The organism is Phycobacter sedimenti, assembly GCF_038148855.1.
Classification (GTDB): Bacteria; Pseudomonadota; Alphaproteobacteria; order Rhodobacterales; family Rhodobacteraceae; genus Phycobacter; species Phycobacter sedimenti.
On the sequence record NZ_JBBVGR010000010.1, the window covers coordinates 113,872 to 157,729 of the forward strand.

40 protein-coding genes and 1 pseudogene (1 of these 41 cut by a window edge) are annotated in these 43,858 nt (G+C 60.7%); 29 read left to right on the forward strand and 12 right to left on the reverse strand.

Features of this window, described 5'->3' with window-relative positions; translation table 11 throughout:
- Positions 1-2,306, reverse strand: the 5' portion of a protein-coding gene (locus AADA15_RS17360) for a YbcC family protein (protein ID WP_341642825.1). It extends 103 nt beyond the left edge of the window; the window shows 2,306 of its 2,409 coding nt (coding positions 1-2,306); the start codon lies at positions 2,304-2,306; the stop codon falls past the left edge of the window.
- A 15-nt stretch (positions 2,307-2,321) separates the two neighbouring features.
- Positions 2,322-3,872, reverse strand: a complete 1,551-nt coding sequence (locus tag AADA15_RS17365) for a proton-conducting transporter transmembrane domain-containing protein (protein ID WP_341642826.1) — start codon at positions 3,870-3,872, stop codon at positions 2,322-2,324.
- Positions 3,873-3,987: 115 nt separating this feature from the next.
- On the opposite strand from AADA15_RS17365, the gene AADA15_RS17370 reads away from it, so the two are divergent.
- On the forward strand, positions 3,988-4,878 hold the full coding sequence (locus tag AADA15_RS17370; RefSeq protein ID WP_341642827.1) for a LysR family transcriptional regulator: 891 nt from the start codon (positions 3,988-3,990) through the stop codon (positions 4,876-4,878).
- 227 nt (positions 4,879-5,105) lie between these two features.
- Here the strand turns inward: AADA15_RS17370 and AADA15_RS17375 are convergent, their stop codons facing one another.
- The 5 genes from AADA15_RS17375 to AADA15_RS17395 form a co-directional block, all read right to left on the reverse strand.
- Entirely contained in the window at positions 5,106-5,756 is a 651-nt protein-coding gene (locus tag AADA15_RS17375; protein ID WP_341642828.1) for an aspartate/glutamate racemase family protein, read from the reverse strand.
- Positions 5,756-6,592, reverse strand: coding sequence for an ABC transporter permease (locus AADA15_RS17380; RefSeq protein ID WP_341642829.1), 837 nt, complete (start codon positions 6,590-6,592; stop codon positions 5,756-5,758). The genes AADA15_RS17375 and AADA15_RS17380 overlap by 1 nt, the downstream gene beginning before the upstream one ends.
- A gap of 3 nt (positions 6,593-6,595) precedes the next feature.
- Positions 6,596-7,444, reverse strand: coding sequence for an ABC transporter permease (locus AADA15_RS17385; RefSeq protein ID WP_341642830.1), 849 nt, complete (start codon positions 7,442-7,444; stop codon positions 6,596-6,598).
- Between the two features lie 62 nt (positions 7,445-7,506).
- Positions 7,507-8,778, reverse strand: a complete 1,272-nt coding sequence (locus tag AADA15_RS17390; RefSeq protein WP_341642831.1) for an ABC transporter substrate-binding protein — start codon at positions 8,776-8,778, stop codon at positions 7,507-7,509.
- Between the two features lie 44 nt (positions 8,779-8,822).
- Positions 8,823-9,797 (reverse strand): ABC transporter ATP-binding protein, encoded by a 975-nt coding sequence (locus AADA15_RS17395; RefSeq protein ID WP_341642832.1) that lies wholly within the window; start codon positions 9,795-9,797, stop codon positions 8,823-8,825.
- A gap of 228 nt (positions 9,798-10,025) precedes the next feature.
- Here AADA15_RS17395 and AADA15_RS17400 point away from each other — a divergent pair, with 228 nt between their 5' ends.
- The 3 genes from AADA15_RS17400 to AADA15_RS17410 are packed head-to-tail and all read left to right on the forward strand — an operon-like array spanning position 10,026 to position 12,248.
- Positions 10,026-10,724 carry a GntR family transcriptional regulator gene (locus AADA15_RS17400; protein WP_341642833.1) on the forward strand — a complete coding sequence of 233 codons (699 nt, stop codon included), beginning with the start codon at positions 10,026-10,028 and terminating at the stop codon, positions 10,722-10,724.
- Positions 10,721-11,557, forward strand: a complete 837-nt coding sequence (locus AADA15_RS17405) for a GNAT family N-acetyltransferase (protein ID WP_341642834.1) — start codon at positions 10,721-10,723, stop codon at positions 11,555-11,557. The genes AADA15_RS17400 and AADA15_RS17405 overlap by 4 nt, the downstream gene beginning before the upstream one ends.
- A 46-nt stretch (positions 11,558-11,603) precedes the next feature.
- Positions 11,604-12,248, forward strand: coding sequence for an SOS response-associated peptidase (locus tag AADA15_RS17410; protein WP_341642835.1), 645 nt, complete (start codon positions 11,604-11,606; stop codon positions 12,246-12,248).
- A 395-nt stretch (positions 12,249-12,643) separates the two neighbouring features.
- On the opposite strand, the gene AADA15_RS17415 is transcribed toward AADA15_RS17410, so the two are convergent.
- The 4 genes from AADA15_RS17415 to AADA15_RS17430 form a co-directional block, all read right to left on the reverse strand.
- Positions 12,644-13,666, reverse strand: a complete 1,023-nt coding sequence (locus AADA15_RS17415; protein WP_341642836.1) for a siderophore-interacting protein — start codon at positions 13,664-13,666, stop codon at positions 12,644-12,646.
- Positions 13,659-14,792: an MFS transporter gene (locus tag AADA15_RS17420; RefSeq protein WP_341642837.1), complete on the reverse strand. Its 1,134-nt coding sequence runs from the start codon at positions 14,790-14,792 to the stop codon at positions 13,659-13,661. The genes AADA15_RS17415 and AADA15_RS17420 overlap by 8 nt, the downstream gene beginning before the upstream one ends.
- Before the next feature lie 77 nt (positions 14,793-14,869).
- On the reverse strand, positions 14,870-15,676 hold the full coding sequence (locus AADA15_RS17425) for a TonB-dependent receptor domain-containing protein (protein WP_341642886.1): 807 nt from the start codon (positions 15,674-15,676) through the stop codon (positions 14,870-14,872).
- A 36-nt stretch (positions 15,677-15,712) separates the two neighbouring features.
- Positions 15,713-16,510, reverse strand: a complete 798-nt coding sequence (locus AADA15_RS17430; protein WP_341642838.1) for a hypothetical protein — start codon at positions 16,508-16,510, stop codon at positions 15,713-15,715.
- 185 nt (positions 16,511-16,695) lie between these two features.
- Here AADA15_RS17430 and AADA15_RS17435 point away from each other — a divergent pair, with 185 nt between their 5' ends.
- From AADA15_RS17435 to purU, 24 genes are all read left to right on the forward strand, one after another.
- Positions 16,696-16,902 carry a hypothetical protein gene (locus AADA15_RS17435; protein ID WP_341642839.1) on the forward strand — a complete coding sequence of 69 codons (207 nt, stop codon included), beginning with the start codon at positions 16,696-16,698 and terminating at the stop codon, positions 16,900-16,902.
- Between the two features lie 201 nt (positions 16,903-17,103).
- Positions 17,104-17,703 carry a DUF6134 family protein gene (locus AADA15_RS17440; protein ID WP_341642840.1) on the forward strand — a complete coding sequence of 200 codons (600 nt, stop codon included), beginning with the start codon at positions 17,104-17,106 and terminating at the stop codon, positions 17,701-17,703.
- Positions 17,704-17,714: 11 nt separating this feature from the next.
- The gene (locus AADA15_RS17445; RefSeq protein WP_341642841.1) at positions 17,715-18,392 is read left to right on the forward strand and encodes a response regulator transcription factor; all 678 of its coding nucleotides are present in this window, start codon (positions 17,715-17,717) and stop codon (positions 18,390-18,392) included.
- A complete protein-coding gene (locus AADA15_RS17450) occupies positions 18,389-19,768 on the forward strand; it encodes a sensor histidine kinase (protein WP_341642842.1) in 1,380 nt (459 codons plus the stop codon). The genes AADA15_RS17445 and AADA15_RS17450 overlap by 4 nt, the downstream gene beginning before the upstream one ends.
- A gap of 89 nt (positions 19,769-19,857) precedes the next feature.
- Positions 19,858-20,442, forward strand: a complete 585-nt coding sequence (locus AADA15_RS17455; protein WP_341642843.1) for a thermostable hemolysin — start codon at positions 19,858-19,860, stop codon at positions 20,440-20,442.
- Entirely contained in the window at positions 20,442-21,872 is a 1,431-nt protein-coding gene (locus tag AADA15_RS17460; RefSeq protein WP_341642844.1) for an AMP-binding protein, read from the forward strand. Before AADA15_RS17455 ends, AADA15_RS17460 begins: the two co-directional genes overlap by 1 nt.
- On the forward strand, positions 21,869-22,660 hold the full coding sequence (locus AADA15_RS17465; protein ID WP_341642845.1) for an SDR family NAD(P)-dependent oxidoreductase: 792 nt from the start codon (positions 21,869-21,871) through the stop codon (positions 22,658-22,660). The genes AADA15_RS17460 and AADA15_RS17465 overlap by 4 nt, the downstream gene beginning before the upstream one ends.
- A 24-nt stretch (positions 22,661-22,684) precedes the next feature.
- The gene (locus tag AADA15_RS17470; protein WP_341642846.1) at positions 22,685-23,542 is read left to right on the forward strand and encodes a TauD/TfdA family dioxygenase; all 858 of its coding nucleotides are present in this window, start codon (positions 22,685-22,687) and stop codon (positions 23,540-23,542) included.
- Positions 23,543-23,894: 352 nt separating this feature from the next.
- Positions 23,895-25,952 carry a putative bifunctional diguanylate cyclase/phosphodiesterase gene (locus AADA15_RS17475; RefSeq protein ID WP_341642847.1) on the forward strand — a complete coding sequence of 686 codons (2,058 nt, stop codon included), beginning with the start codon at positions 23,895-23,897 and terminating at the stop codon, positions 25,950-25,952.
- 523 nt (positions 25,953-26,475) lie between these two features.
- Positions 26,476-27,096 carry a hypothetical protein gene (locus tag AADA15_RS17480; protein WP_341642848.1) on the forward strand — a complete coding sequence of 207 codons (621 nt, stop codon included), beginning with the start codon at positions 26,476-26,478 and terminating at the stop codon, positions 27,094-27,096.
- A 34-nt stretch (positions 27,097-27,130) separates the two neighbouring features.
- A complete protein-coding gene (locus tag AADA15_RS17485; protein ID WP_341642849.1) occupies positions 27,131-28,303 on the forward strand; it encodes a TMEM43 family protein in 1,173 nt (390 codons plus the stop codon).
- Between the two features lie 35 nt (positions 28,304-28,338).
- Positions 28,339-28,806 carry a hypothetical protein gene (locus AADA15_RS17490; RefSeq protein ID WP_341642850.1) on the forward strand — a complete coding sequence of 156 codons (468 nt, stop codon included), beginning with the start codon at positions 28,339-28,341 and terminating at the stop codon, positions 28,804-28,806.
- Between the two features lie 11 nt (positions 28,807-28,817).
- Positions 28,818-29,636 (forward strand): hypothetical protein, encoded by an 819-nt coding sequence (locus AADA15_RS17495; RefSeq protein WP_341642851.1) that lies wholly within the window; start codon positions 28,818-28,820, stop codon positions 29,634-29,636.
- Positions 29,633-30,604, forward strand: coding sequence for a hypothetical protein (locus AADA15_RS17500; protein ID WP_341642852.1), 972 nt, complete (start codon positions 29,633-29,635; stop codon positions 30,602-30,604). The genes AADA15_RS17495 and AADA15_RS17500 overlap by 4 nt, the downstream gene beginning before the upstream one ends.
- A gap of 277 nt (positions 30,605-30,881) precedes the next feature.
- The gene (locus tag AADA15_RS17505; protein ID WP_341642853.1) at positions 30,882-31,520 is read left to right on the forward strand and encodes a helix-turn-helix domain-containing protein; all 639 of its coding nucleotides are present in this window, start codon (positions 30,882-30,884) and stop codon (positions 31,518-31,520) included.
- A gap of 193 nt (positions 31,521-31,713) precedes the next feature.
- On the forward strand, positions 31,714-32,604 hold the full coding sequence (locus AADA15_RS17510; protein ID WP_341642854.1) for a class II glutamine amidotransferase: 891 nt from the start codon (positions 31,714-31,716) through the stop codon (positions 32,602-32,604).
- 3 nt (positions 32,605-32,607) lie between these two features.
- Positions 32,608-33,294 carry a GXGXG domain-containing protein gene (locus tag AADA15_RS17515; RefSeq protein ID WP_341642855.1) on the forward strand — a complete coding sequence of 229 codons (687 nt, stop codon included), beginning with the start codon at positions 32,608-32,610 and terminating at the stop codon, positions 33,292-33,294.
- Positions 33,295-33,304: 10 nt separating this feature from the next.
- Entirely contained in the window at positions 33,305-34,630 is a 1,326-nt protein-coding gene (locus AADA15_RS17520) for an FMN-binding glutamate synthase family protein (protein ID WP_341642856.1), read from the forward strand.
- Positions 34,631-34,696: 66 nt separating this feature from the next.
- Positions 34,697-36,013, forward strand: coding sequence for a type III glutamate--ammonia ligase (gene glnT, locus AADA15_RS17525; RefSeq protein ID WP_341642857.1), 1,317 nt, complete (start codon positions 34,697-34,699; stop codon positions 36,011-36,013).
- Positions 36,014-36,048: 35 nt separating this feature from the next.
- Positions 36,049-37,299 (forward strand): sarcosine oxidase subunit beta family protein, encoded by a 1,251-nt coding sequence (locus AADA15_RS17530; RefSeq protein ID WP_341642858.1) that lies wholly within the window; start codon positions 36,049-36,051, stop codon positions 37,297-37,299.
- A gap of 9 nt (positions 37,300-37,308) precedes the next feature.
- Positions 37,309-37,581 carry a sarcosine oxidase subunit delta gene (locus AADA15_RS17535; RefSeq protein WP_341642859.1) on the forward strand — a complete coding sequence of 91 codons (273 nt, stop codon included), beginning with the start codon at positions 37,309-37,311 and terminating at the stop codon, positions 37,579-37,581.
- Complete coding sequence (locus AADA15_RS17540; RefSeq protein WP_341642860.1) at positions 37,578-40,520, forward strand: sarcosine oxidase subunit alpha family protein; 2,943 nt, start codon at positions 37,578-37,580, stop codon at positions 40,518-40,520. Before AADA15_RS17535 ends, AADA15_RS17540 begins: the two co-directional genes overlap by 4 nt.
- Entirely contained in the window at positions 40,513-41,055 is a 543-nt protein-coding gene (locus AADA15_RS17545) for a sarcosine oxidase subunit gamma (protein WP_341642861.1), read from the forward strand. Before AADA15_RS17540 ends, AADA15_RS17545 begins: the two co-directional genes overlap by 8 nt.
- Positions 41,056-41,180: 125 nt before the next feature.
- On the forward strand, positions 41,181-42,065 hold the full coding sequence (gene purU, locus AADA15_RS17550) for a formyltetrahydrofolate deformylase (protein ID WP_341642862.1): 885 nt from the start codon (positions 41,181-41,183) through the stop codon (positions 42,063-42,065).
- Positions 42,066-42,143: 78 nt separating this feature from the next.
- On the opposite strand, the gene AADA15_RS17555 is transcribed toward purU, so the two are convergent.
- A complete protein-coding gene (locus AADA15_RS17555) occupies positions 42,144-42,545 on the reverse strand; it encodes a carboxymuconolactone decarboxylase family protein (protein WP_341642863.1) in 402 nt (133 codons plus the stop codon).
- A gap of 897 nt (positions 42,546-43,442) precedes the next feature.
- Between AADA15_RS17555 and AADA15_RS17560 the strand changes: the two are divergent.
- Positions 43,443-43,858, forward strand: a pseudogene (locus AADA15_RS17560) (hypothetical protein); the annotation flags it as partial.

Here is a 43,858-nt window from a genome sequence, read left to right on the forward strand (position 1 = left end):
GCAATCAGGTGCAGCCAGCGGTTGTCGAACAGATCCCGCACATTTGAATGACGCGCCAGGATATCACTCATCGCCTCCCGGGGGGCCTCGATGATCACCGACAGGCGCAGCGGGTCATGCTGAAAACCGTCGCCATCATGCACGGACTGCCAGGGAAGACCGCCGCGCAGATTGCCGCCGTTCCCTTCCAGCACACCGATACCGCCCACGACGTTGTGCAACAGCTTGTTGCCACCGCCGAACAGATCCGGCGTCACGGTTGAACCGTAGTACTGAAGGCTGATCCAGCTGGCGACCTGAACCGGGGCGGTCATGATCAGTTCCAGCACAGAGAAGCCCTCATCCGCGCGCCAGTCATAGCTGTGAAGGAACGACTGCCCCTCGAGCAAAGCGCCCGTGCTGCGCGAACGAGGCGCGGCGATGAAGGCGCGGCAACCGCCAAGACCCCACTCCGGCCGCGTCTCCGCCCAGTCCTGCGCGCGGCGCAGCACATCCGCCTCGCCCATCGCTCGGGGCAGCCGACGGGCCCGCTCGCCACGTGCAAGACGCCCGGCCGCCGCCAGCATCTCTTTCAGCCTAGCGATGTCGTCGGCCTTTGAGGTATCCGGCAGATCCTCCTCAAACAGAGTTACCTTGTCCGTTGTCGTGTGATGCATTGCAGGCAGGAAAACGGTATCCGCCGGGATCTCGATACCTTCGGAAGCCAGACCCGAGCGCACTTCGGAATTGTTCAGCAAACCGGCCAGAAGACGCGCGTTGACGTCCCCGGCAAACCCGCCGCAAGCCCCGCAGTGCAAAGCGCTTTCGTGGGGGTTGTTGGTGACATCCGCACCGTGACCAGCCAGCATGACAAGCGGGGCGAAGCCGCTGGTCAGGGACATGGCACTCAGTACCGTTTTGGCCATTGTGACGCGCTGCGCAAGATCAATGCCGGGATCCAGTTGAGGAGCCGGGTCCGCCTTGTGATCATGCCCTATGCCCAGCGCATCGCGCACCAACTTGCCCGCATAGACGGGTCCCGTTGCCTCGACAAAGGCAAAGGAGGAGACAGCCGCCAGCTTGAACCGCCCCCAGGCCCGTTTTGCCCGCGCAACACCGCGCCGTTTGAGGTTGATCTGCTCGCCTTCATGGGCCTGCGAGACGACGCCCGGCTGCAGCAGAACCGGCCCACGCGCCTCGACCACGTCGGACCCTGCGCATTGGTGCGCCGCCGCCAGACCAAAGAAGCCTGCAAACCCGATGGTCTCGATCCCTGCGCCCTGCGCTTCAAGGGCGCGGCGGAACACTTCGGAGCGCACATCGATACAGAAGGCCGCCTGCACATCGGGGCGCCCCTGCAGGGACCGCCCATCGCCTGCGGCCAGCACGTCAGCCAGCCGCCGCTGCTCTGCCCGCTCCCCTGCCTCCTGCAGAACCACGTCGATCACGATATCACGGGTCGGGGTCACGGGCGCTTCATGCGCCGCAACGACCTTTGCCCAGCGGTCCGCGATCTGGTCCTTGTACAGCCCGTAAAGCGCTTCTTCAAAAACCATGCGAATGGCGAGCAGCTCGGTGACGGAATTGTCGCTGTCTCCCTCCAGTTCTGCTTGCCACAGAAGGTAGCGGGCGTATTGACCCCAGCCCCCCAGGGTCATCAGCCAGCGGTGAAAGGCGGTGCCCGCAGCCGCAGGCGACAGGCCAAGCCTTTCCGAGGCCCGGCCAATGGCCCGCCAGTGAGACCGGTTTGTGGCGGCGACAAAGGCGCCAAATCCGCTCAGCCCGTGAATCTCAGGCGTCAGATCGCGCGCGCCGAATTCACGCCATGCGCTGAAGATGCCGCCCGCTCTGCCCGGCTGCCACAGCGCCTGGCCCTGATCGAAATGGCTGGCCGCCCAGACCCCGATCCGGTTTTCGATCAGCCCCGGCCAGTCGATGCCGGACACCTCAGCGGCCAGATCGGCAACCGTTGGCAGGACGTCTGGCAGGGTGCTTTCGGCATCAAGGCTGCTTAGAACGTCGCTCAGTCCGGGACGGTCAAAGGTCCCCTCCAGGCTCGAGAGCGCCTCCATGAGATCCTCTTCACGGATCTCGCCGCTCTCGAGTTTTGTTGCCCAATGGCTGCGCGCAGGCATGATGCGCTTGCCCGACACCCGCGCCAGGCGGGCCGCGGTCACGGCCAAAGGCTCTCCGGTTTGCCCCAGAAACGGGTTGACGGCGACACTTGCAGACAGGGGAAACAGCGGCGGGATCGCCTTGGCTGCTCCGTTTGCGGCATGGACAAGCTCAAGAAGGGCAGCGGGGAATACTTCGAATTTGGTCAGCATGAAGAGGCTCCGATATCAGGAGAGTTTCCGGGAAGACCAGCCGCCCAGCAGCTTGTCAAAGATTGCGTTGATGTAAAAACCGTTGGACAGATGCACCCGGATACCAAGGGCCGCGGGATGGCTCGCCCACAGAGGGAAGGTGGCCTGTGCCAGCGCTACGGCGCCGAAACTCAGCAGGGCCAGGATCATCAGCGCCCATTCCAGCGGACCGGGCGCCGGAGTGGCGGGCAAGGTCCCCGCGGTGACGAACTGCGCCAGAAGCTGCAACAGGAAGTAGCTGGTCGAGGTCGCAAGAGCATAGACCATCGTGCGCCGCGTCAGAACCCCCGGAGCCGCATCCGCGAGGCCCTGTGCCAGAATGTAGGCCACACCGAAGATCAGGATCACACCCAATGCGATGGCCTGCACGGACTTGCCTTCAAACCCGATGACAAATCCGACGAGCGCATAAATCGAGATACCGATCAGAAAGGCCTGAAGCACGTTGCGCATGCTGGGCACGGCCACTGGCCCGGGGCGTCGGATCGCCGCGACGTTGCGCACCGCTTCGCCCGCACTCAGGAAGGCATGCGCCTTGTAAAGCGAATGGGCGAGGATGTGCAGCAGCGCAAGCGGGAACAGTGCAAGGCCACACTGCATGACCATGAACCCCATCTGGGCAATGGTCGACCAGGCCAGCGAAGTCTTGACCGCAGGCTGGGTCAGCATGACCAGCCCGCCAAAGAGTGCGGTGAACCCGCCCAGCATCACCAGAAGGGCCATGACCCCCGGTGCCGTCAGCATGACATCGGCAAAGCGGATCAGCAGGAAGCCACCGGCATTGATGACACCGGCATGAAGCAAGGCTGAGACCGGGGTCGGTGCCTCCATCACCTCGGTGAGCCAACCATGGGCCGGCAGCTGGGCCGAGGCCAGAACCGCCGCAAGGGCAATCAGCACAGCGGCACCAGCGGTCGCCAGATCCGGCTGTGCAGCCGCAAGGATCGTGGCAATATCCGATGTACCGTAGTTGAGCAGCAGCAAGGTCACGGCGATTGCAAGCACCGCTTCACTCAGACGGGCAACAAGGGCCCTCTTGCGGGCGGCCCGCTGCGCGGTCATCCGCTCAGGGTAGAACAACAAAAGCCGGTTGAGCAGCAGATTGGTCGCGATCCACGCCGCAAGAAGCTGGAAAACATTGCCCGAAATGACCAGCAACAGGACCGCCGTCAGGGTCGCCAGCATCAGCCCGGTGAAAGCCCCGTGACGCTCCTCGCCATCCATGTAGGTGGCAGAGTAGCGCATCACGACCCAGCCGATGAAGCTGACCAGCACCAGCATTGTCAGGCTGACTGCATCAAGCCGCACAGAAAGGCCGATGCCCCAGGCACCGATCAACTCAGACGTGCCACCGCCGTTCAAGGCCACCAGCCCAGCGGACAGCAGGCTGATCCCAAAGACCGCAAGCGTCGCCCATTCCGAGATCTGCGGCAGGCGTCCGGGGCGCGCTCCCGGAGTGCGGCGGGCATAAGCCGTCATGACCAACAAGATCACGGGGCAAAGGAGAGGGAGAAACAGATGGCTCATCATTTGGCGTCCTTGGGCTGTGGGGTCACACTCGATCCAGGACTTCAGATACGTCACAAGTTGCGACCATAAAAATTCATTGTTCTGGAGTTTTCGTTCTGTTATTTAGAACAATATGCCGCTCAACTATCATCATCTTCGATATTTCTGGGCTGTGGCCCATGACGGGAACCTGACCCGAACGGCCCAGCGCCTGAATCTGTCCCAATCCGCTTTATCCACGCAGATCAAGCAGTTGGAAGAGCGACTTGGACACTCTCTGTTCGACCGTCGCGGCCGACAGCTGCATCTCACCGAAGCCGGGCGGATCACACTGGATCATGCCGATGCGATCTTCTCGACCGGTCAGGAACTTGTCGCGACGCTCCAGGAAACGGGCAATACGCGGCAAGCCTTGCGCGTCGGGGCGCTGGCGACGCTGTCGCGCAACTTTCAGATCGGCTTTCTCAGACCGATGCTGGCCCGAATGGATGTGGAGGTGATTCTTCGGTCCGGCAGCCCGACGGAGCTGATGGAGGGGCTCGGGACGCTGAACCTGGACGTCGTGCTGATGAACCGCGAGCCGCCCAGTGACAGTCTTGCCCCCTACGAGACGCACCACATCGCCGAGCAACCCGTCAGCATCGTCGGCGCGCCAGAACGCTTTGATCCCGCCCTCCCAATCAAGGACCTGCTGCGGGAACAGCCCTTCATCCTGCCCACCACCGACAACTCCCTTCGTACGGCGTTTGATGCCATGGCGAGCCGCCTGTCAGTGCGCCCCCAGATCGTCGCCGAGGTGGACGATATGGCCATGATGCGCCTGCTGGCCCGTGAAAACATCGGCCTGGCCCTGGTTGCCCCGATCGTCGTGCAGGACGAATTGTCCTCCGGCCGCCTGGTCGAAGCCGATGAGCACCCCCAGATCAAAGAGAGCTTTTTCGCCATCACCTTGAAGCGCCGCTTTCCGAACAAACTGGTGCAGGAGTTGCTGACTGGCCATCCTTCGTCCCTGTCCAAGACCTGACCGGAAGGTTCCGACGCCAGAAAGGATGTGATCCTATCGGGCAGATGCCATTTGCACACTATCCACGGGCATCCGAGGTCAGCATACTACCATGCTCCGTTCACCGTGGAGCTGGCAGACGAATGCGAGGGCGTGAGCGCGGGTCTGCTCGAACAGAGGCTGGTCTGCCTTCCGCACCCCATAAAGGGCAGTAAAGGGATGTGTTCAAGGCACCTGCCCCAGCCGGGCTATTCTGCCTTGGAATACCGGGCCACGGCCTGCGCCAGTTGGGCTGCGGCGCTCACCCCGTCGATCAACAGCATACCCGTGCGCTCGGACAAATCCTGCGCCAGCGCGGCCATCCCTGCGCAGCCCAGCACCACCGCTTCCGCGCGGTCCCGGTCTCGGGTACGCCGGATTTCATCCGCAAGGTGCCGCCGGGTTTCTTCATCTCCCTCTTCGATGGTCAGGACCGGCAGGCCGCTGGCCCGGACCGAGGTGCAGCTTTGGGCATGGCCGCCGACGTCGATATTGCCTTGGATCACCGGCACGGCCGCAGCAACCGAGGTTACGACAGAAAACCGCCGCCCCAGAAGCTGCGCCATCACATAGGAGGCCTGACCGATCCCCAGAACCGGACAGTTGGCAATGGCGCGCGCCTCGGCAAGGCCGGTGTCATCGAAACAGGCCACGATAACCGCATCGGCCTGCGCATGCCGGACCAGCTCCAGAAGCCCCGGAATGGCCGCTGCACCATCTTCAGGGCCTTCGATGGCGGGAGGGCCGTCCCGGTTCGTCACCGCCGCAATCTCGGCACCGGGGCAGGCCTGCCGCGCGATGCGTTCGATGCTGCGGGTCATCGCCTCGGAGGCATTGGGATTGATATAGAGAAGCCGCATCAAACGCCCTTTCCGGCGTCAGACCCGAGCCGCGCGCGGCGGCGGTTCATCAGCCATACGGTCAGGAGGAACACCGCGATGATGAGCAAGGAAAACACCGTCGTAAGCGTGCCAAGCGCATAGATCACCGGGGTGGTCACATTGGTGGTCATGCCAAAGACCTCAAGCGGAAGGGTGTTGTAACTGCCCGAGGTCAACAGCGTGCGCGCGAATTCATCGTAGCTGAGTGTGAACCCGAACAGTGCCACCCCGATCAGCGAGGGGGCAATGATCGGCAGGACCACGTATCGGACCGTCTGCCAGGCAGACGCGCCCTGATCCCGCGCGGCCTCCTCATAGCTTTTGTCAAAGCGGTTGAAGACGGCGAACATGATCAGAAGGCCGAAGGGCAACGTCCAGGTCAGTTGCGACCCGAACCCGGATGTGGCCCAGTGGACCCTGAACCCAAGCTGGTTGAAGATCAATCCGACCCCGAGCGAGATCAGGATAGACGGGATCACCAGCGAGGTGATCGCCGCATAAAACAAAAGGCCCGAGCCAAAGAACCGCTTGCGAAAGGCCAGTCCTGCAAGAACCGAAACGACAACGGTTGTCACCATCACCATAAGGCCAAGCACGAAACTGCGAGCAAAGGCGCCCCAGATGTCTCCAACCGCCTGTTCCTCGAAAAGGTCGCGGAACCAATAGGTCGAAACGCCATTCATTGGAAAGGTCAGCCCGCCCTGCGGCCCCTGAAAGCTGAGGATGCCGATGGTGATCGTCGGCCCGTAAAGGAACAGCACGAAGAGCGCAAAAAACGTCGCGAGCACGTAGAAACCGGGAGAGCGTCTTTCCATGGCTCAAAGCTCCTTTCGGATATTCACAAAGCGCAGCAGGATCGCGATCACGATCAGGACGGTACAGAGCAGAACCACCGCCGTCGCCGCTGCGGACGGGTACTGCAGAAGGCCGATATCATTGGAAATCAGCCGCCCCACGTTGGCGCGCTGGCTGCCCGACATGAACCGCACCGTGATGAAATCGCCCATCACCAGCGTCACCACAAAGATCGTGCCGATCATGATGCCGGGTTTGGTCAGCGGGATGATCACGTGCCACAGGGTTTGCAGCCCGCTGGCGCCGCTGTCATAGGCCGCCTCGATCAGGGATTTGTCGATCCGCATCATCGTATTGAAGATCGGCACTACCATGAACAGCGTATATAGGTGCACAAAGGCCAGGATGACCGAGAAATCCGAATAAAGCAGCCATTCGAGTGGTGCGTCGATCATTCCCCAGTCGATCAGCGTCTTGTTGGCAATCCCGTTGCGCCCCAGAAACGGGATCCATGAGATCATGCGGATGATGTTCGAGGTCCAGAACGGGATCGTGCACAACAGGAACAGCGCAATCTGCCAGGTTGTGCTGCGCACATGAAAGGCCAGGAAATAGGCCACGGTAAAGCCGATCACCAGCGTCAAGGCCCAGGTGATCGCGGCATAGCGGAAGGTGGCAAAGAAGACGCGCCAGACCACCTCTGAGCCAAAGAGGAATTCATAGTTGTCGAACAGGAAGGCCGGGTAGATTGAATATTCCGTCGCGCCCCAGAAGCTGACGACGACGATCATCACGATGGGCGCGGCAAGGAAGCACAGCAGGATCAGCGCCAGCGGCGCGGCCTGAAGCCAGCCGACAAGGTTTCTGGTCATGTATCTCTCCGGGAAGATCACGCGGGAGGCAAAGGGAGGATTGCCCCCCGCGCAAAGGTTCATCAGGCTGCGATGAACTCATTCCATTTGCGGACTATGTACTGGTTTTCGTCCATCACCGCGTTCCAGCAGGCCACGGCGCCCATGCGGTCATAGAAGGAACCCCCGTCACGGGTGTCTCCGGCCTTGGCCAACACGTCGCCAAACGGGTTGGTGATGTCGCCTGCGGCGGGCTTGCCTTCGAACCAGTAGCTCCATTCATCGGCCGTCATGAAGTTTTTCGAGGTCTCCGGCACCGCCGAATAATACCCCTGGCGCATCAGGAAGCCGCCGACCCAGCCATCCAGGTACCAGTTGATGTAGTCATAGGCCGCATCCAGCTCCATTCCCGACAGCGATTTGGACAGGCCGATACCACCGCCCCAGGACCGGTAACCTTCTTCCAGCGGCTGGTAGACGCAAGGGATGCCGCGCGACTTGACCGCAGTGATCGCAGGCGACCACATGGACTGGATGACCACTTCGCCCGAGGCCATCAGGTTCACGCTCTCGTCGAAGGTTTTCCAGAAGGCGCGGAACTGGCCGGCTTTCTTGGCCTCTGTAAAGATGCCGATGGTCAGGTCGATCTCTTCGCGGGTCATATTGCCCTTGTCGGGATATTTGTATTCGCCCATGGATTCGACCACCATGGCCATATCCATGATCCCGATGGACGAGATATCCAGGATCGAGGCCTTGCCCTTGAACTCGGGGTTCAGAAGCTCGGACCAGTTCTTGATCGGGCGCCCGATCAGGTCGGGCCGGATACCCAGAGTATCCGCATTGTAGATCGTCGGGATCAGCGTCATCCAGCCCGTCTCTTCCGAGGCAAAGCTCTTGCCGCCCGGACCATCGACAAAGCCGACGGTGTGCGGCGCAGTGCCTTGCGCGATTTCGCTTTCGGGCGTCAGCTTGCCCGAGCGGAAGATGCCGACGATCTTGTCGTAGTTCTTGATCTTCGACGTATCCATCGCCTGCAGGTTGCCCGTCGGCCAGACCTTCTTGCAGATCCAGTATTCAATATCGGCGATGTCGAAACTGTCCGGCTGAGTGGCCGCGCGCTGGGTGACGCTGTCGGAGTCCAGCGCAGTCATCTCGAGTGTAAAGCCGAGGTCTTCCTTGACCTTCTGTGCCACCTCATTGAGGTTCGACACGCCTGTCCCGAACTGGCGCAGGGTGATGTTCTTGGTGTCCTGCGCCCAGAGCATCGGGGCGGGCAAAGCGCTCGCCGCCAGAGCCGCCGCCCCGGTGCCAAGCAATGCGCGTCTTGTGTATCCAACCTTGGGTTTTGCCATCGTCTATTCCTCTCCTGTGGTTTTTATGGATTTGATGTGCCTGGTCAGGCTTCCAGGCGGTGCAACTGGCCCTCGTCCCAACTGAGATGCGTTGCGTCCCCCGGCTCTTTGGGAGCGCCGAAGAATTCCGCCTCGGGCAGCAGGGCCAGAACCTCTGCGCCGGTTTCGGTCTTTGCCGTCACGGCCACCGAGGCGCCCTGATACTCCACCGTCGTTACAGTCGCCGGCAGTCCTTCGGCGCCGATGCGCACAGCATCGGCCCGCACGGCGACCTTGGCGTCCTCCAGATCAAGCACATTGTGCCCGCCGATAAAGCGCGCAACGAAGGCGCTGCGGGGCCGGTCCCATACCTCACGGGCGGGCCCGGCCTGTTCGATCACCGCGTCATTCATCACGACAATCTCATCCGCCAGCGCCAAGGCTTCGTCCTGACCGTGAGTGACGTGAATGAAGGTGATGCCCAATTCACGCTGCAATCGCTTCAGTTCGGCCCGCATGCGAATGCGCAGGAAGGGATCCAGCGCCGACAGCGGTTCATCCAGCAACAGCACCTTCGGACCGGTGATCAGTGCACGCGCCAGAGCCACGCGCTGTTGCTGTCCGCCGGACAATTGCGCAGGCAGCCTTTCGGCATAGTCCGTCATATCCACCAGATCGAGCAGCTCATCCGCCTTGCCGTGGCGCGTGGCCCTGTCGATGCCCTTCATGCGCAGGGAAAAGGCTACATTGTCCCGGACGTTCAAATGTGGAAACAGAGCATAGTTCTGGAACATCATAGCCGTTCCGCGCCGCGCAGGCGGCAGCCGGGAGATATCTGCCCCGTCCAGCAGGATCTGCCCTTCCGAGACATCCTCATGGCCCGCAATCATCCGCAGGGTCGAGGACTTCCCGCAGCCTGACGGCCCCAGCAGGCACACATACGACCCGCTGTCGAACACATGGTTAAGCGCACGCACCGCGACGGTTTCTCCGTACCGCTTGGTCAGATGTCTGAGCTCGAGATCGTATCCTGTCTGCATGTGCGCTCCGCCGTTTCACTGCCTTCAGACTGCGCCCGCCAAGCAGCCCCGGTCCCGGCAAATCGCCCTCTGACACCCTCTGAAACAGCAGCTGCGCGAAATTTACGCACAGTTCGCGAGACGGCGCACAATTATCAACACAACATTGTATACGATTATGAACCCGCGATTGTCGCCCTTGCCCTCATCTGTCGATTCCGGCAGATTCGCCAGACCAAGGAGATCTGGATGAACGAGCAGCCCAAAGCACTGGCACCCCAACCAAGCCAGGCCGAACAGGTCGCCCAAGAGCTTGAGCGGGCGATTCACGAGCATCGTGTGACACCGGGTGCAAAGCTGGGAGAAGATGAAATCGCAGAGGTCTACGGGGTCAGCCGCACCATCGTGCGTGCTGCGCTGCAAACCCTTGCCCATCAGCGACTGGTCGAACTGCGCCGCAACAAAGGCGCCTATGTGGCCCAGCCCAGCGTCCGCGAAGCGCGGGAAGTCTTCGAGGCCCGCGCCCTGCTTGAGCCGCGCACCGCACGATCCGCCGCCGAGCGGATGACTGAGGCAGACCTCGGCGCCCTCACGCGTCAGATCGAGGAAGAGCACGCCGCGCTTGCCGCCGGAGATTCCGGACGGGCACTGTTCCTGTCGGGGCAGTTCCATATCGAAATCGCCCGGATTGCGGATCAGTCCACCATCGCTGCCTTTATCTCGGAGCTGGTCTCCCGCTCTTCGCTCATAATCGCTTTGTACTGGCAACGTCGCGCCGCGCTGTGCGAAAGCCATGCGCACCATGCCCTGATCGAAGCCTTCCGGGACCGGGATGGCGACCGGGCCGAGGATCTGATGAAGGGGCATCTTCTGGATCTGGTCACCTCGCTGGACCTGCGCAACGTGGCACCGATGCCCGGCTCCCTGCGTGAGGCCCTCGGCAAATGAGCCCCATTCATTTCCGCACCGCATCGCTGGACGATCTCGACACCATGCTGGACTGGGCGGCCGCCGAAGGCTGGAACCCGGGTCTGGACGACGCCAAAGCCTTCTACAGCGCCGATCCGGCGGGCTTCTTTGTGGCAGAGATCGACGGGCACCCGATCGCCGCCATATCGGTGGTCAATCACAGCCCGGATTTTGCTTTTCTGGGGTTTTATATCTGCGCCCCCGGTTACAGGGGACAGGGCATTGGCCTCGCGCTCTGGAAACATGCACTGGAACATGCGGGCACCCGCACTGTGGGCCTTGATGGCGTGGCAGACCAGGAGGCCAATTACGCAAGATCCGGCTTTGTCCGCACCGGGGCCACACTGCGGTTTGAAGGGAGCCTACCGGGCAAACCGGACGCATCCGCCCGGCCAGTAACCGAACAGGACCGGAGCGCGCTTGCCCGCCTCGACATCGAAGCGAATGATGTAAAGCGGCCTCGGTTTCTCACCTCCTGGATCAACGATACGGCAAACAGGCACAGTCTGGTCCTGGAGGATGCAGGCCAGATCACCGGCTTTGCAACGCTCCGGCGCTGCCGAAACGGTGCCAAGGTCGGCCCTGTTGTGGCCCGTGATGCTGCAGCCGCACTGCGGCTTGTGCAGGCTGGCCTGACCTTTATGCCCGCCGCCCCCGTCATCATCGACCTGCCAGACAGCAATACCGATCTGATCGGGATACTGACTGACCTTGGTTTCCAAGAGACCTTCGCAACGGCGCGGATGTATCGCGGCACGCCCCCAAAACCCTCTGTCATCCTTCAGGCCATTGCCAGCATGGAGCTTGGCTAGGGTCACTGCGCTGGGCTGATCCACTCTTCCGGGCCTGGATCAGCCCGTGGTTTCGGCCCATACATGGATCATGTGCAATCTTTACAGCAACACGACGACCCAGGATGCCATGCGGGGCCTGTTCCCGGATCTGATCGATCGCGCCGGGAACCTTGGTGAAGGAACCTTCTACCCCAATCAACTGGCGCCGATCATCCGGCATGCTGGCAGCGGGCTGGAACTGGTCAAGGCACGCTGGGGAATGCCCTCGCCCCGCTTTGCCCTCAAGACGCAGCGCGATCCGGGCGTCACCAATGTGCGCAACCTTGCGTCCCCCCATTGGCGGCGATGGCTGGAACCTGCGCATCGCTGTCTTGTGCCGGTGACCTCCTTCGCGGAGCCGGGGAAAGGTGGGAACCAGTGGTTTGCCTCCGCGGCCACCGCCTTCCCGATGTTCTTTGCAGGGATCGAAACCCGGGGCTGGCGGTCCGTGCGCAGGGTCAAGGACGGCGAAACCGAAGATGACCTTTTTGCCTTTCTGACCTGCGCTGCGAACGCAGAGGTTGGCGCGGTACACCCCAAGGCCATGCCTGTCATCCTTACGCGGCCCGAAGACTGGCGCATATGGCTTTCCGCGCCCCTCGGGATAGCCAAAGACCTCCAGCGCCCCCTGCCCGATGGATTGCTTGTGCCTTGTGAAAACGCCGTCTGATCCCGGCGCATTTCGGCGCGCGTCCCCCATCCGTCCGGCAAAGTTGCCCCAAGTGAGCGCCCCAGTGGATCCCCGTTCTGCACCAATCAGAATTCGGGCAACCTGCGGAGGCCCGTGGCGATCATTTGCGCAACCAGGATCATGTGGTGATGGCCCGTTGATCGTTGCGGAGGAGCAGACATGAGCCTTGCCTTCCCAAGCCTCCAGGACATGAGGCGCAAATGGGATGGCCGAGACGATGTGACTGGGATTTCTCTCTCGACGAAGGTGCCTTCCTGCCAATCCTTGCCCCCTCGGAGCACGGGCAGTGAAGGCTGCTGCAACTCTTTGTCTCGTTTCCGCACCACTTCCTGCAGGTCTTGCTGACAGCGGGGCTCAAATGGCTCCGCTTGACCTCACCTCTGCCAATAGGCCGAAATATAGGCCTCTTGCGCAACCCGACCGCTTTGCTTCCATGCAGCCCGAACCTCTGCTGCCAGGCGTTTTTCGCCCGCGAACCACAGAAACGACTCTCCGTGTGCGGTGATGGCAGACACGGCGCCCCCCGCCATCGTGTCACGCGCAAAGGGGGGTTCCCAGACAACCTCGACACCCCCGTGCCTTGGCAGCGGGTATGCTGCGCCATACGCTGAGGACGGGTAGAGCGATATCCGACCGGTAAGATCGGGGTTTGCCTCCAGTATACGCGCGACTGCCGGAAATCCGGTGTCGTCGGCAAAAGCGCGGATGGGACTATCGATCTTGCAGCCCCCTCCCCCCGGACCAGTCACCAGAATTTCGGTTCCGGCAGGCACGGTCTCCGCCCAGCGCGTCGCTCGTCCCCCATCGTGCTGGAACAGGTCGAAGATGAGTTCACCGGCGTCAGGGCGCACATCACGCGCCGTGTAAACGGGCAGATGCAGTTTCGCGTCACCTTTCGGCCACTGGGTTGCTCCGGTGACGCCAATGGTCGGCCATTCAGCCGCTCGCCCCTCGGGTGGAAGACCAAGGCGAAAATGAATAGCGGCCTGAGAAAACCGCGACACATCTCCCTTCAACGTCACCCGCCGGAAACCTCCGGCCAGCGCAGAGACATGTGCTACGGACATCACCCATGCATTGTCAGGAAGCTGTCCGGCAGAAGCGGCATCACTCCAGCGGATCTGTTGCGCACTTTCGGGAAAGACCGAGCTGATCTGATCCACCAGCGGATCCTTCAGCGTTTGCAGGAAATCCGCATGAGGCGCCCGTATTTCGGCGCGGGTTCCGCCTTGCATAGGCGAAAAAGAAAGGCGCCCGTAGTGGGTCTGCACCGTCAGCTTTGCCTCTGTGCCGTGAAGGATTTCAAGACCATGCTCGACAGCTTCAGCGCGCGCCATCTGACACAAGGGGGCGAATGCGACTCCGGGCAAATCACTATGGCCAGTCAATTCAGTCATCTATCGTCGCTTTCCGCGCTGCAATGCGCCAAAGGAAGGGGAGAGCTGCACAGGACACACCAGCAGCAAGAACAAAGAAGGTGCCGTAACCGAGGTGTTCGTCCAAAAGGCCAGCGGCGGTCCCTGAGACCATGCTGACGGCCGCATCCATGCACTGGACCAAGGTGAAATCGACGCCCCCCTGGCGGGGATCGGACCAGGTCATGAACTGCCCGTAGAGGGCGACAAATCCAAAAGCCATCACAGCTGCGCTTGCAACCATCGCAAGCGGGGCCACTTGCGCGGCAGAGAGCACCGCATCGCCTGCCGACAGCGCCACAAGAAGCAAGATCATGGATTGCAGTGCAACGGCACCTACCAGTTCGGCGCGAGTTCCGAAACGGCGGACAAATCCGCCCCCGGCCATCGCCCCCAGAAAACCATGCGTCAGGCTCCCGGCGCCGCTGAGAATACCAAGCTGAGCCAGATCATAGCCCGCATCGATAAAGAAAGGGCCAAACAGGCTCATCGCGCTTTTTTGGGCCACCACGTATAGCGCCGCGATCAGGAGGCCCTGCCGCACTTCCTGTCGCGCCAGAGCCGAGGTAAGGCTATGTTGATGCGGGCGTTTCTGCGCCTTGGATGAACGTGCGACAAACGAAAAGGGCACGCAGAGCACCGCAGTCGTCAGCGCCATGCTCCAAGTGGCGACAGACCAGCCGACACGGTCGACGAGCACAAGAAACACACCGCCTCCGATGGCAGCGCCGAGATAGGCCCCACCCACCTGAGCCGCATTTCCCCAGCCATAGGCCGTTCCCCTCAGAGCTTCGACAGCATAGCCATCGCAAGCTATGTCGACGGTCGCCGTCGCACAGGCGGCGATCATCAGCACCCCCAGCACCGGCAAGACAGGAGACGGTCCCAGCCCCCCCATCACGGCAAGGGCTGCAACCACAACAGCGAGCCCTCCCAGAACGACGTTTACCGACCGATCCCGTCCACCATCGGGCAGGCGAAACCTTTCGATGAAAGGGGCCCAAAGGAACTTCAGCGCCCAGGGCAAAACAATCAGCGACACCAGCCCGATCCGGTCTAGCAGCAGGTCCCGCGCGCGCAGCACCCCCGGAAGTCCCGTCCATGTCACACCGCCAATCACGCTTTGCGCGACGTAGACCCCACCGATGGCGCCAACTGTCCGCCAGGTTCGACCTGCGCTTTGCATCAAAAACGATAGGCAAGGCGGATGGTCGCGGTGCGTCCCTCGGTCCGGTAGCAATAGCCGACGCTGCAGGTTTGCTCGGTGTTGTTGAAGGCATTTTTCACGTTGAGCTGAAGGCCCATGCCGTCAAGTCCCACCTGCGACAGATCATAGGATACCGACAGATCAGAGTAGAACTGTTCCTTGTTCCTGAACGTGTTCTGATTTTCCCCCCAGCTTTCTCCCACGTAGCGCAGACCGGCACCAAAGCCCCAGCCCTTGAGCACTCCTGCGCTTGGTTCATAAAAACCCCAGAGTGCCGCCGTATGCTCGGGTGTTGCCGAGAGCTGTTTGCCGACCGTTCCCGTGGCCCCCCGTTTGATCTCCATGTCGACGTAGGTATACGACCCGGTCAGCCTAAGGTCGTTTGCAAAGTTGAACTGGCCCTCGAATTCGAATCCGCGCGAGCGCAGATCGTAGGGCACCTGCACCTGGCAAAGCCCGCCAAAGACCGATGGATCCACGGTCTGGAAGACCACGCCGTCGCCCTGGTCGATATCAAAGATGGCTGCGGTGATAAGGCTTTCGTTACCAGGCAGTTGATACTTGAGGCCGATTTCCTTTTGCAGACCTTTGGTCGGATCCGCAGCCCGGCCGCTGGATGGGGTCGTCGGAACATCGTAGACAAGCCCCGTGGTCGGCACGAAACTGCTGGAAAGATTAGCGTAACCGGACAGGTCCGCGTTGACCGCGTAGCTCAGGCCGATCCGTCCGGAAAATGCATCATGCGAGGTATCGCTGCCGCTCCGTGTTGCATCGAATGTCGTGATATCGACCCAGTCATAACGCGCACTGAGGAAGGTGGTCTAGCGGCCCACCAGGATCTGATCGTGCAGGTAGATCCCTTTCTGGTCCATATCCTGGCCGCCGGAGTAGGGCTGAACCGCCGCCGCAGATACGTAGCCGACACCTCCGTAGTAGGCATCACAAGAGGATTTTCCGTAGTCGAAACCCGCCACCAGCCTGTGATCCATACCTCCCGTGGCAAACCCGGCCTCTAGGGTTGTATCGATCATCAGGTTCTCTGAATTCTCGAGGTAATGTCCCCGATACCGCCCAAAGCCGGTGCCCGCCGCATAGATCCCGCTGAACTGAGGGTCCGCATCAACTTCGGAATAGCGCATCTTCTGGCGCAGGGTGATGGTTGCGGTCAGTTCATGCTCGATCTCATATCCGACACGCCACTGGTCATTGACAAAATCGTTGTAGGCGGTATCGCCGATGTATGTGTTGGAGGCCACCCCGTCAGAGGGGTTGTAGTAGGAGGCTGTCCCCCCGCGTGTGGATGAGGAATATTCGCCCAAGACCGTGATCCTTGTCCGGTCCGTCAACTGATAGGTCAGTCTAGGCGCGATCATCGCCAGATCGTCGCTATAGCCTTCCAGCGGTGTACCGGCGTCGCGCAGAACTCCGGTCAGGCGGTAGCTGAGCCGTCCAACTCCAACCGGCCTGGTGAAATCAAAGGCCAGCTCCTGGCGCTGATCGGTGCCAAGGGTAAGCCGTACCTCGTTGAAGGGCGTGCCCTTGGGACGCTTTGACACCACATTCACGATCCCGCCCGGGACGCTGACCCCATACATCGATGACGACGGGCCTTTCAGCACCGAAACCGCCTCAAAACCCTAGGGGTGGTTCTGATACCATGCGAAGGCACCGTTTACCTGACGCAGCCCGTCTCTGAACAGGCCGTTGTAGTGGGCCGCAAAGCCGCGCAGGTAGACCGCGTCATAGCGGCTGTCAAAACCGAAGGTATTGACGTTTGTTCAAGAGGTATAGCTGAGCGCATCAAGTGGGTGCGCGGTTTCTGATCCTCGATCTGGTCTTGCCCGACAGTGCTAATGGCCTGAGGGATATCCCGGATGGCCGTGTCGACACGGGTCGCCTGCCGCCCGGATTGCGCCACTTAGCCGTTCTGAACCAAGGTCTCATCGCTTTCGGACTCAAGGACCAAAGTCCCCAGGTCAATGGCGTTGTCGTCCTGCGCGACGGCATGTGATGTGTAGGACAAGACTGCTGATCAGCACTCGGGAAAAACTGTTCAGCACACCCTCCCAACAGCCTGTCGGTTGGCACGGTTCCGGGAAGCCGACGCGACCAGAGCACTGACACGGGCATGCCCGTTTGGTCGCGTAAGGTTCACGTAAGTCGCCAAGGATATCTGCCGCTTTGCAACACCCAATCAGAGAAGGAGTTTGGCGTGCGTATCGTGAGTTTTCTGGGAAGCTTCTTGTTGGCCGCATCTGCCGCTGCGCCTGGTCTTGCGTCCTCCCTGCCTGCAAAGGGTGCTCTGAGGTTTGACGTGATCCGCAAAGGAAAGGATATCGGCGATCACAGCTACACGTTTTCGGGTTCACCCAGCAGCTATTCCGTGAATGTCCAGACCGACATCGCCGTCAAGCTCCCCCTGTTGCGGATCAATGCATATGTGTTCAAGCAAAAGAGCTCCGAACGCTGGAACGGGCAAAGCATGACCACAATCCGCTCGGCTACCGATGACAACGGCACCGCGCATCAGCTCGATCAACCCGGAACAGGCATATTGCCGGCCAGCCTGTGGAACGACGCAATCGTGAAAAGCCACACGCTCCTGAATACGATCGACGGGCGGATAATGTCCGTGAAAGTGACCGATCTTGGCGATCAGGCGGTGCCGACACGTCGCGGGACCGTCATGGCGCACCACTATCGGATCTCGGGCGATCTGGACCGCGACGTCTGGTATGACAGCGATGGCAACCTTGCGCATGTCTCTTTCAAGGCTGATGATGGCTCTACCGTAACCTACCTGCGCAAATAGGATCGGAGGCCATGCGGCTTCTCTACATTGAGGACAATGAACGGCTGGCACAGAACACCTGCGCCAGCCTGCGGGCAAGCGATTTTGTGGTCGACTGGGTCTCAACCGGTGAGGATGCCGTGCACTCCGCCCGCAGCTTTGGATATGACGCGGTCATTTTGGATCTGGGCCTTCCCGACATGGAAGGCCTGAACGTGCTTGGCCAGATCAAACAGGCGAATGCGAACACCCCGGTGATCATCTGCACTGCCCGCGATGCGCTGGAAGACCGGATCGAGGGGCTGGATGCGGGCTCTGACGATTACCTCGTCAAACCCTTTGATGCGGCTGAGCTGCTTGCGCGTATTCGTGCCGTGCTGCGCCGCCCCGGCGGGGCCCTTGGCATCAAGCTGGAGATGGGCAATATCACCTTTGACACCGTGGACCGCTCGGTCGAGATTGCCGGAAAGACCGCGCAGTTTTCCCGGCGGGAGCTGGACTTGCTCGAAATTTTCATGCGCCGCAAAGGCCGGGTATTGTCCAAAGATACGCTTGAGACCGCGCTTTACGGATTTGATGAGCCCCCAACGCCCAATGCCATCGAGGTGGCCATGCACAGGCTACGCAAAAAGATGAAAGATCTGGAGGCCTCGGTCAGCGTACACACCCTGCGGGGCATCGGGTATCTGATGGAAGATGACGGCCAATGAGGTCCTGGCTCGCCGTCCTGCGCGCGCCCTTTGGCACGACCGGCTCGCTTCATCGCAAGCTCACGGTCAATATCATGCTGGCACTGCTTGCTGCGGTGATGCTGGCGGCTGCGGTCATGATCTATGAATTCTTTGAACACCTCGAGGAAAGCCTTGATGACGCTCTGAGACGTGAGGCAAACGAAGTGCTGATACAGGCCGAACCGGATCAGCCCTACCTTGGCTTTTCCCCTGATGCGCTGCGGTTTCGGGGCGCATCCGGGGCGTACCGCTATACGGTTTTTGATGACCAGACAAGAACCGTGGTCGGCAGCGAGGACAGCCCGTCCATTCGCAGCGCTTTGGCCTCTTTGCCCCTTGGCTCGGCGCAGCACGTTCCGCTCCCCGGCGAACGGCGTGGCATGGGGCTGTGCGGCGAAATCTCCGGGCAGCGGATATGCGTGCTGGCCTCGGCCTACGCTCCCTTAACCGACACCACAATTCTGGGCGATATGTGGCATGAGCTGGAAGAGCAGGTGCAGTGGGTTCTGCTCGGATCCCTTCTGGTGCTTGCCTCAGCGCTGCTGACAGCACGGCTTACGCTTCGCCCCTTGAGCCAGATCCAGAACGAAGCGCGCGAGGTTGGGCCGGACACCCCAGACCGCCGCCTGTCCACCGAAGGTCTGCCAAGCGAAATCACCCCTCTTGTCGAGGCCGTCAACAGGGCCTTCTCGCGCCTCGAAAAGGGCTATCGGGCACAGCGGGCGTTCTCTGCCAATGTCGCCCATGAAGTGCGAACCCCCCTGGCGGTGCTGCGCTCACGCGTCGAATTGGCCGAGGACCCAAAGTTGCGCGCTCAGCTGAAACGGGATCTGCGGCGCCTCGAAGAGATTTTCGAGCAGCTGATCGATCTGGCCCGGGCGGATGCGCTTGCACCTGCCGCCTTTGAACAGACGGACCTCGGGAAGCTGGCCTTGCAGGTATGTTGCAACCGGGGCCCCGAGGCAATCAAGATGGGGAAATCCCTTGCCGTCACCGGCGCCAAGACCCTCCCCGTGAAAGGGCATCCAGGTCTTTTGGAGATTGCGATAGACAATCTTGTGCGCAACGCCCTCGCCTATGCCCCGACAGGATCAGAGGTCGAACTTCACCTCGATGATGCCGCAGCAACCCTCGACGTGAAAGACCGTGGCCCAGGTATCCCATCAGGAGAACACGCCGCGATGTTTGACCGTTTCAAGCGGGGCAAGGGCAGTGCGAAGAGCGAAGGATCCGGGCTGGGCCTTGCGATCGTCAAGTCCGTGGCCGAGGCGCATGGCGCGCAGATCCGAGTTGCGAACCGTCCCGGCGGCGGCAGCATTTTCTCGCTTCACGTCCCTGCGCTCACACCTCGGTGACACGGTTCCAAAAGAAATGCGCCCTGTAAGCGGGCTGTAAGTCTCGGCGGGCACCTCCTCCGTGTGAAACAGTTCATACGAGGCAGTTGATGCGAATCGAGTTCCTGACGGCGACCCATCCAGACCGGGTCAGAGCCGAAGACCATGTCCGGCAAGTCTATGCTCAAACCTATGGCGCCAGCATTTCCAGCTTTCCTCCCCTCCTTGCCGCAGCCTTCAACGCCAAAGGCGACACCCTCTGCGCCGCCGGCATTCGAACTGCCAAAGACGGTTTCTTTTCGGACTGCTACCTCGACAGCGATTTTCCGACCGCGCTGCTGATACACACCGGACTGTCGATTGACGAAAGCCAGATCATGGAGGTCACCTCGCTGGCCTCCACCTCTCCTTTCCCGGTGCTGTCGGTGCTCAGCAGCATCATTGAGTGGGGACGGGAGCGCGGCATGATCTGCGGCGTTTTCACGGCCACCGGGCCACTGCGCAGACTGCTACGCCGCACAGGACTGAGCCATACACCGCTTTTTGCTGCCGACCCCAGCCGTCTGACCAACCCGCAAATCTGGGGCAGCTACTACACCACTGCCCCCTGGGTCTGTGCGGTTCTCGACAGCACCGACAACCAGGCGCGTGTTGCGCGTAAGCCGCGACCCGCCCCCGAGCGGAGGGCCTTCTGATGCAGCCCGTTTTCAACGCACTGGCCCGCCACGCTCAGGATCGCCCGGACGCCACCGCCTTTACCGGCAACGGTGAGTCCATGAGCTGGGCCGAACTGGCCGCGCGTGTCGCGGCTCTGGCGCAAACGCTGGAAGGTGCACCCGCCTGCATTGCCATCGGACATTCTGGCGGTTGCGCCTATGTGGTGGCTGACCTGGCATTGACCCTAACCGGCAGACGTCAGGTCCCTTTGCCGTTCTTTTTCAGCGCGGATCAGATTACCCATGTGATCCGCGACTCAGGCGCTCAGGCGATAATCACCGACCACCCCGCAGGCTTTGCCCCCCTGCCCATCATCCGGGCTGACGCTGACGTACCGACCCGCCCCAGCGCGTTTATTCCTGCCGGAGGCAGTGAGCGGATCATCTACACCTCGGGCTCGTCCGGGACCCCAAAGGGCGTGGTGATCGGCGAACAGCAGTTGATGGCTTCGCTTTCCGGCCTGCAGCCCCTGGTCGGGGCCACCCGGAAGGATCGGCATTTGTCGATCCTGCCTCTTGCGCAACTGCTGGAGCAGATTTGCGGCATCTACCTGCCCATCCTGGCCGGGGCCGAAACCCGTTTTGATTTCGCCGCCACCCGCGCTCTGTTTGGAACCGAGACATCGACGGTGACAGAGGCTTTTGAACGTGAGCGCCCCACGACCAGCCTCCTCGTGCCGGGCCTTCTCGGCCGCTGGGTTGCGGATCTGCAGCGCCGTGGACAGCAGGCCCCCGACAGTCTGCGCTTTGTCGCAGTGGGCGGCGCCGCCAGCGCTCCAGCACTGCTGCATCAGGCCTGGGCCACCGGCGTCCCCGTACATGAAGGCTATGGTCTGTCGGAATGTTGCGCAGTGGTGGCCATGAACCGCCCCGGCGCGAACCGGATCGGTACGGCGGGCGAGATCCTGGATGGTCTCGACGTGGTGATACTGGATGGAGAAATCACCGTCTCAGGCCCGACCGTGATGAGCCGCTACCTGAATGCCCCCCCGCCCCCCTTGCGCTGGCACACGGGCGATCTGGGACGGATCGAAGAAGGCCGCCTGATTGTAGAGGGACGCAAAGACGCGGTGCTGGTCAGCCCAAACGGGCGCAACATCTCGCCCGAATGGGTAGAGCAACGCGTGAATGCGGATCCACGGGTCGTCGCCTCGGCCTTGGGTCTGCGGGAAGATGGCGAATTGGTGATTGTCGTTGCAGCCACTGCCCCCGTCGCCCTACCCGAGATCGCCTCTCTCCTTGCCGATCTCCCCGCCTATGCGCGCCCGACAGGCGCGGTTCTGACATCGCCACATGAACCCGGTCTGCTGTTCCCAGCCGGGACGCCAGATCGCACTGTGGCCGCCCGGATTATCAACTCCCGAGATGCCGCGAAACTCCCGCCTCAGCGAGAAAGCCTTGCCTCATGACACAGAAGAAAACCGTCCTCATCACGGGCGGCGGCTCTGGCATCGGACGGGCCTTGACCGTCGAAGCGGTGCACCGCGGATATCGGCCTCTGATCACCGGCCGCACCCGTGCCACACTAAGGGAAACCGCAGCACTGGCCGGGCTCGGCGAGGATGCCATCCGCGTTGCGGATGTGTCCAAACCCGAAGACAGGCTCCGATTGACGGAACAGGTCGCCGGTCGGCTGGACATCCTGATCAACAACGCCGGCTACCTTTCGGTCGGTCCCATCGCGTCTTTGAGCGATCAGGACCTCGAAACCATGGCGCAGACCAACCTGGTCGCCCCGATCGCGCTTGTTCGCGATCTGCTGCCGGCCCTTAGCACCGCACAGGGACGCATCGTCAACATCGGCTCCGTATTCGGTGACATCGCCTACCCTTTCTTTGCGACCTATTCGGCCACCAAGTTCGGCCTGCGCGGTTTTTCCGATGCCATGCGGCGCGAGCTGTCCGGCACCGGCGTTGCCGTCACATATGTCGCGCCGCGCGCCACCCGGACGGCGGCCGAAGCCGAGTTCGCCCCTCTGATCGAGCCGCTGCAAATGACACTCGACAGTGCAGAAAAGGTCGCGACCGAAGCCTGGGATGCCATCGAGGCCCGAAAACGAGAGGCTTTCCCCAGGGGCAAAGAACGCTTCTTTGTGGCACTCCAGCGTCTCTTCCCGAAACTGATCGACAGATCTGTCGGCGCGCAGGCCCGCGCCCCCCGAACCCTGGCCGCCTTGGAAACCCGGCGGCGCAGCTGACTCTCAAGAAAAAGGACCGAACCAATGACTTACAACGTCCTGCGCGCGCCCACCTCCGGCGCGGCCATCGGCGCAGCCGACATCGCAAAGGTGCAGGCGCATCTGAACACCGACGGTTGGGCGCTCTTGCGCGGATTTGAGGTCGACATGGGCAGCTTCAGCGCACTGACCGCCAACCTGTGCCGCTCGATCACCTTTGATCCGGCCCGGGAATACAGCGAGGAGAACACGCAAAAGGTCGACGCCGGCCTTGGCCCCATCGGCCTGCACATCGAAAACGGCAACACACCAGTTTGCCCGGACATCGTCACCTTCTTCGCCGCGCGCGCGGCCTTTGAAGGCTCGCAAACAACGATCTGCGACGGGCAGGATGTCTGGAACGGTATGAGCGCGGCGCAAAAAAAACGCTGGGAGCAGCCGATGACCGTTTCGCGGCGCCTGCCGGAGGCGTTGTGGAAAAGGTATCTGGCCAACGAGCACCCTGCGCTGTCCTCGCCGGACGAGGTGACCGAGGAGCATATCCTTCAGTTCAAGGCGGCCGTACCGAACCAGGACTTTGAGCTGCACGGGGACGGCTCCTTGACCTATCTGCTCACCCTGCAGCCGGTGCGCGCATCGAGCCTGTCTGGCGGTCAGGGTTTTGCCAATGCGGTTCTGGGGCCGTCACACAACTATGAAGCGCCGGTCTACCGGCTTGCGGATGGGTCCCTCGTGTCCGCAGAAGAAATCGAAGAGCTGCGCGACCTGGCCGAAAACTACACAACCGAGATCAACTGGCAGGATGGCGACATCGCCGTGCTGGACAACACGCGCATCATGCATGGGCGCCGTGCGATCAGGGACAGGAACCGTCAGTTGTTCATCGGCATGGGCCGTATCTGATCTCTGGGCCTGCCGCCACGTGCCGTGATTGCACCTCGCCCCTGGGCCGCACCAAAGTGCCACATTGGAGCCACGGCAGGCCTTTTCGCGCCTCCATGACTTCAATTCCTTCCTCGAGGTCCCCGGCTCTCCCCGTGTCGCAAACCCAGCCGAAAACTCCGGTTTCAAACGATCCGGCTTTCAGAGCAGAACACACGAGCGATCCAACAGGAGAGGTCAACGTTAGACGATTATCATGAATTAAAGATTAGAATGGTACACATGTTTGCCCATTTTGGGATGGTTTACAGTTGTTTGTTAATCGATGAACGCGACAAATGACTGGAGTAAACAAGACCTGGGGAATTGGTACATGTATCGCCTGTTGGACTGTATCGTCCAGGATCATATCCATGGCCTGGTCGCGGTGGCCGCATTTATTTGCGTCATCGGCTCGCTGTTATCTACGCATATGTCCAGCCGTTTGACGCAATGGAAGGGCATGCGTCGCCTTGTCCAGCTACCACTGGCCGGATTGATTACCGGGGCAACAATATGGTCGACACATTTTATCGGGATGCTGTCGTACAATCCGGGCTATGCGCATGGTTATGAACCGGTTCTGACTGGTGTATCGCTGCTGGTTGGGATTTTCGGATCACTAGCCGCTAACGCTGTATTGGCCTATGCGCCCGGTCGTTTTGGGGCGCCGACCGCTGGCGCGGTGTTCGGACTGACCGTTGCGGCGATGCATTATACAGGCATGAGCGCTTACCTGTTGCCCGGGACGATTGTGTGGAGCTGGCCGCATCTCGTCGCCTCTGTCCTTGTGGGTGCAGGCTTAGGTGCTCTCAGCTATAGTTTGATCGTCAAACAGCTTGGCGGGCTGGTCGGACGGGTCTTGCCGACCACCACCATGATGCTGGCGATCTGCCTTATGCATTTCACTGGTATGAGCGCCATTGAGATACGCCTTGATTCTGCGGTTGAGGTGCCGGCCGAGATGATCTCGGACACAGCCCTCGCGATGCTGATTTCTGGTGTGACCGGGATCATTCTGCTGATTGCCTTGGCTTCCGCCAGTATCGAAGTCAGTCTCGAGGGTGAGACCCGCTCGCAGCTCAGCCATGCAGCCCTACATGATCCATTGACAGGCATGCCCAACCGGATGTGGCTAAACCGCAAGCTGGATGCACTGGAGATCCAGTTCAAGGAGGATGAAACTGCGCGGGCAGCAGTCCTGACCATCGACCTCAATCGCTTCAAGGAAGTGAATGACCTGCACGGACACTCGATGGGGGATGCAGTGTTGCGCCGGGTTTCCTCGCGGTTGACAGCACAGACAGGTGAGGGAGAATGCATCGCGCGGGTGGGGGCTGACGAATTTGTTGCGATAAAAACCGGGTTTCGTCGCATCGAAGAGGTCAAAAGTTTTGCCGAACGCCTGCATGCCGCAATTATAGAGCCGATAGAATTGGAAGACCTCTCTTTGCGCGTTGGGGCATCCATCGGGATTGCAACGACGCTGGAAGACGGGCGTGATCCCAATGATTTGTTGCATAGATCAGATGTGGCAATGCACCGGGCCAAATCGGAAGCTGAAATGCCGATCTGCCTGTTTGACGAAGAAATGGATCGCCGCAGCCGGGACAAGACACAGCTCATACACGACCTCCCCCAGGCGCTGCAAAACAACGAATTCGAACTGGTTTTCCAGCTCCAGAACAGTTTGGATACGCTGTCACCCGTTGGGTTCGAAGTGCTGCTGCGGTGGAACCATCCCAAGCGCGGACGGGTTTCGCCGGACGAGTTCATTCCGGTGGCAGAGGAAACCGGATTGATCCGCGATATCGGCGCCTGGGTTCTGAGGGAAGCCTGCCGCGAAGCGGCGAAATGGGATCATCCTTACAGCATTGCCGTCAACGTGGCGCCCCAGCAGCTGGTTCAGCCCTCTTTCGTCGAAGACGTGATGGACAACTTGTTTGAGACCGGTCTGGATCCACAGCGCCTGGAACTGGAAATCACCGAAGCCAGCATTATCGATGATCAGGCGCATACACTGAAAGTGATGCACAAGCTGAAAGCACAGCGCATCAGAATTGCAATGGATGATTTCGGCACAGGGTATTCGTCGCTTTCGATGCTGCAGACTTTTCCCTTTGACAAGATCAAGATTGACCGCAGTTTTGTAAAGGACGTGCACAAGAACGCCCAGAGCGCCGCGATCGTGCGCTCGACTTTGCTTCTGGGAGCAGCACTGGAGATTCCGGTTCTCGCCGAAGGAGTGGAAGTCGAAGACGAGCTCTGCTTCCTGCGAGGGGAAAGCTGCGACTCGGTTCAGGGCTTCTATTTCGGACGCCCCATGACCCGAGAGGCAATACGCCGGATTGTCTGTCACCCAACAGGTATTGACGAAGAAAGCGCCGCATAGCCCTCCGGGAGCACTCGGCCGAAAAACTGGCAGAAATGTTCAGCTCAGATGCACTGTGGTCTGATGAAAACGTGAACAGCGCACCCTTTTTCGGAGCATCTAAGGTTTGGAAACCCTTCAAAACACACGTGATCTGTCGGCATGAAGGGCGGGAAGCGCAAATGCACTGTGAGCACGGAACTGAGCTTGTGGCCAAGTGGCTCGCAAGGTTTGGTATCTATTGCGTTGCAGACATCGCAGTCACCTCTTTTTCGATCCCATACACACCAACTGGCCGAAACAGCCATCGAATCCTCTGTTACCGGCTGTGACGGCACAGGTCGCGGCTGCGGGGAACATGGAGAATTCTCCATGTGTTTTTGCCGCAGACGCACAGCTATCAAACGCCGACAACGAGGACCAATGGAGGAACACGAAGAAGAACGAATTCACTATCTCCGCTCTGGCACTGGCTATGGCACCGGCAGCCACGAATTGAGTGACGAGTTTGCCATTTGACTGGATCGTATTTCGATCCGGAAGAATGGCGGTTGCCAGTTTCAAAAAGCAATTTTCAGCACCTGAGACCCACCTGATGAAAATCGACCTCATCCAAAACGACCGCCTCGTCCTGAAGGGCACAACAAGGATTATTTCGTCCGTGTTGTGCGTACTCCTTTTTGCCATCGCGGCGGTCAATCTGGTTGCGGCCTTTGCCGGGTTTCCCGCTGGCTGGGTCGTCGCGACAGCGGTCGTTTTCATAGGTGGGGGTATTTTATGGCTTGTCTATCACGCGACGGAGGCTGTGTTCGACCGCCCAGGCAACTCTCTGACGCTTCGAAAAACCATGATGCACGGAACGCGCGAACAGGTGATCAAGCTCAGCGAGGTTAGACAAGCGGACGTTGACCTGAAACGGAACCAGCGCAGCACCAACCGGCTGCATCCCAGCTACACGTATCGGCTTTGTGTGGTGACTGGCGCCGCTCAGAACCGGAATCGCGTGCCGTTGTCTCATGGGTTTACGACGAGCAAACGCCATCTTCTGACCGCTCAGACAATCAACGACTGGCTTGGCGTGCCCGCGGCTCAGATTGCAACCGGGCCGACCATGGCGGATGTGGCCGAGGCCATCAAGTCTCTCGGCTTTGGTAAAGAGTCCTGAGCGCAATTCCCAACGCCAGCGAAAGGGTTGAACGGTGTCTCACTTTACGGAAACCACGCATGTCGGTTTTGCCACACGTTTGAAAAACGCCATAAAGGGCGTCGGGCTGGGGATCAGCCTTATCGGTATCGCGGTCTATTTTCTGTTTTGGAACGAAGGCAATTCGGTGCGCACGGCACGGTCGCTCGCGGAAGGGTCAGAGCTGGTCGTCCCGTTGGACAGCAGCGCACTTGATCCGGCGCACGAAGGCGACCTTGTCCATATCAACGGGCCGCTCAATCTTGCCATGCCACTGGTCGATACCGCTCTTGGAGTGGCTGCGAATACGCAAACCGTGCGGTTGGAACGCGTGGTGGAACAGTTTGCATGGATTGAAGAAAAACGAACCAAAACTGAAACCGGATTTGGCGGCGGGCAAGAAAAGACCACGGAATATACATATCGGATGGATTGGACCGACTCGCCAGCCAGCGGGGCGGAGTTTCGGATTTCCGAAGGTCACATGACCCCCCCACTGCCCATCAGACCTCGGGTGATCCGTCAGGAAGAGGGCAAGATTGGCGCCTTTTCCGTGACTGATGAGATTTCTGACCTGGGCGGCGCCCTCCCCATGCTGCTGACGGCGGATCAGGCGCGCGCACTGGACCTTGCCCTGTCCCTGGAGCGTCCAGCCAGACTGGTTGCCGGACAGGTGGTTTTCAGCGACAGCGTCGCGGCCCCACAGCTTGGAGATCTGCGGATCAGCTATCTGACCTCGGACATAGACGAGGCCAGCGTGGTTGGCGTGCAGCGCGGCAGTGGCCTTGTTCCCTACACGGCGCAAAACGGGCGCAAAATCTATCTGGTTGAGGAAGGCTTGAAATCCGCCGAAGAGATGTTTCGGACAGCGGCTGCCAGCAACAAGATCAAGACATGGTTGCTGCGCATAGCCTTGATGGTTCTGCTGTTCCTTGGCTTCAAAGCGCTTTTCTCTCTGATTGACGTTGCGGCCAGCATTCTGCCGTTTCTCGGGTGGGTGACTTCCTCCGTAACGTCCTTGATCAGCCTTGCCTTAACCCTGGTTGTGGGCGGGGGAACGATGGCCGTGGCCTGGCTCTATTTCCGTCCGGTTCTGTCGCTGGCGATTTTCGGGATCGCTTTGGCAGGTGCCACGATCTTCGCCCATGTGGCACGACGGTCAGCGCAGAACACATCCGACGACATCTGATTTTCCACCTCAGTCCTTTATGAAAGGCCCCTCAAATGAAACACATGTTCCTTTCGGTCACCGTGGTATGCCTCGCAGGCTGGGCGCAGGCCGGGCAGTACTGTCTGCTGGATGGCACCGAAATGTTCTCCTGCACTCTCAAAGGCGGCTCCCGCGGCGTCGAGGTCTGCAATGCCGTTTGGGAGGATGGCACAAAAGCCGCCTACGGCTACTTCAAATCGACCGGTGAGATCGAGAAGGAGATCCTGCAGGACATGGCGACGATCACCGCAACGCCATGGAACGGCATGGGCGATTTCATCAGCGACTCCGTAACGTTCGATGCCGGGGGCGGCTATGCCTACGAAGTGTGGTGGGGCAGCGAGCGCGCGGCAGATGCCAAGCTGACGGGCGGGATCAATGTTCTGCGGCACGGTACTCTGATCGCCGATATCAGCTGCGACGACGGCACCATAAGAAGTGACTTGTCTTCGCTCATCGAAATGATCGAAGCGGCGCGATAAAGGTAAGTGACATGCGCCGAATATCCTTGCAGGCGGCAACCGCTCTCATGGTGGCCGGATGGAGCAGCGTCGCCGCAGCCGATACGGTATGCGACGGCGACATCCTATTCCAATGTACAACCGACAGGCCCGACTTTCGCGAACAGATCACTGTCTGTGCAAAAGATGAAAGCTATGCGCTGACGCGGCACGCGCTGTCATCGGGCGACATGTACTATGACCCGCCACTGATCGCCGACGCCAACACCACTTGGTTCCGCTGGACCGAGGGCGACAGGGTTCAGATCGAAATCGGCTTCTGGAACACCGATCTGGGTGAGCCGGTAACGGTGCATGTCCATCTTCCCTGGGACGATGTCAGCGAAACTGCAAGGGATGACGGCACCTTTGACATGTGGTTGCAGTCTCCGCACTGGCACGGGCGTGTCGATCAAACGCTGTGCCGGTCGGACACGGTCTATGCGGAGCCAGCCGCCTTGTGGCCTCCACAGCAGGAACGGGGGCCGATTGGAGCCTTCTTTTCACAGGACCTGGTGACGCCGACATCTGCCACCGTGGGGATCGCCCGCATTGTAGAGGCCCAAGCCATCCCAGAAGGACTGCCCGTTTTTGCCGCCGCACGCCCCAACGCTGCAACGCCGATTTGGTGGATGCTGCAACCAGGCGACACCGTCGATATCATCGACCAACGGGGCGCCTTCATTGCTGTAGCCATCCCAACCAACGGCGTTGCGGAATGCATACTGCGCCCTGAACGGCTTGGCCTGCCTTACACGGGCCCCTGTGCGACGGGATGGGTTGAGGGTGCATTTCTTGAGCAGATCCAATGAGTAAACCGAAGCGCGGTAAAGCCTGCGCGATGGGCCTTATCCACAAAGGAGAACTGAACGTGCGACTTCTGGCAACAACATTCGGGATTGGCCTGCTCTGGTCCACGATCATGGCGCAAGCCTTTTGCGATGACATCCTGGCGACACAGGTGCTGTGTCTCACGGAGGATGCGGAGGAGATCAAGGTCTGCGCAAGCAGCCATCCTGAAACCGGGGCCCCTGCGTTGACACTCCATGTCACTCCAGAGATCGCAGACGGTCCCATTGCCCGACTAGCGGCCGATATTCCCTTTAGTATGACACCCGGCACGGGCGAGTTTCCGTGGGACATCCATGAATTTGCGTTTGTATATGACAGGGGCCGCGCCGTTCTGAGTGTAAAGACACCAATGGACACGGACGACACGTCTTCCGCAGAAGTATGGCTGGATCTGTTCGGACAAGGCACATCCCCAAGCCGCAGCCTGCAATGCATCGTCCCGGCTCTGCAGGCGGAAATCGCGAGCCTTCTGGAACTGCGCGGTGTGGCGATGAATGAAATGCGTACCGGGCCGAGTGCCGACAGCGCTCCGTTCTATCAGCCCACGAAACCCATCACCGGGGGGACCCCTTATGGCAGCCATGACTGTCGCGAGGTTGGCGCAGTCCTGAGCAACGAAGGCACCGAGAACGGACAAATCGCATTTTACGCGGCCCCCGACGCGGATGCGGCCATACTTGGGTATGCCTTTCCTTCCGATCTGGGAACAGCCTTTGAGTGCAACTACCAGGACGGCTATTCGGGGATCATCTGGATTGATCCCGACAAGGGCGACGGTGCCAACGGCTATATCGGCCAGCTTGGCTATGAGGCACGCCTGTCGGCCTGCGCCATGACGCCCGAAGACTGGCCCCCGAACATGGCCTATTGGGGCAAGTGTTCAAGCGCATGGGTCAAGGAAGGCAATATTGCCGGTTTCGAGGGCTGATGGTCGCGGGGCGCACGGTACCCAAAGGGAAGAGCTTGCGGCGCTCTTGATGCCAGAAGACAACGTTCCATCAGTCTTCTGGCCTGCAGAACACGATTTTGGCATTCCCTGCGCATCGGCGTCGCGTAATGATTTGCCAAACGCAAGACCGCGCAAGGCGTCGCGATGCGCTACGACTGGACCGGCGCAAGCTTCTTGGCCTAATCGACATCGCGTCACGCCGCTTTTGGATACGCCCCCTTGTCGCCATGACCGGGAAAATCGGGGATCGTGAGATTTGAAAAGACATACGAAATCGGCTCTTGGGCAGGATCCGCATGCCATCAAGGACAGCCGGGACAAGAATCTCGAAGTCGCAATTGGGCGGCAGGTTCGGGAGCTGCGCAAAAAGCAGCGGATGACCGGCGCGGATCTTGCGGCGCAAACCGGGCTGTCCACGGGCATGCTGTCAAAGATTGAAAACGGTGTGACATCGCCATCGCTCAGCACCATTTCCGCCCTTGCGAATGCCCTGAAAGTGCCACTGGTCCAGCTTTTCTCGGGCTATGAGGAAGAGCGCGGCTGCATGCATGTCAAGGCAGGCCAGGGCGTCGAAATCCAGCGGGAAGGCACCAGAGCCGGTCATCAGTACAACCTCTTGGGCCATATCGGATCGAACAGTTCCGGTGTTGTTGTCGAACCCTACCTGATCACCCTTGGTAGCGCCTCTGACCGCTTTCCCCTGTTTCAGCACGAGGGGATTGAGTTGCTGTACGTGCTTGAGGGACGTGTCGATTACCGACACGGTGACCGCCTTTACGATCTCGAACCCGGCGATTCATTGCTCTTTGACGCTGATTCTCCTCATGGGCCCGAGGAAATCCGCGAATTTCCGACCCGTTACCTCTCGATCATCACATATCCTCAGGCACGCTGAGTTCTCTGGTCGCGCATTTTTTGACCAAAGCAGGCGAAAACGCCCGATACCTGAGCGTCCATTCATTTGAGTGCGGCAAGCTTTGGCCATACCAAACTCCCTGCGTAAAATTTCTCATGAGGAAATAAAGTTTCCCATTAGTAATGATGCCAAAGGTGGATCCCGCCTTGTAGATCCGTTTCAGGAGGACCCTATGTGTGGCATCGTTGGCCTGTTTCTAAAAAACGATGAGATGCGCCCGAAACTGGGTGACATGCTGACCGATATGTTGATCACCATGACCGACCGCGGCCCCGACAGCGCCGGGATCGCGATTTATGGCGACGAAGACGGCGGCCGCCTCAAGATCACCATCCAATCGGATACGCCGGATGAGGCCTTTGCCGACCTCGGGGCAGACCTGACAGAGGCCGCCGGCATGTCAGTGGACGTCAAGGTTCTGGACACCCATGCCGTTCTGACCCTGCCGAGCGATGCAGAACCGGCAGTGGTTTCTGCATTGCGCGAAAAAGGTCTGCGCATCATGGGCATTGGCTCCTCGATGGAGATCTTCAAGGAGATCGGCCTGCCAAGGGACGTCGCCGCGCGGTTTGACCTGCGCAAGATGGGCGGCAGCCACGGTATTGGTCACACCCGGATGGCGACCGAATCTGCGGTCACAACCATGGGTGCGCATCCGTTCTCAACCGCGCCCGATCAATGTCTGGTACACAACGGATCGCTCTCGAACCACAACCAGATGCGCCGCAAACTGGCGCGCAAGGGCGTTGTGACCCAGTCGGAGAACGACACCGAGGTCGGCGCGGCCTATATCTCGTCCCGGATCGCCGAGGGCGCCACCCTGGGCGAGGCGCTTGAGGGTACCATCAAGGATCTCGACGGGTTCTTCACTTTTGTGACCGGTACCAAAAACGGCTTTGGCGTCGTCCGTGATCCGATCGCCTGCAAACCCGCCGTCATGGCCGAGACCGATGACTATGTCGCCTTTGCCAGCGAATACCGCGCCTTTGCAGATCTTCCCGATATCGAGGGTGCCAAGGTCTGGGAGCCTGAACCCGCAACCGTCTACTTCTGGGAGCGCTGAGAGATGACCACCACGCTCGATATGACTTCTTCCGATCTGCGAGAGGTCAACACGACCCTGCAGGCCGCCGCCAAATCGCAAGGTAACGAGGCCTATGTCGTCATCAATCCGCGCGGCAGCCATGCCATGGCCTGCGGCCTTGATGGCCCGCTGAATGTCACCATCAAAGGCTCTACCGGATATTATTGCGCGGGCATGAACAAGAAGGCTTCGGTCACTCTCGAAGGGTCGGCCGGACCGGGCGTGGCAGAGAACATGATGTCCGGCCTCGTCACCATCGAAGGGGACGCCAGCCAGTACGCTGGCGCCACGGGCCATGGCGGGCTCTTGAACATCAAGGGCAACGCCAGCTCGCGCTGCGGGATCTCGATGAAGGGCATCGACATCGTTGTGCATGGCAACATTGGGCACATGTCCGCCTTCATGGCGCAAAAGGGAAATCTGGTCGTGCTGGGGGACGCAGGCGATGCGCTTGGGGATTCCCTTTATGAGGCACGGCTCTTTGTACGCGGCACTGTGAAATCCCTCGGCGCGGACTGCATCGAGAAAGAGATGCGCCCCGAGCACATAGAGGTGCTGAAAGAACTGCTCGAAAAGGCCGGAGCGGACGCCAAACCGGAAGAATTCAAGCGCTATGGCTCGGCGCGCCAGCTCTACAACTTCAACATCGACAACGCAGACGCCTACTGAGGAGCGCGACATGGACAAGACACCACAGACCGAACCGCGCCAAAGCTGGACCTTCTCCAACGAGATCAACTCCGAGATCCGCCGGGCAGCGGCGACGGGGATCTACGACATTCGCGGCGGCGGCGCCAAACGCCGGGTGCCGCATTTCGACGACCTCCTGTTCCTGGGTGCGTCGGTCAGCCGCTATCCGCTCGAAGGGTATCGCGAGAAATGCGAAACCTCGGTGACGCTGGGCACGCGCTTTTCCAAGAAGCCGATTGAGCTGAAAATCCCGGTCACCATCGCAGGCATGTCCTTTGGCGCGCTGTCGGGCAACGCCAAAGAGGCGCTTGGCCGCGGAGCCACGATGGCAGGCACCTCGACCACCACCGGTGATGGCGGGATGACCGAAGAAGAGCGCGGCCACTCCGAAAAGCTGGTCTATCAATATCTGCCCAGCCGCTATGGCATGAACCCGGACGATCTGCGCCGCGCCGATGCCATCGAAGTGGTGGTCGGACAGGGGGCCAAACCCGGCGGCGGCGGCATGCTGCTGGGCCAGAAAATCACCGAGCGGGTCGCCGGCATGCGGGATCTGCCGCAGGGGATCGACCAGCGCTCGGCTTGTCGTCACCCGGATTGGACCGGGCCGGATGATCTGGAGATCAAGATCCTTGAGCTGCGCGAGATCACCGGCTGGGAAAAGCCGATTTATGTTAAGATCGGCGGTGCGCGCCCCTATTACGACACCGCCCTTGCGGTAAAAGCGGGCGCCGATGTTGTTGTGCTCGATGGGATGCAGGGTGGCACGGCGGCGACGCAGGATGTGTTCATCGAACATGTTGGCCAGCCGACACTGGCCTGTATCCGCCCCGCCGTGCAGGCGCTGCAGGATCTGGGGATGCACCGCGAGGTGCAGCTGGTGATCTCTGGCGGCATCCGCACCGGCGCGGATGTGGCCAAGGCGCTGGCGCTGGGCGCCGATGCGGTTGCCATCGGAACTGCAGCGCTGGTGGCACTGGGTGACAACGACCCGAAGTGGGAAGCGGAGTATCAAAAGCTCGGCACCACCACCGGGGCCTATGACGACTGGCACGAGGGGCGCGACCCGGCCGGGATCACCACGCAAGACCCCGAGCTGATGGCGCGCCTTGACCCGGAGGCCGCCGGGCGCCGTCTGCGCAACTATCTGAATGTGCTGACACTTGAATGTCAGACGCTGGCGCGGGCCTGTGGTCACAACCACATCCACAACCTCGAACCAGAGGATCTCTGCGCGCTCACCATGGAGGCCGCCGCCATGGCCCAGGTGCCGCTGGCGGGGACCAACTGGTACCCGGGCAAGCCCGGCTTCTAAGCCGGATCGACAGAGGGGCCAGCGGCCCCTCTCTCTCCATCTGGACAAGCAACAGGGAACAAAACGATGAGCAAACTCGCCAAATTCGCCGCAGACAAAGGCGTCAAGTATTTCATGATCTCCTACACCGATCTGTTTGGCGGTCAGCGCGCCAAGCTGGTCCCCGCCGCCGCCATCGCGGATATGGAGGAAGAAGGCGCGGGCTTTGCGGGCTTTGCCACCTGGTTTGACATGACGCCGGCCCATCCTGACATGCTGGCCGTGCCTGACCCCGATGCAGTGATCCAGCTGCCCTGGAAGCCCGAGGTCGCATGGGTGCCTGCCGATTGCGTGATGGAGGGCACTCCGGTGGAGCAGGCCCCGCGCAACGTTCTGAAAAAGCTCGTCCATGAGGCCACAGAGGCCGGGCTGCGCGTCAAAACCGGGATCGAGGCCGAGTTCTTTCTGCTCACGCCCGAGGGCGACAAGATCTCGGACCCCTATGATACCGCGGAGAAACCCTGCTACGATCAGCAGGCGGTGATGCGCCGCTATGATGTGATCGCCGAAATCTGCGATTACATGCTGGAGCTGGGCTGGGGCCCCTATCAGAACGATCATGAAGACGCCAATGGCCAGTTCGAAATGAACTGGGAGTTTGACGATGCACTGGTGACAGCGGACCGGCACTCCTTCTTCAAGTTCATGGTGAAGTCGGTGGCCGAAAAGCACGGGCTGCGGGCGACCTTCATGCCCAAACCCGTCGAGGGGCTGACCGGCAACGGCTGCCATGCGCATATCTCGGTCTGGGATCCGGAGGGCAAGACCAACGCCTTTGCCGGGGACGGCGGCGGCCAGATCGGAGAGGTCGGCCTGTCGCAGCAGGGCGGCTATTTCCTGGGCGGGATCATGGCCCATGCCGAAGCGCTGGCGGCCATCACCAACCCGACCGTCAACAGCTACAAGCGCATCAACGCGCCGCGCACCATGTCCGGCGCCACCTGGGCCCCCAATACCGTGACCTGGACCGGCAACAACCGAACCCACATGGTCCGCGTCCCCGGCCCCGGCCGCTTCGAGCTGCGCCTGCCCGACGGGGCGGTGAACCCTTATCTGTTGCAGGCGGTGATCATCGCGGCGGGACTGTCGGGGATCCGCTGCAAGGCGGATCCGGGCCCCCGTTATGACATCGACATGTACGCCGAAGGCCATGCAATCACCGATGCGCCGAAACTGCCCCTCAACATGCTGGATGCGATCCGCAACTTTGATGCGGATGAGGGGCTGAAAAAGATGATGGGCACCGGGTTTGCGGCGTCTTACGTCAAGATGAAGCATCAGGAGTGGGACAGCTTCGTTTCGCATTTCTCCCGTTGGGAGAAGGAAAACACGCTGGATGTGTAGGTGCCATCTGGCATCACCATGCATAGGAACATGCGATGAAATTCTCTGGTTTGAAGGTCATCCGGCAGGCGTTGAACGGCCATAAGGGCTGGACGCCTCTGTGGCGAAACCCTGAACCCAAACCCGCCTATGACGTGGTGATCGTGGGCGGTGGCGGGCACGGTCTGGCAACGGCCTACTATCTGGCGGCGACCTTCGGGATCACCAATGTCGCGGTCCTCGAGAGGGGCTGGCTCGGCTCCGGGAATATCGGGCGCAATACGACGATCATCCGATCGAACTATCTGCTGCCGGGCAATCAGCCGTTCTATGAATTCTCGATGAAGCTCTGGGAAAGCCAGGAGCAGGATCTCAACTTCAACTCGATGGTGAGCCAGCGCTCGATTATCAACCTGTTCCACAGTGACGGTCAGCGAGATGCCTATCGTCGGCGGGGCAATGCCATGCAGCTGAGCGGTGCGGGAGGTACGCTGCTGTCGCAGGACGAGCTGCGGGAAAAACTGCCCTTCCTCAACTTTGACAACGCACGCTTTCCCATCAAAGGCGGGCTGATGCAAAGCCGCGCCGGAACCGCGCGTCACGATGGCGTCGCCTGGGGCTATGCGCGGGCAGCAGATCAGCGCGGCGTAGATCTGATCCAGAACTGCGAGGTCACGGGCTTTCGGATCGAAGACGGACAGATCTCTGGCGTCGAGACAACGCGCGGCCTTATCGCTGCGGGCAAGGTTGGCGTGGCGGTGGCCGGGTCTTCCAGCCGGGTGATGTCCATGGCAGGCCTGCGCCTGCCAATCGAGAGCCACGTGCTGCAGGCCTTTGTCTCGGAAGGTTTGAAACCCACCATTCCCGGAGTGATCACCTTTGGCGCGGGGCATTTCTATGTCAGTCAGTCCGACAAGGGCGGCTTGGTCTTTGGCGGCGATATCGACGGCTATAACTCATATGCCCAACGCGGCAACCTGCCGGTGGTCGAGGATGTGATCGAGGGCGGTATGGCCCTGATGCCGATGATTGGCCGCGCGCGGCTGTTGCGATCCTGGGGCGGGGTGATGGACATGTCGATGGATGGCTCGCCCATCATCGACCGAACCCATTTAGACGGGCTCTATCTGAACGCTGGCTGGTGCTATGGCGGCTTCAAGGCGACACCGGCCTCCGGCTATGCCTTTGCCCATCTGCTTGCAACCGGCACCCCCCATGAGACCGCGCGCGCCTTCCGGCTGGACCGGTTCGCACGCGGTTACGTCATTGATGAAAAGGGCGTCGGTGCCCAGCCGAATCTGCACTGAGGGCCTGCAATGCTGATCCCCCATCCTCTTCTTGGCCTGCGCGATGCGCAGGAGTTTACCTACCTCGGCGACGCCGCGCTGATGAACCGCCCTGCCCCAGAGGCGGGAGAAGCCGCCTTTTGTGACTATGTCTTCCTGCGCGACAACCCAGCCGGTGTGCACCGGGAGCTGTGGTTTCACGAGCAGGGCGACCGGTCCTGGCTGGTGGTGACGCGCGATACTGTGACCCATGAAATCCTGAGCGCCGAACTGGCCATGAACTGCGCGAGGGCCTCCACATGAGTCGTCTGTCCGGCGGTCTCATTGATCGCGATACGCCGCTGAGCTTCCGCTTCAACGGGCGCACCTACAAGGGCTACGCAGGCGACACTCTGGCCTCGGCCCTGATCGCCAATGGGGTGCAGATGGTGGGACGGAGCTTCAAGTATCACCGTCCGCGCGGGATTTTCTCCGCCGGGTCCGAAGAGCCGAACGCCCTTGTAACCCTACGCGAAGGCGCGCGGGCCGAGCCGAACACGCGGGCGACGGTGACAGAACTGTTCGAAGGGCTGGTGGCGCGTTCACAGAACCACTTTGGCTCGCTGGAGCACGACCTCCTTGCGGTCAATGACCTGTTGTCGCCGTTTCTGGCGGCCGGGTTCTATTACAAGACCTTCATGTGGCCGCGTGCCTTTTGGGAAAAGCTCTATGAGCCTGCAATCCGGCGGGCGGCCGGGCTGGGCGCCTTGTCGATGGAGCCGGACCCCGATGCCTATGACAAGGGGTTCCTGCATTGCGATCTTCTGGTGATCGGGGGTGGTGCGGCAGGCTTGGCGGCTGCGCTGACAGCGGGGCGTGCGGGGGCGAGGGTGATTCTCGCCGACGAGGACTCGCGCCTAGGTGGACGCTTGCTGGCAGAAAGCGACACGCTGGATGGTGCCCCTGCGGCAGAGTGGGTCGCGGCTGCCTGCGACGAGCTGCGGCAGATGCCCAATGTCCGCCTGATGTCGCGAACAACAGTGTTTGGGGCCTATGACCACGGAACATTCGGAGCGGTTGAGCGTGTCGCCGACCACCTGCCGAGTCCAGGGGCGGTTGTGAGGCAAACGCTATGGCGGATCACGGCGAGGCGCACGGTTCTGGCAGCGGGTGTGATCGAGCGGCATATTCCCTTTGCTGACAATGACCGGCCAGGCATCATGCTCGCGGGGGCGATACGGGCCTATGCCAATCGCTGGGCGGTGTCTCCGGTCCGAACAGGGGATGACAAGCTCGCAATTTTCACAAATGGAGACGACGGCCACCGCACCGCTCTGGACCTCATGGCCAAGGGGGTGACCGTTTCGCATGTGATCGACACCCGCGTGGATGCACCGCGCTTTGGCGACTATGATCTGCTAAGCGGCGCGACGGTCACGGGCACGCGCGGGCGCAAGGGGCTGCGGGCGATACATGTTGCGCATCAGGGCCAGTCCAAGTGGCACGAGGTTGGCGCCCTTGGCGTTGCAGGCGGGTGGAACCCGAACGTGCATCTCGCCTCGCATCATCGCGGGCGGCCGGTTTGGGATACAGAGGCGTTGGCCTTTGTGCCGCATAACCCGCCCAAGGGCATGTTCCCCGCAGGCGGCTGCGCGGGCCAGGGCGGCACGGCGCAGGCGCTTGCCGATGGCATGCGCGCGGCTCTGGCGGCCCTGGCCGATCTTGACGTCGATGCACATCCGATCCCCCTGCCCGAGGCGCAGGATGCCCCTGCGACTCATGCGCCGTTCTGGCATGTATCGGGCACGCGTCGTGCCTGGGTCGATTTTCAGAATGACGTGACGGTCAATGACATCGAACTGTCGCATAAGGAAAACATGCGCTCGGTCGAACACCTGAAACGCTGGACGACGCTGGGGATGGCGACGGACCAGGGCAAGACCTCGAATGTTTCGGCGCTGGCGGTAATGGCTGAGATCACTGGCGCGACAATCCCCGAGACCGGCACGACGATCTTCCGCCCGCCCTATACCGGCGTTGCCCTTTCAGTGCTGGGAGGCGGCGATACCGGCAAAGAGTTCAGGCCCAAGCGGCTGACGCCGACCCATTACTGGGCCGCCACTCAGGGCGCGGAGTTTGTCGAGGTCGGTCCCTGGATGCGCGCGCAGTACTTTGTCCGTGACGGAGAAACCCATTGGCGCCAGTCGGTGGACCGCGAGGTTCTGGCGGTGCGACGGGATGTGGGGATCTGCGATGTGACCACATTGGGAAAGATCGATGTGCAGGGCGCGGACGCGAGTGAGTTTCTGAACCGGATCTACGCCAATGTGATGGGCACTCTCAAAGTCGGCATGGTGCGTTATGGGCTGATGCTGCGTGAGGATGGCCACCTGTTTGACGACGGCACCTGCGCGCGCCTGTCAGAGGATCACTACGTGGTCACCACCACCACGGCCAATGCAGGCGCTGTCTATCGGAATATGGAATTCGCGCGTCAGTGCCTGTGGCCGGATCTGGATGTGCAGCTGATTTCGACCACTGATGCCTGGGCACAGATCGCCGTGGCCGGACCGAAATCGCGAGCCCTGCTGGAGCGGATCGTGGATGGGTTTGACCTGTCGAACGAGACTTTTCCCTTCATGGCCTGCGCTGAGCTGACAATCTGCAATGGCCTGCGGGCGCGGCTGTTTCGGATCTCGTTCTCCGGCGAACTGGCCTACGAGATCGCCGTGCCTGCGCGCTATGGTCAGGCACTAATGCAGCGTCTGTTGGAAAAAGGCACCGATCTTGGTGTCACGCCCTACGGCACCGAGGCCCTGGGTGTCTTGCGCATCGAAAAAGGTCATGCGGCTGGCGCTGAACTTAACGGCCAGACCACCGCGCAGATGCTGGGGCTTGGTCGCATGGTTTCTGCCAAGAAAGATTCGATTGGCGCCATCATGTCCCGTCGCGAGGGGCTGGCGCAGGATCGCCGCCGTCTGGCCGGATTGAAATCCTGCAAGGCCATGGTGCAGGTTCCCGCCGGGGCGCATCTTTTCACCAAAGGCAGCCCCCAGTCGCTGGAAACGGATCAGGGCTGGGTCACCTCGTCCTGCTATTCGCCCCATGTTGGCGGCTACATCGCTCTGGGGTTCCTGGAGGACGGCGATACCCGTTTGGGCGAGATCCTGACTGCTGCCAACCCGCTTGAGGGACAGTCTTTCGACGTCGAAATCGTTTCCCCCCATTTTTTCGACCCCGAAGGAGGGCGCCTGCGTGACTGACCTGACCCCGATCACCGCTCTTGGCATGGCTGAGGCCGCACGCGTGTCTCATGGGGCGCTGATCTTTGCCGAAAACCCGGATATCGCGCTGGCTTCGCTGACCCTGCGCAAAGGCGTCACGCCGCCACAGGGGCTACCAGAGGTGGGTGAGTTCAAAGACGGCGCTTTCTGGATCGGTCCCAATCAATGGATGCTGGAGGGACCGGGACAGGCCGAAACCGATTTTGCGGCCAGGGTCCAAGGGGACCTTCCCGGTTGCAGCATCACCGAACAGACCGACGGCTTTTGGGTGGTAGAGGTCACATCGGTCAAAGGGGCCGCGCCGCTTGAGGACTTGATGGCAAAGCTGGTGAACATTGATCCCGCCGCTTTCGCCACGGGTCAGGCCATACGCACCGGGTTGCACCACATGACTGTCTTTCTGGTCCGCCGCCGAGATGATCATATGGCGATCATCGGGATGCGCAGCTATGCCGGTGCGCTGTGGCATGCCCTGAACCGGGCCGCACACAGGCTGGCGATGACATCCCCGTGACAATCCCATGCGGGCAAGCTATCGCGACCTCAGGCTCTGGCGCAGCAGAAGACGAAACACCCCGGCAGAGCAACAACCACGGTACGACCTGCGCCCCCAGAGACGCGACTTATCAGGAGCACTGAATGACCAAATATTGCCTCACCGTCGCCTGCCCGACCGCGCGCGGGATCGTTGCAGCCGTTGCCACGTTCATGGCCAAGCAGGGGTGCAACATCACCGACAGCTCGCAGTTTGATGATGCCGATACCGGACGGTTTTTCATGCGGGTCGCCTTTGACTCGCAGCAAGGCGCCACTCTGCAGCAATTGCAGAGCGATTTTGCTGCGGTTGCAGAAGAGTTCGGCATGCAGTCCGCGTTTCATGACGGCTCTGCAAAGATGAAGGTCGTCATCATGGTCAGCCGTTTTGGCCACTGTCTGAATGACCTTTTGTACCGCGTCAAAATCGGCGCCCTGCCGATCGAGATCGTCGCGGTGATTTCAAATCACATGGACTATCAGAAGGCCGTGGTGAACGCCGACATTCCGTTCCACTGCATCAAGGTCACCAAGGACAACAAACCCGAGGCCGAAGCGGCAATCATGCGGGTCGTCGAAGAGACCGAGGCCGAGTTGATCGTCCTGGCGCGCTACATGCAGATCCTGTCGGACGAGATGTGCAAAAAGATGTCAGGTCGCATCATCAATATCCACCACTCCTTTCTGCCCTCCTTCAAAGGCGCGAACCCCTACAAGCAGGCCTTTGCGCGCGGCGTGAAACTGATCGGCGCGACCTCGCATTATGTCACTGCGGATCTGGACGAGGGGCCGATCATCGAGCAGGACATCGTCCGCGTGACCCATGCACAATCGCCCTCTGACTACGTCTCCCTTGGCCGCGATGTGGAGGCACAGGTGCTGGCGCGTGCGATCCATGCGCATGCCCATCACCGGGTGTTCCTGAATGGAGACAAAACCGTGGTGTTCCCCGCCTCCCCGGGCAGCCACAGTTCGGAAAGAATGGGCTAAAAAGGACATTGGGGCACTGGGTTGCGTCAGGGTCTCCGCTTGAGGCGGACCCCGACGCAACGGTCCTTGCCGTGGCCCTCAGGCGTTATCCCCGGCGGCAGCCTCTTCTTCCAGAACCTTGCGGGCCGCGCGGAAACACTCCAGCGCCTGTGGAACACCGCAGTAAATGCCGATGACGTGGATGATCGCCCGGATTTCATCCTTGGTGACCCCGTTGTTCAGGGCGCCACGGCAATGCAGCTCCCATTCGTGCATCTTGCCCAAAGCACCGATCATCGAGAGGTTCATCATCGACCGGGTCTTGGCATCAATTACATCATCGCCCCAGCCGAAACCCCAGCACCAGGCAGTCATCGCCTCCTGAAAGGGGCGAGTGAAATCGTCGGCGGCAGCAAGGTTTCGCTCGACATAATCTGCGCCAAGCGTGGCTTTTCGCTGCTCCAGTCCTTTGAGGAAAAGATCCTCTTCAAAGCTGCTCATCTGTCTGTGTCCTCTTGTGACTTCTCGTTCATGATAGGCTGCCCTTTTGACTGGCGCAGCTTTGCGGCGAACGCCTTGGATCCGTCAGGGGGCGCTCTGCAAAGGCCCGCGCCGCTTCGCAGTCACGGCGGCCGATGGCAACGCGGATCTGCTGCAGATGCACCGGGTCAAGAAGCTTACGCTCACAGCCGTTCGGACTGAGGATGCGACCCCGACACACCCGGCCTGCAAATGCTGCACGACTTTGCAAGCGGTGGTTTGATCGGCCCCGGCAACATGATGCCGTCGACATTGCTCGTGGCCCTGAACGGCAGGCCCAGCAACTGATCTTTGGCAGCGTTTTTCAGTTCGCACAAGGCGGTGTTCAACTGGTGTCGCAGATCCGCTGCCACCCGTCCGGATGAGGTGGCAGACGCACACTTCCGTTCGCCCGGCGTTGGACCAGGCCTCGATGAGGACTTGTCTGATTGGTTCTGCCCTGTGGCACCCCATGGACTTGTCTTTACCGCGTGACAACCCTGCCACTGTCTGGCTCGACCACCGCCTCCTCTGTTGCGAATCTCCGGGGCATGTTTCCCCGGCGCCAGCACCTTTTGGCTGAGCAGGTCTGATCCTCACGGGTGAGGGCCATCTTTTTCTGGTCCCGAGAGATTTTTCTGCCTCCCTTTTTGCACTCGGTCCAAAAGGAAGATGTGGTCCCCTGGCGGGCCCCGGAGTGCTTACTAAGGGATTAACAATGCGCGGGAATACAGAGTTTTGCGTTGGCTTCAGGCGCTGTCAAAGGGCTTCCCCCCCCTTGGCTGTAACGCCATTTCCTTAGGCAAACAGATCAAATTGTTTACTTTTCATTAACACTTTCAACCTTTCGTTGCACCACCGCAGGTTCAGGAGGCCCCCATGACATCACCCAATACGGTAAACGCACCATCCAATGGCGGAACGGCTCTTGGAGACGCAGATGACAACGTGATCCTGGGCTCAATGTTTGCCGACACGCTGGACGGTGGCGGTGGCAATGACACGCTGGACGGCGGCGACGGGGATGACCAGCTGACCGGTGGCTTTGGCGCAGGCAACGACCAGATGACGGGCGGCGGCGGCAATGACAGCTTCCGGGCCGAGCTGGTCTGGACCGGCACCGACTACGAGGGTTTCGGCGCCGATGTGGTGACGGATTTCTCCGAGGGCGACATGCTGGAGGTGATGAGCTTTGGCGGGCCGTCCGTCGCCCTTTCGGTCAGCTACACCGCCACCGACACCGTACTGACCTTCGGCGCGGGCACGACGTATGAAAGCACGCTGACCCTGCAGAA

Coding starts and splice junctions, on each gene's coding strand:
- AADA15_RS17365 (WP_341642826.1), bottom strand. CDS start 3,872: ATGAGCCATCTGTTTCTCCCTCTCCTTTGCCCCGTGATCTTGTTGGTC.
- AADA15_RS17370 (WP_341642827.1), top strand. CDS start 3,988: ATGCCGCTCAACTATCATCATCTTCGATATTTCTGGGCTGTGGCCCAT.
- AADA15_RS17375 (WP_341642828.1), bottom strand. CDS start 5,756: ATGCGGCTTCTCTATATCAATCCCAATGCCTCCGAGGCGATGACCCGC.
- AADA15_RS17380 (WP_341642829.1), bottom strand. CDS start 6,592: ATGGAAAGACGCTCTCCCGGTTTCTACGTGCTCGCGACGTTTTTTGCG.
- AADA15_RS17385 (WP_341642830.1), bottom strand. CDS start 7,444: ATGACCAGAAACCTTGTCGGCTGGCTTCAGGCCGCGCCGCTGGCGCTG.
- AADA15_RS17390 (WP_341642831.1), bottom strand. CDS start 8,778: ATGGCAAAACCCAAGGTTGGATACACAAGACGCGCATTGCTTGGCACC.
- AADA15_RS17395 (WP_341642832.1), bottom strand. CDS start 9,797: ATGCAGACAGGATACGATCTCGAGCTCAGACATCTGACCAAGCGGTAC.
- AADA15_RS17400 (WP_341642833.1), top strand. CDS start 10,026: ATGAACGAGCAGCCCAAAGCACTGGCACCCCAACCAAGCCAGGCCGAA.
- AADA15_RS17405 (WP_341642834.1), top strand. CDS start 10,721: ATGAGCCCCATTCATTTCCGCACCGCATCGCTGGACGATCTCGACACC.
- AADA15_RS17415 (WP_341642836.1), bottom strand. CDS start 13,666: ATGACTGAATTGACTGGCCATAGTGATTTGCCCGGAGTCGCATTCGCC.
- AADA15_RS17445 (WP_341642841.1), top strand. CDS start 17,715: ATGCGGCTTCTCTACATTGAGGACAATGAACGGCTGGCACAGAACACC.
- AADA15_RS17450 (WP_341642842.1), top strand. CDS start 18,389: ATGAGGTCCTGGCTCGCCGTCCTGCGCGCGCCCTTTGGCACGACCGGC.
- AADA15_RS17455 (WP_341642843.1), top strand. CDS start 19,858: ATGCGAATCGAGTTCCTGACGGCGACCCATCCAGACCGGGTCAGAGCC.
- AADA15_RS17460 (WP_341642844.1), top strand. CDS start 20,442: ATGCAGCCCGTTTTCAACGCACTGGCCCGCCACGCTCAGGATCGCCCG.
- AADA15_RS17465 (WP_341642845.1), top strand. CDS start 21,869: ATGACACAGAAGAAAACCGTCCTCATCACGGGCGGCGGCTCTGGCATC.
- AADA15_RS17470 (WP_341642846.1), top strand. CDS start 22,685: ATGACTTACAACGTCCTGCGCGCGCCCACCTCCGGCGCGGCCATCGGC.
- AADA15_RS17475 (WP_341642847.1), top strand. CDS start 23,895: ATGTATCGCCTGTTGGACTGTATCGTCCAGGATCATATCCATGGCCTG.
- AADA15_RS17480 (WP_341642848.1), top strand. CDS start 26,476: ATGGCGGTTGCCAGTTTCAAAAAGCAATTTTCAGCACCTGAGACCCAC.
- AADA15_RS17490 (WP_341642850.1), top strand. CDS start 28,339: ATGAAACACATGTTCCTTTCGGTCACCGTGGTATGCCTCGCAGGCTGG.
- AADA15_RS17495 (WP_341642851.1), top strand. CDS start 28,818: ATGCGCCGAATATCCTTGCAGGCGGCAACCGCTCTCATGGTGGCCGGA.
- AADA15_RS17500 (WP_341642852.1), top strand. CDS start 29,633: ATGAGTAAACCGAAGCGCGGTAAAGCCTGCGCGATGGGCCTTATCCAC.
- AADA15_RS17510 (WP_341642854.1), top strand. CDS start 31,714: ATGTGTGGCATCGTTGGCCTGTTTCTAAAAAACGATGAGATGCGCCCG.
- AADA15_RS17515 (WP_341642855.1), top strand. CDS start 32,608: ATGACCACCACGCTCGATATGACTTCTTCCGATCTGCGAGAGGTCAAC.
- AADA15_RS17520 (WP_341642856.1), top strand. CDS start 33,305: ATGGACAAGACACCACAGACCGAACCGCGCCAAAGCTGGACCTTCTCC.
- glnT (WP_341642857.1), top strand. CDS start 34,697: ATGAGCAAACTCGCCAAATTCGCCGCAGACAAAGGCGTCAAGTATTTC.
- AADA15_RS17530 (WP_341642858.1), top strand. CDS start 36,049: ATGAAATTCTCTGGTTTGAAGGTCATCCGGCAGGCGTTGAACGGCCAT.
- AADA15_RS17535 (WP_341642859.1), top strand. CDS start 37,309: ATGCTGATCCCCCATCCTCTTCTTGGCCTGCGCGATGCGCAGGAGTTT.
- AADA15_RS17540 (WP_341642860.1), top strand. CDS start 37,578: ATGAGTCGTCTGTCCGGCGGTCTCATTGATCGCGATACGCCGCTGAGC.
- purU (WP_341642862.1), top strand. CDS start 41,181: ATGACCAAATATTGCCTCACCGTCGCCTGCCCGACCGCGCGCGGGATC.
- AADA15_RS17555 (WP_341642863.1), bottom strand. CDS start 42,545: ATGAGCAGCTTTGAAGAGGATCTTTTCCTCAAAGGACTGGAGCAGCGA.